38 protein-coding genes (2 of these 38 only partly in view) are annotated in these 57,671 nt (G+C 54.7%); 17 read left to right on the plus strand and 21 right to left on the minus strand.

Annotation, left to right across the window (positions count from 1 at the left end):
• The 3 genes in view from FF011L_RS08200 to epmA are tightly spaced (at most 49 nt apart) and all read left to right on the plus strand, a layout consistent with a single transcriptional unit that may run on beyond the window.
• Positions 1-213 carry the 3' portion of a hypothetical protein gene (locus tag FF011L_RS08200; protein ID WP_145351146.1) on the plus strand. The gene continues 846 nt to the left of window position 1, outside the view, so 213 of the gene's 1,059 nt are visible here — the last part of the coding sequence; its start codon lies beyond the left edge, outside the window; its stop codon occupies positions 211-213.
• On the plus strand, positions 210-1,883 hold the full coding sequence (locus FF011L_RS08205; protein WP_218933082.1) for a type II secretion system protein GspK: 1,674 nt from the start codon (positions 210-212) through the stop codon (positions 1,881-1,883). Before FF011L_RS08200 ends, FF011L_RS08205 begins: the two co-directional genes overlap by 4 nt.
• A gap of 49 nt (positions 1,884-1,932) precedes the next feature.
• Positions 1,933-2,922, plus strand: a complete 990-nt coding sequence (gene epmA / locus FF011L_RS08210) for an EF-P lysine aminoacylase EpmA (RefSeq protein ID WP_145351148.1) — start codon at positions 1,933-1,935, stop codon at positions 2,920-2,922.
• A 1,133-nt stretch (positions 2,923-4,055) separates the two neighbouring features.
• Here epmA and FF011L_RS08215 read toward each other — a convergent pair.
• Together FF011L_RS08215 and FF011L_RS08220 are read right to left on the minus strand one after the other, a co-directional pair.
• A complete protein-coding gene (locus tag FF011L_RS08215) occupies positions 4,056-6,779 on the minus strand; it encodes a S1C family serine protease (protein WP_218933083.1) in 2,724 nt (907 codons plus the stop codon).
• A 229-nt stretch (positions 6,780-7,008) separates the two neighbouring features.
• Complete coding sequence (locus FF011L_RS08220; RefSeq protein ID WP_145351150.1) at positions 7,009-8,823, minus strand: sulfatase-like hydrolase/transferase; 1,815 nt, start codon at positions 8,821-8,823, stop codon at positions 7,009-7,011.
• A 146-nt stretch (positions 8,824-8,969) separates the two neighbouring features.
• On the opposite strand from FF011L_RS08220, the gene rdgB reads away from it, so the two are divergent.
• From rdgB to FF011L_RS08235, 3 genes are read left to right on the plus strand one after another with little or no spacing between them, the layout of a single operon-like run.
• Entirely contained in the window at positions 8,970-9,587 is a 618-nt protein-coding gene (gene rdgB, locus FF011L_RS08225) for an RdgB/HAM1 family non-canonical purine NTP pyrophosphatase (RefSeq protein WP_145351151.1), read from the plus strand.
• Positions 9,580-10,326 carry a PIG-L family deacetylase gene (locus tag FF011L_RS08230; protein ID WP_145351152.1) on the plus strand — a complete coding sequence of 249 codons (747 nt, stop codon included), beginning with the start codon at positions 9,580-9,582 and terminating at the stop codon, positions 10,324-10,326. Before rdgB ends, FF011L_RS08230 begins: the two co-directional genes overlap by 8 nt.
• Positions 10,317-11,690, plus strand: a complete 1,374-nt coding sequence (locus tag FF011L_RS08235) for an APC family permease (RefSeq protein ID WP_145351153.1) — start codon at positions 10,317-10,319, stop codon at positions 11,688-11,690. Before FF011L_RS08230 ends, FF011L_RS08235 begins: the two co-directional genes overlap by 10 nt.
• Positions 11,691-11,942: 252 nt before the next feature.
• On the opposite strand, the gene FF011L_RS08240 is transcribed toward FF011L_RS08235, so the two are convergent.
• The 6 genes from FF011L_RS08240 to FF011L_RS08265 all read right to left on the minus strand — a co-directional run bounded on the left by FF011L_RS08240 (position 11,943) and on the right by FF011L_RS08265 (position 24,424).
• On the minus strand, positions 11,943-17,153 hold the full coding sequence (locus FF011L_RS08240; protein ID WP_246109812.1) for a DNA repair ATPase: 5,211 nt from the start codon (positions 17,151-17,153) through the stop codon (positions 11,943-11,945).
• A 367-nt stretch (positions 17,154-17,520) separates the two neighbouring features.
• Positions 17,521-19,617 (minus strand): flotillin family protein, encoded by a 2,097-nt coding sequence (locus FF011L_RS08245; protein ID WP_391560931.1) that lies wholly within the window; start codon positions 19,615-19,617, stop codon positions 17,521-17,523.
• 62 nt (positions 19,618-19,679) lie between these two features.
• Positions 19,680-20,420: an OB-fold-containig protein gene (locus FF011L_RS08250; RefSeq protein ID WP_145351154.1), complete on the minus strand. Its 741-nt coding sequence runs from the start codon at positions 20,418-20,420 to the stop codon at positions 19,680-19,682.
• A 429-nt stretch (positions 20,421-20,849) separates the two neighbouring features.
• Entirely contained in the window at positions 20,850-22,769 is a 1,920-nt protein-coding gene (locus tag FF011L_RS08255) for a LamG-like jellyroll fold domain-containing protein (RefSeq protein WP_145351155.1), read from the minus strand.
• A 57-nt stretch (positions 22,770-22,826) separates the two neighbouring features.
• Entirely contained in the window at positions 22,827-23,921 is a 1,095-nt protein-coding gene (locus tag FF011L_RS08260) for a DUF1559 domain-containing protein (RefSeq protein ID WP_145351156.1), read from the minus strand.
• 47 nt (positions 23,922-23,968) lie between these two features.
• Positions 23,969-24,424 (minus strand): hypothetical protein, encoded by a 456-nt coding sequence (locus FF011L_RS08265; protein ID WP_145351157.1) that lies wholly within the window; start codon positions 24,422-24,424, stop codon positions 23,969-23,971.
• 189 nt (positions 24,425-24,613) lie between these two features.
• Between FF011L_RS08265 and FF011L_RS08270 the strand changes: the two genes are divergently transcribed.
• Both FF011L_RS08270 and FF011L_RS08275 read left to right on the plus strand, forming a co-directional pair.
• Positions 24,614-27,295 carry a PSD1 and planctomycete cytochrome C domain-containing protein gene (locus tag FF011L_RS08270; protein WP_246109814.1) on the plus strand — a complete coding sequence of 894 codons (2,682 nt, stop codon included), beginning with the start codon at positions 24,614-24,616 and terminating at the stop codon, positions 27,293-27,295.
• Positions 27,296-27,299: 4 nt separating this feature from the next.
• Entirely contained in the window at positions 27,300-28,736 is a 1,437-nt protein-coding gene (locus tag FF011L_RS08275; RefSeq protein ID WP_145351159.1) for a DUF1501 domain-containing protein, read from the plus strand.
• 1,241 nt (positions 28,737-29,977) lie between these two features.
• Here the strand turns inward: FF011L_RS08275 and FF011L_RS08280 are convergent.
• A complete protein-coding gene (locus tag FF011L_RS08280) occupies positions 29,978-31,150 on the minus strand; it encodes a peptidylprolyl isomerase (RefSeq protein WP_218933084.1) in 1,173 nt (390 codons plus the stop codon).
• 381 nt (positions 31,151-31,531) lie between these two features.
• On the opposite strand from FF011L_RS08280, the gene FF011L_RS08285 reads away from it, so the two are divergent.
• Entirely contained in the window at positions 31,532-32,524 is a 993-nt protein-coding gene (locus tag FF011L_RS08285) for a DUF1559 domain-containing protein (RefSeq protein ID WP_145351161.1), read from the plus strand.
• 52 nt (positions 32,525-32,576) lie between these two features.
• Positions 32,577-32,984 (plus strand): carboxypeptidase-like regulatory domain-containing protein, encoded by a 408-nt coding sequence (locus FF011L_RS08290; protein WP_145351162.1) that lies wholly within the window; start codon positions 32,577-32,579, stop codon positions 32,982-32,984.
• A gap of 689 nt (positions 32,985-33,673) precedes the next feature.
• Here the strand turns inward: FF011L_RS08290 and mfd are convergent.
• The gene (gene mfd, locus FF011L_RS08295) at positions 33,674-36,928 is read right to left on the minus strand and encodes a transcription-repair coupling factor (protein WP_246109815.1); all 3,255 of its coding nucleotides are present in this window, start codon (positions 36,926-36,928) and stop codon (positions 33,674-33,676) included.
• A gap of 140 nt (positions 36,929-37,068) precedes the next feature.
• On the opposite strand from mfd, the gene FF011L_RS08300 reads away from it, so the two are divergent.
• The 3 genes from FF011L_RS08300 (at position 37,069) to FF011L_RS08310 (ending at position 40,532) form a co-directional block, all read left to right on the plus strand.
• The gene (locus FF011L_RS08300) at positions 37,069-38,115 is read left to right on the plus strand and encodes a Gfo/Idh/MocA family protein (RefSeq protein ID WP_145351164.1); all 1,047 of its coding nucleotides are present in this window, start codon (positions 37,069-37,071) and stop codon (positions 38,113-38,115) included.
• Positions 38,116-38,193: 78 nt separating this feature from the next.
• Positions 38,194-39,174 (plus strand): SMP-30/gluconolactonase/LRE family protein, encoded by a 981-nt coding sequence (locus FF011L_RS08305; RefSeq protein ID WP_145351165.1) that lies wholly within the window; start codon positions 38,194-38,196, stop codon positions 39,172-39,174.
• Between the two features lie 107 nt (positions 39,175-39,281).
• Positions 39,282-40,532, plus strand: a complete 1,251-nt coding sequence (locus FF011L_RS08310; protein ID WP_145351166.1) for a M16 family metallopeptidase — start codon at positions 39,282-39,284, stop codon at positions 40,530-40,532.
• Between the two features lie 115 nt (positions 40,533-40,647).
• On the opposite strand, the gene FF011L_RS08315 is transcribed toward FF011L_RS08310, so the two are convergent.
• Complete coding sequence (locus tag FF011L_RS08315; protein WP_145351167.1) at positions 40,648-40,950, minus strand: polyhydroxyalkanoic acid system family protein; 303 nt, start codon at positions 40,948-40,950, stop codon at positions 40,648-40,650.
• Positions 40,951-41,000: 50 nt separating this feature from the next.
• Complete coding sequence (gene leuS, locus FF011L_RS08320) at positions 41,001-43,832, minus strand: leucine--tRNA ligase (RefSeq protein ID WP_145351168.1); 2,832 nt, start codon at positions 43,830-43,832, stop codon at positions 41,001-41,003.
• Between the two features lie 294 nt (positions 43,833-44,126).
• Between leuS and map the strand changes: the two genes are divergently transcribed.
• Positions 44,127-44,927, plus strand: a complete 801-nt coding sequence (map, locus tag FF011L_RS08325; RefSeq protein ID WP_145351169.1) for a type I methionyl aminopeptidase — start codon at positions 44,127-44,129, stop codon at positions 44,925-44,927.
• A gap of 229 nt (positions 44,928-45,156) precedes the next feature.
• On the opposite strand, the gene FF011L_RS08330 is transcribed toward map, so the two are convergent.
• Positions 45,157-46,674, minus strand: coding sequence for a hypothetical protein (locus tag FF011L_RS08330; RefSeq protein ID WP_145351170.1), 1,518 nt, complete (start codon positions 46,672-46,674; stop codon positions 45,157-45,159).
• A 425-nt stretch (positions 46,675-47,099) separates the two neighbouring features.
• Here FF011L_RS08330 and FF011L_RS08335 point away from each other — a divergent pair, with 425 nt between their 5' ends.
• Both FF011L_RS08335 and FF011L_RS08340 read left to right on the plus strand, forming a co-directional pair.
• Positions 47,100-48,650, plus strand: a complete 1,551-nt coding sequence (locus FF011L_RS08335; protein WP_145351171.1) for a hypothetical protein — start codon at positions 47,100-47,102, stop codon at positions 48,648-48,650.
• Positions 48,647-49,234 (plus strand): amino acid kinase family protein, encoded by a 588-nt coding sequence (locus tag FF011L_RS08340; RefSeq protein WP_145351172.1) that lies wholly within the window; start codon positions 48,647-48,649, stop codon positions 49,232-49,234. Before FF011L_RS08335 ends, FF011L_RS08340 begins: the two co-directional genes overlap by 4 nt.
• 718 nt (positions 49,235-49,952) lie before the next feature.
• Here the strand turns inward: FF011L_RS08340 and gatB are convergent.
• Genes gatB through rpmB form a run of 4 tightly spaced genes read right to left on the minus strand, consistent with a single transcriptional unit; the run spans position 49,953 to position 53,542 of the window.
• Positions 49,953-51,443: an Asp-tRNA(Asn)/Glu-tRNA(Gln) amidotransferase subunit GatB gene (gatB, locus tag FF011L_RS08345; RefSeq protein ID WP_145351173.1), complete on the minus strand. Its 1,491-nt coding sequence runs from the start codon at positions 51,441-51,443 to the stop codon at positions 49,953-49,955.
• On the minus strand, positions 51,440-52,927 hold the full coding sequence (gatA, locus tag FF011L_RS08350) for an Asp-tRNA(Asn)/Glu-tRNA(Gln) amidotransferase subunit GatA (RefSeq protein ID WP_145351174.1): 1,488 nt from the start codon (positions 52,925-52,927) through the stop codon (positions 51,440-51,442). The genes gatB and gatA overlap by 4 nt, the downstream gene beginning before the upstream one ends.
• Before the next feature lie 10 nt (positions 52,928-52,937).
• The gene (gene gatC / locus FF011L_RS08355) at positions 52,938-53,231 is read right to left on the minus strand and encodes an Asp-tRNA(Asn)/Glu-tRNA(Gln) amidotransferase subunit GatC (protein ID WP_145351175.1); all 294 of its coding nucleotides are present in this window, start codon (positions 53,229-53,231) and stop codon (positions 52,938-52,940) included.
• Positions 53,232-53,263: 32 nt separating this feature from the next.
• On the minus strand, positions 53,264-53,542 hold the full coding sequence (rpmB, locus tag FF011L_RS08360) for a 50S ribosomal protein L28 (protein WP_145351176.1): 279 nt from the start codon (positions 53,540-53,542) through the stop codon (positions 53,264-53,266).
• Between the two features lie 251 nt (positions 53,543-53,793).
• On the opposite strand from rpmB, the gene FF011L_RS08365 reads away from it, so the two are divergent.
• Entirely contained in the window at positions 53,794-54,324 is a 531-nt protein-coding gene (locus tag FF011L_RS08365; RefSeq protein ID WP_145351177.1) for a hypothetical protein, read from the plus strand.
• Between the two features lie 645 nt (positions 54,325-54,969).
• Here FF011L_RS08365 and FF011L_RS08370 read toward each other — a convergent pair.
• The 4 genes from FF011L_RS08370 to FF011L_RS08385 form a co-directional block, all read right to left on the minus strand.
• Positions 54,970-55,941, minus strand: coding sequence for a serine O-acetyltransferase (locus tag FF011L_RS08370; protein ID WP_145351178.1), 972 nt, complete (start codon positions 55,939-55,941; stop codon positions 54,970-54,972).
• Between the two features lie 102 nt (positions 55,942-56,043).
• Positions 56,044-56,445, minus strand: coding sequence for a hypothetical protein (locus FF011L_RS26780; protein WP_246109817.1), 402 nt, complete (start codon positions 56,443-56,445; stop codon positions 56,044-56,046).
• 334 nt (positions 56,446-56,779) lie between these two features.
• Entirely contained in the window at positions 56,780-57,139 is a 360-nt protein-coding gene (locus FF011L_RS08380) for a response regulator transcription factor (RefSeq protein ID WP_145351179.1), read from the minus strand.
• A protein-coding gene (locus FF011L_RS08385) for a GAF domain-containing protein (RefSeq protein WP_145351180.1) crosses the window boundary here: on the minus strand, positions 57,136-57,671 show its 3' end. Its footprint extends 1,084 nt past the window's final position; the window shows 536 of its 1,620 coding nt (coding positions 1,085-1,620); its start codon lies beyond the right edge, outside the window; the stop codon is at positions 57,136-57,138. The genes FF011L_RS08380 and FF011L_RS08385 overlap by 4 nt, the downstream gene beginning before the upstream one ends.

The following is a 57,671-nucleotide window of genomic DNA, read 5'->3' on the forward strand; positions in this document are numbered from 1 at the left end:
CAGATCGAATGGAATAGTGACGAAATGGGAGAATTGCCGATGGCGGTTCAAGTCCGTTTGACACTCGGGAAACGCGGTGTGGATTCGACGGTTGTCGATCCGACCAGTAGTGATCAGGTAAGGGTTTTCCAGCAGATCGTTCGACTCCCGATGGGACGGTTGGTCGAAGAGGATGAATTCGAGGACGATGGCATGTCGGGAGTAGGGCTATGATCGATCGCCGCCTATCAATGGCTCGTCGTCGACCATCCCCGCGTCATTCGCCGCGACGTAGCGGGATGTTTCTGATCTTAGTCCTGATCGTCATTGTGATTGCCACGATGGCGGTCTATTCGTTCACCGACTTGATGTTGGCCTACGACGAATCGGTGCAGATCACCGCCAGCGGAACTCAGTGCGACTTGGCGGTCGATTCCGCGATCGAGATGTCGCGGTTGCTTCTCGCTCAGCCTCGAATGACCCGCGAAGAAATGGGAGGCGTTCTGAACAACGCCCAGTATTTTCGGGGAATCAATGTCGCTCCAGGTACGTTGGCAGTGGATCGTGTTAACTTCGCGATTGTCGCTCCCAATATGGACGAAATGGGCCAGTTTTCTGGAATTCGATTTGGGCTTCAAAATGAATCGGCTCGTCTGAATGTTAATGCCCTCGTGACGCTGGAGGCTAGTTCCGATGCCTTGATGCCGGTGCTGGATGTCGCGGAGGAAACCGACTCCGAATTTGAATCTGAAAACTTGGCCGTATCGCTTCTTCTATCGCTACCGGGAATGACGGTCGATACCGCCGAAGCGATTCTTGACTGGTTGGACGACGACATTGAACCGCGAGACAGCGGAGCCGAGTCGGAGTACTACATCACATTGCCAACCCCTTACGAGCCCAAGAATGGGCCGATCGATTCGATCGAAGAATTGTTGTTGGTCCGTGGCGTGACCCCGCAACTACTGTTCGGCGTCGATGCAAATCGCAATGGATTGGTCGACCCGTCGGAACAGGCGATGTTGGTCGGGGACGCCGGGAGCGCCGCCGCGTTGGGGTGGTCCGCTTTCTTGACCGTCCATAGTGTCGAAGGGAACTACCGCGACGATGGAACGACTCGGATTGATCTGAACCAAGATGACCTTGAACTGCTTTATGAAGAGCTTAGTGAAGGGCTGGGGAACGATGACTGGGCTTCGTTCATTGCCGCTTATCGGGTGAGTGGCCAGCCGGCTGCTACGATCGCGTCGGCTGCACTTGGTGCAGGGGAAGAAGAACAAAACACGGCTGCCGACTCTGCCGATACGACGCCCTGGACCGCGGGAGCGATGGACGACGTTGATTTGTCGGGCGGAGGCGGAACCGAGGTGACGCAGGTTTTAGATTTGATCGGGGCCACGGTGACCGTAGGAGACGTGACCTATGCTTCGCCCTTTGTGAACGATCCTTTTGCGATGGCACTATATATGCCCGCCCTGATGGAAAGTTTAACCACGCAGGCGGTGGAACGATTGCCGGGGCGAATTAATTTGAATGAGTGTCCTGCCGAATTGTTGCGAGGGATTCCGCTGGTCGATGAAGAGACGATCGAAGCGATTATCGAAGCCCGCGGCGATTCCTCTGAAAGCGAAAACCGGCGTTTTGAGACTTGGCCGATGGTTGAGGGATTGGTCACCATCGACCAAATGCGATTGCTGATGCCGCTGTTGACCGGAGGCGGGGACGCTTATCGGGCGCAAATCATTGGCTATTACGAACAAGGGAATCTGTTCAGTCGCGTCGAGGTGATCATCGATTCGACGACCATCAATCCGGATGTCGTCTTGTACCGAGACCTCAGCCATCTCGGTCGCGGATTTGACGTTGCCGTCTTGGGGATTCAAGCAATCGATATGACGCAGTAGTCTTTGCACTTGCTTGATTTCCACGACTGCGTACCGACGGTTCTCTTCGATGACCACCAATCCTCTTGATCATTTGCCAACCTGTTCTCTTGAAATGTTGCGTCATCGATCCGCACTGCTCAAACAGGTTCGGCAATTCTTCGACCGCCGCGGCTTCATCGAAGTTCAAACTCCCTGCCTGTCGGCCGATACCGTCGTCGACGTCCACCTTGATCCGTTGGTTGTGCCGACGGAATCCCTGCAGTTGGGAGGACACGATCTACCGACGAAGTTGTTTTTGCAGACCTCCCCAGAGTTCGCGATGAAGCGTTTGGTCGCTGCAGGAGCGGAGGCGATCTATCAGTTGGCTCCCGTATTTCGAAGTGGCGAGCGAGGCGATTTTCATAACCCCGAATTTACGATGCTGGAATGGTATCGGGTCGGAGACACCGCGAAGGTCGCTGTCGATTTATTGGACGAACTGTCGCAAGAGGTTCTAAACGCATTGCCTGCAACTCGGTCGACGTATCGTGAACTGTTTCAGCGTCTGCTTGGCATCGACCCCATCGATGGACCGTTGGAGCGATTGCGTGCACTGGCCGTCGCCGCTGCTCCCGGGTTGGAGGAAGCATTCGCAGACGATCGAGACGGGATCTTAGACGTGTTGTTTAGTTTGGTCATCCAGCCAAAGATGCCCATCGACCGACCTCAAATCGTGACGCACTACCCGCTCACGCAAGGAGCACTCGCGCAGCAGTCGAAAGACGATCCGCAAACCGCAGAACGGTTCGAGTGGTTTGCCAGCGGGATCGAGCTGGGGAATGGGTATGGGGAATTGTTGGACCCGACCATTTTGGCAGACCGCGTCGCCAGTAATAACAAGGCACGATTGAGTAGTGGTAAAGCAGCTCTCCCGTCAGAAAGTCGCTTGCTGGAAGCGATGCGAAGAGGTTTGCCACCATGTGCTGGAGTCGCTGTGGGGCTGGACCGTCTGCTAATGGTGCAGCAGAAAGTAAAGCGAATTGAAGACGTGATTCCGTTTCCAATTGAGCGAGCATGAAAGAGGTCCTGTCCACTTCTTGGCGTATTGCCGGGATGCCGGGTGAGAAACAAGTTCTGTGTCTAGAGGTAATTTCATCGAAACATCGGCAAACCCCTATGGGCCATTGAGGATGACGCTGACACATGCATCAAGTCTCCACACGTGGGACGCCCACAAAATCTCCGTCGAATGCCGTACCGCTGCCAGCACTCTCTGGATGGAGACTGCGATAGCTGATCCTATTGCGTAACGATCAATCGTTTCTGGATGGAGTAACCTGACGCATCCATTCGCGTAGTCGACGCTATTAGCGGGCAAATTTGCGCATGTTTTTTTGCCCGCTAATGACGCTAATCTACGCGAATAACGGTGCTCGAGATGCGCGGTTGACTTCGGTGGTGCATAGCTTCGATCGCCGAGTCTGTAGCGTAACGATTGGTTGTTTCAGGGAGGGTACCTGGCGCATCCATTGGCGTTATTAGCGGGCAAAATTGCGCATGGTTTTTTGCCCGCTAATGACGCTAATCTGCGCGAATAACGGAGCTCGTGACGGGCGGTCGACTTCCTTGGGGTTTGTCTGTGATAGGCCCAGGATGTCAGGCAATGATTGATGGTTTTGGGGTGGGAGAAGCTGGCGCATCCATTCGCGAACCTGGCGCATCCATTCGCGTAATTGGCGTTATTAGCGGGCAAAATTGCGCATGGTCTTTTGCCCGCTAATGACGCTAATCTACGCGAATGATAGAACTCGAGATGCGCGGTCGCCTTGCTTGGGTTTTGTTTGTGATAGCCCAAGGATGTTAGGCAATGATTGATGGTTTGGGATGGGCGAGGTTGCCGCATCCCTTCGCGAAATTGGTGGGCAAGGTCGTGCACCTTGTTTTGCTTGCACGTGGCGATGCTGGTGATTTCCGACGAGCGTCAGATTGTGATCTGTTCTTGCTGTGGCTAGGCGAGATGTGCAGCTGAATATTGAAGAGTTTGTTTTGCAATCTTTGTTTCGGCACCAATTCACTGGATGGTTTCTGCCCGATGCGAATTGCCTTCGTCGTGACGATCCGCTACTCAAACCGTCCGCAAGGCGCCAGGGTTGGTGGGCTTGGCCGTCTGCCGCTACGCAAACCATTGCGTCGTGGTGTCGGGGCCGCGTTTTAACGCGGCCCCGCTCTTCGGCTTCCTCGCGAGAGGACTTTGGCTGCAACCAAACAGTCGAACGTGTGAAAAATCTGATCGCCTTTGTTGCCCGTGATCCCAATGACGACCGACTGTAATCCCTCCACCGCTCCACGCGGCGGAGTCCAAGTCAAGACTCCATCGTTGGTGACACGCATCTCCGCGGGGCCTTCGACCAGTTTGAATGTAAGGGAGTCACTGTTTGTTTTACATTGGATCTCGTAAGTCAACTTCTCATTCTTGAACGCAAGCAATGGGGGCAGCGATTCGACGAAGAGATAGTCTTCACCCGTTTCCTGGAGTCGAGCTTCGAAATCGTATTTCCGAACATAGATCCGTTTTTTGTCGTAGCCCGTGTACGCGATCAGTTTTGCCCATGGGACGTAGTGGACTTTGGTCTGCCCATACTCTAGATCTCGGACAATTTTATTGGCATCGGCGGAGCGCCCGCCGTTTTGGGGCGAGAGTTCATTCAGGTCAAGATTGCTATGAACAATTCGAAGGTCCGATGCCGTGCAGACATCGAGGCTAGTGAATCGTTCATTACCCGCGCGCGTCTTGAACCGAACGGAGATGAAGTAGCGAGGATCGACTGTGGGGAATAATCGAGAGTCCTTCAGCCATTGCGGTGAGACATCTTGCAGCACCATGTTGTAGATCTGCCCACGTGGCAAAAAGAATAGTCTCCCATCGGCACTCGGAGCCGCCCATCGAATGGCGTTGGACGTGCTTCCGAATTGTCCTTGGACAAACACGTCCTCTTCAAGGAAAAGCAAATCGTAGGAAACCGGCCCTAGCCCCGTCATGATGCTTCCGAATACCTTTCCATTTGCAGACGCATCCATTTGACGTCCGAACCGTTCTCCGCCTGCGAATAGCTGCTTTCCATCAATTCGGAAGGGTTTCAATTGAGTGGTGTCCACGAAGTAGGCTTCTTCGCCATCGAAAAGCAGAATAGGGCCTTCGGCGTTGACGCCAATCACCGCTTGTTTCGGCGCATTCCTTGTGGTCAATCGGATTGTTTTTTCGATTTTGAAAGAATCCAGGCTGTAGCGGTGGATCAGCATCTGGCTTGGCAGCACCACGAATAAGTTTTTCGAGCCCGCGCACATCAGGGCGTCCGAATCGATGTTTTGAATTTCGTGAATGATGTTGCCGGCCAAGAGATCAAAAACAATGATCCGTTGCTGTTTTCCCATTTTGAAGATCATGTACTGGTCGCCGCGGCCCATTACATAATCGTCGTACGGCGTTTCGAGTTCATAGACGACTTGATTTTCCTTAAACGTTGCCTCGCCGGTCGGTAGTTCGTAGTCGGGATCGCTTCCTGAGATCCCCTCTTCGGTTTCGCTGGCATCTTCGGCGTCATTCGTGCTGCCTGGCACGCCGATAAATTGGATCTCACCCTTGTTTCTAGCAATGATTCCGGCTGTCCCAATCAGCTTGGCTTCGTACGTCAGCGTGTCGGCGAGTTTTTTAGGCTTTCCAATTTCGATTTTGTTAAACGAATCGATCTCAAGTTTTATCTCGGATCCGCCAAGAAAGATCGTTGGGTTTGAAAATTCCAAATCGCCAAGCGTGACGGATTTGCCGTCGTAGCGAGTGAGACGCCACTTCTGAGCAGGCGTCCTTTCAATCGATTTCATGTCCGTCAGATATTGAATGGAGTCCCCAAAACGGATTCTCTGTTCGTTCATCTCACCGCTGACGAGTCCCGATTCAAAGTTAACTTTTACAGGCAGTCGCAAACGAGTCTTCGGACGCTGGACCGGAGACGCACGCAGGGAATAAATTCCTTGATCATTTGGTTCACCAGCGGACGTTTCTGAAACCTCGCCAAGGTTGTTTCGCAGAGTCAGTTCAAATCGATACTTTTCCGAGGCCGGTCCGAACGAGACGACACGAAAATTGAAATCGATCGGTACGTGGCGGAAGGGAAAACGAATCGTCGGTTTTGTAAACGCTAGTCCGGGTTTGTTTAAGAACGATTTGACGTTTGAAACCGGAATCGCAAAATTGACATCGGTGCCGACAATCTTTTCAACAACGACGCCGACTACTTGGCCGTTGTCATTGACCACCGGCCCACCAGAATTCCCCTGATTGACCACCGCATCCATCTGGATCGATTCGAGTGAGTCGGCACGTCGGCGGAGCGAGGTGATCCGGCCAACGTTGATACTCACATTTGGGTATTTCTTGTTGTTCAGTGCCAGCGAGGTGCCGAACGGATACCCGAAAACGGTAATGCTCTGGGTTTCAAAAAGGTCCGCGTCGATCCCCAATTCCAACGCGGGCAAATTGTCAGGGACTTGGTCGGATCGCAATAACGCCAAATCCTTTTTCGGATCGATTCGAACCACGTCCGCATGCACCGTGGTTTCCGATTTTGTCCCGGGAAATAAAATCAAAGGGATTTGCTCGGTCTCGCCGCGAACGACGTGTTCATTGGTAATGAAAAAGCCATTCTTGCTGATGCAAAACGCTGTTCCAAAACCGTCTCCAGAGGGCCGTTCAACCAAAACGGTTGCGGCTTTCGCAAGCTCAACTTGCTCGCGTGCGACTTGCGCAAAACCAACCGTCGGATACTCCAGGCACAATCCAACGCTAAGGAAGCCGCAGAGCAGAATCGACCGCTTTAGAAGAAAGGAAAGCAGTGGTTGTGCTGAGTGCGGAGACGTTTGAGCGGGACGATAGGTCATAGTGGATGCCGACGTGGAATTTTCCTGGGGGTAAGCTGCAAACATCGACTAGCGAACGTCCTTGGCAATGCCGTCCGTCCGCTTGCCCAAGTGCTTTCGCATCGTTCAGCGCTCCCAGCAAGTGAACGTTCGCTTTCTGAGAGGTCACCAATCGTTTTTCCTGCCGAGGCAATCTAGCAGGAGAACGTTCTTTTTCAAATCGTCTCCGGTTCGACATGAAGTCGCGTCGCTACGGTTTGGCGGGACTGGTCCCCGTGTATTCCTGCATCCGGCTAACGTAGCCTTGATGACTGAATTTGCAGGCCCGCATTGCTTCGGCGTAGGGGGCAAATCCTTCGCCGATCCAGTCGGTGATATTGAATACCTTTAAGGATGCGTACGAGCTGTTTTTTAAGAGGTCATTCCAACACGCCTGGGCGACTTTCTTTTCGCCTCTGCGATACAGAATCCAAGCTGCCATGGCTCGGACATGGTGCGAACTGTCGTTCAGCAGGCCTTTGAAGACTTGCAGATCAAGAGGCGTTGCGTCGGGAAGGTTGAAGCAACCGACGACTCCCCAGTATCGTAATCCCACATCTTTGTCCTTCATTTCCTCATAGAAGGTCGGCAGGTTTTTGGGGTCTTGCGTCAGGGCGAGGGCCGAGGCTTTTTGAAGTGCAGGCAGATCGTAAAGGGCCGGGTCGCGGACAAGTTCATAAATCGTCTTTCCTGCCTGTTCGGCTCGCAGTGCGACTTCGCTTTCAGGTAGCAGTGCCGAATCGAAATTCTCTTGCTGCCATTGGTCCATCGCGTTCCGCAGACGGTTGGCTTCTTCGGCGAACTGCGGTGCATCGATCAGGTTGTTTATGTTGTCTGGATCGACCGAGGTGTCGTACAGTTCTTCCATCGGTTTGGTGCCAAAGAAACGTCCCGTGATGGCATTTGTTTTGCCTTCAAGGTATTGCTCTTCCCAGGCTTGCGTGGCACGCATGTTCCATAGGTAATTGAGGTGCTGTCCCCAAGGGGCGTAGGGCATGTAGTTGCGAATGTACAGGAAGCGTCTGTCGCGGATCGCACGAACATTGTCACAGCGTTCGTCCATACGCCCACGGAAACTGACGTGGTAGTCTCGGGATTCTTTCTCGTCACCCAAGAAAAGGTTGCCCTGCATATAGGCTGGTGGTTCGACGCCACACAGTTTCAGCCAAGTTTTGGGCATGTCGATAAAGCTGACTAGGTCATCGACTTTGGTCCCTGGTTCTGCACGGCGAAGGTGTTTGTATTTTTCGGGGATCCGGATCACCAAGGGGCAGTGCGTGCCACTGTTAAAGAGGAAGCGTTTGCTTCGTGGAAGGACTCCGCCGTGGTCGGAGTTATAAACGACGATTGTGTTTTCGGCTAAACCCGCTTTTTCCAGGTCGGCCAAAGCCTTGCCGATGTCGGCATCCATTTTGCGGATTTGGTCATGGTAGTGAGCGTAGTTTTTGCGGATCTCGGGGATGTCGGGATGGTATTTCGCCAGTTGGACGCGATCGGGGCTATGCGACGTATTGTCGGTATTGCCAAACGCTTTTGATTCGTGGGATTTGGTGGTATTGATGACCATGAAAAACGGCTGCTTCTGCTGCAGCTTGGACCAATCCGTTTTGCTGGTATCCCACGCGCTTTTGTCCTCACGGCCTCCGATGTTGTAGTCCGTTTTGCGGTCGTTCCCGACGAAGTATCCCGCCTTCTTTAGGTGGTCTGGGTAATATTGGATCTGATCATGAGGGATCAGGTAGCGGCTCCGCATCGGGTGCGTTCCCATCGACAACGCGTGGACCCCCGTAATCCATGTGCTCCGTGAGGGGGCACAGACCGGGGCGTTGGCGTAGCAGTGCATGTATTGAACGCCCTCTTTCGCCAACGCGTCGATGTTTGGCGTTTCAGCATACGGATTTCCGTAGCAGCCGATCCAATTGACGTTGTTGTCTTCGCTGGTCAACCAGAGGATGTTGGGGCGATCTGCATTCACATTGGCCAGGCCAACAAGGAATGCCGCGAGAAAGACGAATGTCTTGATCATCGATTTTGAGGGGCTGAGGGAAAAGTGGAAGGGGCTGATCGGAGTAGGAGAAACTGTCTACTATAATCCTTTTCCGCTGTAATATGGGAAACCCTGTTTGCGGGTTCCTCTCATTGCCAACTTTCACACTCGATATCATTCTGCTTATGTTCGATTTAGTTTTGGGGACTTCCAATGCAAAGAAATTGCTGGAATTGCAGCAAATATTGCCATCCGAAGCGATTCGACTGACCTCGTTGGCCGAGCTTGACAACGCGATGGATGTCGAGGAAACGGGAACGACCTTTCTTGAAAATGCAACGCTGAAGGCGGCTGAACAAGCGATTCATTTGAAGCGATGGGTATTGGCGGAGGACAGTGGATTGTCGGTCGAAGCCCTGCAAGGAGCTCCGGGCGTTTATTCGGCTCGGTTTTCCGACCCCGGCGCAACGGACGAACGAAACAATGATCTGCTGCTAGAAAAACTGGAAGGTGTGCCCGCGGGGCGCCGCCGAGCCTTCTATAGTTGTCAGATATGTTTGTCGGATCCTGAAGGGAACATTCGTTTAGCTGCCGACGGGCGATGTTATGGCGTGATCGGTGAAACGCGTTGTGGTTCTCAGGGATTTGGGTACGATCCGCTGTTCATTGTTCCTGAATTTCATCAAACGTTTGGGGAATTGGGACCGATGGTCAAGCAGGCCATCAGTCATCGCGCCCGGGCCCTCCGAAAGTTCATTCCCCAGTTAATGTCTCTTATCGAGTGTGAAGCAAATCATGGATAACACGGAGAAGGATTTCCAGCATGAGCCCGCGCTCGATGTGATCGCGGTGGGGGCTCATCCCGACGATGTGGAAATGGCTTGTGGAGGCACGTTGGCTAAGCTTGCCAAACAAGGCTACCGCGTCGGGATTGTGGATCTGACGGATGGAGAACCGACGCCCAATTCCACGGGGCCGGATCAACGGCTAACCGAAGCTGGAGACGCTGCAGACAAATTGGGAATTCAGAAGCGGATCAACCTCTGTTTGCCAAACCGCCGTTTGATGGACGGACTGGAATCGCGGATTGCGCTCGCTCGTGAATTCCGACGGTTTCGACCGCGATTGGTTCTTGGCTTTGGCGAAAAAACGCCGATGGCATCCCCCGATCATTGGCAGGCGATGCAGATTACCGACGCAGCCATTTTTTACAGTCGGTTGAGTAAGTGGGATGACTATTTCGAGGATTTACCGACACATTCTGTCAGCCGGCATCTCTATTTCCGGATGCCTTCGGATCCAGAGCAATTGGCTGGTAATGGTTCACAATTGACGGTCGATATTTCGGAGACGCTTGAGCAAAAGCTTGCCGCGATCCACTGCTACCATTCCCAGTTCGCCCATAAGCCTCAAACCGAAACACAAATTCGAGCCGCGGCAACGGTTGCCGGGCACGCCGCGGGCGTGATGGCTGGCGAAGTTTTTGCGGCGGCTCGCCCGATCGCCGTCGATGATTTAGTACGGACAGTCCTTTGGAGCTAAACGAAACCACCGCCAATTCCGGTGATGCATCGGATCCTCGACGCCCCCTGACGACGTTGTCGCTGACTTGTTTGGTTGTCGCCAACATGATTGGTGTCGGGGTCTATACCAGCAGCGGATACGCCCTGGCTAGTTTGCAGGATCCTGGACGAGTCGTTTGGGTCTGGGGGATCGCTGGCCTGATCGCGATCGCTGGTGCGTTCAGTTATTCCGGTTTGGCTAAGCAGGTCTCGGAATCGGGCGGCGAATATTTATTTCTTGCGCGCGGTGTCCATCCGCTGGCAGGATTCATGGCTGGTTGGATTTCGTTGGTTGCCGGTTTTTCAGGGGCCGTCGGATTGTCGGCACTCGCGTTCGCGGATCACTTGCCAGCCTTGGATCCCAGCTACCGGTTACCGATCGCGATTGGGCTTGTCCTCATCGTCAGTCTGCTGAACTGGATCGGGATAGGCCCTACGGCGAAGATCCAAAATGGAATGGTGCTGGTTAAATTGGCGATCCTGGTCGCGTTCGGATTTCTAGGGATCGCCACCTTGTTGCAACCTTCCGAGAGCATGGATGCGGGGGCGAATCTTTCAGCCATTCCCGTACCATGGGAGTGGGGCGCGGTTGCCAGCACTTTGATGTGGGTTTCATTCAGTTACGCAGGATACAACGCCGCGATCTATATCGCCGGTGCGGCAAGGAATTGCCAGGCGAGTGTGCCGAGAGCCATGGTTTGGGGGACGCTAGGGGTGACGTTGTTATACGTTCTCTTAAACGCCGTTTTCGTGTTTGTGATCCCTCCGCAGGCATTTACCGATGACAACCGAGGCCAGGTCGCACTGTTGGCTGCATCGTATGTCGGCGGACCATGGTTAGTCGAAATCATTCGGTTGACGATTCTGGTTTCACTGGCAACTTCGGTCATCGCAATGACTCAAATCGGACCGCATGTCTACGGACAGATGGCTCGTGATGGCCTGTTGCCCAAGTGGTTGGAAACCGCCCAGGCGACGCCTCGCAGTGGGATTGTCCTGCAAGGCGTCATCGTCATTTTTCTAATCGTGAACAGTTCGTTCTTAGGCCTGCTGGACTATCTAGCTTTTCTGTTATCGATAAGCAGTGCAGCGACAGTGGCTTGTTTATTTCTACCGGCTTTTCGGGGAACGCGAGGAAACCGGCCCGTGGTCCTGTGGCCCGTGCTGCCCGCATTTTTTGTCATCGTGACATTAGCAATCGCCGGTTACGCCTTCCATTTTCGCTGGACAACCGATTCCGCCGGCGTTTTAAAAGCGCTGATCGTGCTGCCGCTAGGGCTGGTCGTCTATGGTTTGGTAAAACTGACGAGGTCGCCAGTGTCGCCTATCGCTCCGCCAAAGTAGCGCCAAGCTGGGGATGAAGCGCTAGCGATTGTCCCCTTTCGCGGAGAACGTGAACAGAACAAGTGACGAAAATCTGGCTCCCCTCGCCCTCAAGCAAGCTCCGCCAATTCAGACGAAAAGGCCGAGACCACGGAATGAGCTAGCTAAGATTTCTTCCGCAACAAAGAGCTTACTTAGGAGCGAGGGGAGCCAGACTTTCGCCAGTTACAAACTTCACGGTCCCCGCCAAAGGCGACATTAATGCCGCGACGCTCATTCCTCTTGCTGGTCGTCTTCCTTGAGGATTCCGGCGGCGCCTTCTAGTTCGGTTTGCATTCGGTCGTAATCTTGCAAAGTGGTTTCGACTAGGCTTTTTAGTTTTTCTAGATCCTTGCCGTTTCGGGTCGCTTCCATGGTTAATGGACGCATCCACTCTTGCATCAGATGAAATTGCCCACGAATCAAATTCAGCATGACTCGAGGCATTTTGTGCTGCACGATCACGTTTTGTTCGGGGGGATTGGATGCTTGTTGGGTGCTGATCTGCTCTAGTTGCTTGGATGTTTTTTGTAACGCCTCGGTCAGTTGCTGACCTGCGGCAGAAAAACTTTGACGGAGGTTTTCGACGCGTTCGTCCATCCGAACTTCGGCCGAATCGCCTCCGGATGCCACTGCTCGGGCGATGACTTGCCGGATCGATTCCAGCCCATCTCGCATCGAACCTAATTGACGCATCAGTTGGCCGGCTTGGTCATCGGAATCCAGGCCTGCCATTTTGATGCTTTCGACAAAGGCATACTTGATCGATTCCCAGCGTTCCTTTTCGGCTGCTGTCAGTAAGCCGTTTAGTTCTTTGAATTTCAGGACGTTTGATTCGTTGTCCGTTGTTAGTGTCTGTGCGTCTTGTTCGTAGTTGGAGATGATCAAGGACTGCAGTTCGGCATCGTTCATCACCGACACGACCCGTTCGGCCATCCGGTTCATATTGCGGTAGCTGCCCTGTAGCTTGAACGCGGGTTCCGTGCGGTATGCGTCTGCTTGAGCGGCGGATCGAATGTACTGACGGTTTACTTTCAACACGCAGTCGCGAACAACCAGCAGTTTTTTCAAGACCTCAAACATCTCACGTACGGCATCCGCTGAGAAGTTGCTTTCCAGTTGCAGGTCATCCATGTTCCCGCGTTCGGCAGCGTGGATGAGGGCTCTGGCATCGGCTGGCGAAGCGGCTGCCAGCGGGGCCAGGACGGTGTTGCTGGTCAAACAGTTTTCCAGATAACTGATCTCGAAGGCTTCTCTTGATTCGCCGATGATTTCGCCCAGGTTGTAGACATCCGCTCGGTTGGAAAGCATGTCGGGAATCTGGAATCTGTCGCCGCTTTCGGTGTAGGGGTTGCCAGCCATCACCACGGCGACTCGGCGACCGCGAAGATCGTAGGTCCGTGTTTCGCCGTTACGCACCCCTTCGATCTTGCGAGTTGCATCACAGAGCGAAATGAATTTCTGCAGGAATTCAGGGTTGGTATGCTGGATGTCGTCCAGGTACAGCAGGACGTTGTCACCCATTTCCAAGGCAAGGTTAAGGCGTTCGACTTCTTCACGAGCCGCCGCATTGGGCGCCTCGGCGGGGTCCAGTGAAGTTACGCTGTGTCCAATCGCCGGACCATTGATCTTCATGAAGACCAACCCGAGACGGTTGGCGATGTATTCCATCAAAGTCGTTTTACCGTATCCAGGCGGGCTGATTAGCAACAGCATTCCCATCCGGTCGGTTCGTTTGTTCTCACCCGACGTGCCCATCTGTTTGGCAAAGTTGTCACCAATCAGAGGAAGGTAGACCTCGTCAAGCAATTGATTGCGGACAAAACTTGTTAGCACGCGAGGACGAAATTCTTCCAGTCGCATCGCGGTCCTGGCGTCGTCCACTAGCTGATGCTTGGTTTCCTGCAATTGTCGGTAACGAGGGAGTGTATTGTTTTGATAGTCGCCGATTCTCGCTTGGATTTCGTGGTACTGCAGCGGCAAAAGTCCCGCTTGAATCCGCGGGTGAGCGCCGGCCATGCCCTCTAAGTCGACACCAACCTCTACCGACAATGGGGTGGTTTCTAGGTCATTGCGATAAGCCAACAGGATGGCCAGTTCATCGCGATAGGCGTCTGGTTGGTCATTGCCCAAAGCCGGCCGGTTGCTTTTTAGAAAAGCATCTGCCCAATTCCTTGCCAACACAAATATCTGTAGCGGTTGCCCTGCGTTGGCTTGAAGTGAGTCTTCCAACCAGCGTTTTCGGTCTGCCGCAGGAAGAGACGCATCGAAATTCGCCCGCATTTTCTCGGCTTGGCCGCTGATCGTAAAGGAAGAGGCCTGGCTGATTAAATGTTCAAACAGATAGTTGGCAATCGCGGTGGGGGTGACCGTTGGGAACAGACTTTTCAGGCATAGTTTGTCTTCGCCGTCCGCGCTTTCGGATGCTTCGTTGTAGAGCTTGGATAGGGTTGCTCTGAATTCGACGGATGGTTCCGCATTAGGAAAGGCGCTCGCCAAATTTGCAAAACCATGGATCCAGGCGATCAGTTTTTTCTGAGTTCTCTTGTCGGCGGCTAAGATTCTTGTCCACCACAGCATGGCTGCGGCGCGTACGGTTGGCGAGTGACGCAGAAGGCCAATCCGCTGGTCGATTTTGACCAGGGCATCGAGGATTTTAAACGCGTCCGCGTCATGGACTCCTTTGGCATACCCCTCGGCAAACCGTCCGCGGATTTGCAGCCGCAACCAATCCATGTCGACTTTGGGACGCATGCTGGGAATCTGCTTGCGCCATTGCTCAAACAGGTCGACTGCAAGAAATTCCGCGCGATAGACGTTGGGGTTTTCGTTTGCCAATTCCTGTGTCCACAGGTCTTTGGCATTCAGCAGGTCTTCGTGCTGAAGGGGTTCGAAGAACTGAGTCCCGGTCAGGTGCAAAGCCAACTCGCCCTCTCGGAGGACCGTCGTCAAATCAAGAGGCTGAGTGTTGACGGCGAAGCGATGCCGTCCTAGTCGGATCGTGTCACCGCCGTCTTCGTAAAGGTCTTGTCGGTCCTTCAGTTGCCGGATAGCATCTTCGCGAATCGTTTTTAGTCGGCTTTGAATGTCACCGACTCGGACCGCGTCTTCCAATTCTTGCAGCTGTGCGACGATGCCTCGTACTTTGTCGACCATTAGGTCGGCGGCAAAGTAGGAGAGGATTTGGTCGGCGGAGTCCATCCCACGGGCTCGTGATTCGATCCCTGTAAGGATTCGAGTCGCTGCCGCCGCTAATGATTCGGCTCGGCGGTTTCGTTTTTCGACTAACTGAATTTTGCGGGTTTCAAACGCGTTATACAATTCCTCGCGTCGTTCGGTTAGCTGCGAAATGAATTCATCGAATTCGGCGAACCGACCTTCCAGTTCCTCCAACTGGACCATTACCTTGGTGAGGTAGTTGTCACATTTTTCGGGAGTGTCGCAGATGTCCAGATAACCGGCGACCGTTTGCTCAAGCAGTTTCAGTTGCGACGCGAATTCGGCTCGGCCCTCATCGCCAGCCAATTCGTTGATGCGGGCTTTCAGTTGGTGGCGAACGCGATTGACCGAGGCGAAGACTTCACTGATTTGATCGATGATCTGCGTGCGTTTTGTCGTGTCCTCGATCTGCAAATTACTGACTGTTTCGGTTAGCAGTTCCAATTGCTTTGACGATTCGTCGATATGTTCATCGATCGTTTTGGCTTCGGCAACCGTTGCGACGCTAGCGACTTCCGTTTCGGTTTTTGCGATCCGAACGCGGTAGGGTTCCAAGGCCGATTCTTGCAGGAGGAATTCAATGCAGCGTCGGCTGACGCGTTCGCTCAATTCTGCGATTTCAGTTTCAAAACCAGCGATTCGATCTGGATCGACATAACGCAATTCTTGCAACGCGAGCGCTTGGCCGCGTTGTTTACGCAGTTCCGACAGCGCCGTAACAAATGCATCGATCGATTCGAATCGAGACCGCTCAATCGATTTGACAAGCTCCGTAATCGCTTTCTCGACGGCGGAGGTCCGTTCTTCGGTATCACGGCGGACGCGTACGACTCGCTCAAATTCTTCGACCGCTGCGTTTGCAGTGTCGCGAATCTGTTTTAGCGGCTGATTCAGATGCTGCGTTTCGTCTTTGTCCAGCCAGAAATAGCTGTCCAGAATGTCGCCTGCCTTCTTCGCTAGATCGACATACAGTCCGTCGTAGTTGTCATCTTTGTCGATCAACTGCAGGACTTCGCTGCACTCCGCCATCCCGCGGACGAGGTCTTTGTTTCCGATTTTGAACAGCAGCGAATCGGTATCGCTCTCAGGGACAAAATTCGGACCTGTGAAAGGGGTTTGCCACAGTTGAATCGCGTGATGTTTTTGAGGTTCCGCTTGAGCGCGAAAGCAGACCATCAGGCCATTTTCGAAAAACGTTTGACCATTGCAGACCAGCGGCGTGTCGACCTGTTGCCGAATCACGTTGTACCGCAATTGAATGTAGGTTCCCTCGTCTCGATTGTAGAACAGGTACAAATAGTCTTCGCCGTTCGTGGCGGCCAACGTCTGCTCATAGAGCATTTCGGTGAGACCATGTTCAAACCGTTTGTAGTCGCCGGTTTGTAGATAGTAACCGCCTGAGAAAATGATCCCATGATCGTCGGGAAGCATGATGCAGGCATACTGGATATCGTCCAGTCGCATCGCCTTTTGGATCTTGGCGTTGTATAGCAGATGGCGAGGTTCCCGTTCCTGATAGGGAAGCATTTTCAGTAGGATCAGGTTTCCCAGACTGGCCCAGTGGACTTCGCCATCATCGAGCGTCTGGTCGGGATTTTCGACCGGTTCTTCGTAGATCCCTCGACCGGATTCGGTGTTGTCTTCGACCTTAATCGTAAGGTCCCCGCCAACCATTTCGACAAACACGCGATCTTCGATAGCGATATGGGGATGCACCCCGTAGCGATGTTGATCGCGAGTGACTCGTTTCCACTGGAACGCATGCTGAGGCGGGTAGACGACCTCATGATCACTGCGGTTGTCGATGTATTCGAAATGGTCGCCAGCCAACCGCCACTTGAAGGTCTTGATATCCGAGGCGGATTTGCCGACTCGGAACACCATGTACACAAATGGCCCGGCGGCAAAAAACTTGATAAAGGTGGTCTGTTTGTAGAACTTGTAAAGTTCTTTGAAATCGCGTGCGAAACGCTCATCCGAAATCATGTCGGAGAGCGGGCAAGCGTGGAAGGTATTGTCTTCCAGACGGAAAACACCAAACACATCCGTAAGGTTCGTTTCGGTCTTTAGGCCGAACTGGACGTTGTACCCAAACAGAAAGCAATTGCCGATCGCGATTAAATCACGAGGAACGCAGTTGTGATCGGTCGTGATTCGTTCGGTGGAGAGCAGTTGCGTTTCGATGGTCCCGAATGTCGCCGCACGTGCGGCGTTCAGGTCGTTCAACTTGGATCTCAGCAGTTGCGCTGATTCCCTAAGTCGGTTTCGAAGCACCTCGTAGGTACCGGTGGCCATCGATTGGTCAACCGTCACGTTAGTCTCCACCTGTCAAAGCTGCTGTTAGTGAAACATGTTGCTGGAGGACGTGCGCTCAAAAAGTTGCGAGAGACTGACTTAAGTGCTTCGCCCTCCTTTTACAGAGGGGCGACCCTACGCGACGAGGGACCGTGGCGACCGCTTACAGGCGGTCGCCTTTTCCTCGCTGCGACTGGATTCTCCCAGGGGGAAGAGTCCAGACTCTTAAATCCTCGCGACATGTCAAACCATTGACTTGTCATTCGCACGGCCGTCCGCCGCATCGCTACTAATCGGACTAGTTCGAACCGTTCGGTTTCGGACGGGTCGTTTTCGTCGGCAGTTTCTTGGCGGGTGACGAAACGTTACCGGTGATCGTGCCGACCGATTTGTTGGTAATGTTTGCGGTTCCTGCCATTCCCAGTAGCGACGTCAGTTGGCTGCGGACATCGTCGGTGTTTGCCATCCCCATCAGTTTTGCGATCAGGGCGGCAACCGAAAGGTCTTTGACGTCTCCTGTGTCCAGATTGAACTGGGACGTCAGATTCATCAGTTGGTCACGGAAGTAGTCAGGATTGCCGTTGAAGAACGTATCCTTCACATCCGTCGCTACGCGGCTGTTGTAGACAAAGCGATCGATCGCTTTGCCACCTTTGACCGCCGAGGTGATCTGGTCGAAGAATTCGCCGTCTCCGCCAACGATATCGATGCGAGCCGCTTTGAGGGCTTCGCCGACGACACCGGCTTGGCTTTCGGCAATTCCACGTTGAGCGTCGATGGCAGCGATTTCGACATCTTTTTCCTTTTCGATTCGGATCTTGAATTCTTCGTGATCCTTGCCGACACCGTCCAGCATTTTCATCGCTTCGGCTTTTTCGGTGATACCGGTCGCTTCGCTGTGGTATTTCTCCAAGGAGACCTTGGCTTCGGCCAGTCCCTGTTTCTCCAATGCTTCGGCTTTGGCTTCGATGCCCTTTGCTTCGGCGACGGCTTTCTTTTCCAGGACGGTCGCTTCGGCCAGACCTTCTAGTTGCAACGCGCTTGCTTTGGCTTCTTGGACCTGAGCTTCTGCCAGTCCGGTTGCAGCGGAGGTCGCGGCAGTACCTTCGGCAGTCATTTTTGCCGCTGCGGTATCCTTTTCTGCGGCATCGCGACGAGCTTCGGCTTCGACACGAACTTTCTCGGCCAGCAAGTCGGCCGATTCGCGTTCGGCTTGGGCCGCTTTGACCTGTTTGATCAGGGCTTCTTCCGCGTTCATTTCTGCGGCCGTGACCTGAACCTTTTTCAGACGATCGGCTTTCGCGATTTCTTCGGTATCTTTGATCCGTTCCTGTTCTTCGACAACGGCGCGTTCGACGGCGACGCGTTCGCGGATCACTTCTTGGATGTTCCGTTTTTCAACTTCGATCGCCTTCTCTTTTTCGATATCGGCGACACCGACCAAACGCATCCGTTCGGTCATTTCCAAATCACGGTCACGGGTGACACGTTCCTGCTCGACCGCATCGGTTCGTTCTTTGTTTCGCTGGGCGACCAGGATCTGTCGCAGTTTGTTTTCTTCAGCGACCCCCAGTTCTTCTTCGGTTCGAATCCGAGCCGAAATCGCTTCCAGGCGTTGTTCTTCTTCGACCTTCGATGCAGACGCGTGTTCGCGGGCCCTGATTTCAGCAATTTCGCGAGTCTGTTTCTCGACCGCTTCAACGCGTTGTCGTTCCAGTTCCAGGATGGTTTCTTCTGCTTCGACGTCTTGTTTCTTAAGGGTCTTTTCTTTGTCACGAGTGAATTGGTTTTCTTTAACCTTTTCACCCGAGGTCAGTTCGGTGATCTTTTTGATCCCTTCCGCGTCCAGGATGTTGTTGGGATTCAACAATTCCAGCGGTGTTTGTTCGAGGAAGTCGATCGCGGCGTCATCAAGGCGGTAACCGTTTAGGTCGGTACCGATCACCTTGAGGATCTCTCCTTTGAACTCTTCACGTTTTTCGTACAGGTCGATGAAATCGAACTGCTTGCCAACGGTTTTAAGGGCTTCGCTGAATTTCGAATCAAACAGTTCTCGCAGCGTTTCCAACTGGCTGCAGCGTTTCGCACCAATCGACTGGGCGACTTCTTTGATCTCTTCCGGACTTTTGTCGACTCGAATGAAGAATGCCACGCGGATGTCGGCGCGGATATTGTCACGGCAGATCAGACCTTCGGAACCTTCGCGAGCGATTTCAAAACTCTTTAGCGTCAGGTCCATGTGTTCCATGCGTTGCAGCAGTGGGATCACAAAGATACCGGCGGCGGTACACGTTTTTAGACCTCCCGATCCACTTCGGATGACCGCTTCGTCAGGACCGACTTTGATGTAATACTTGCTGGTGATGATCGCCGCGAATAGAGCGATGAAGATCATCACGCCAATCACGGTAATGCCAGTCCAAGCCAAGCTGGAGACGGCTAGAACGATGGGGAAAGTCATGGAAGTACCTCAGGGTCAACTTTGGTGACGATGTAAATGCGTTTGACGGGGTCGAAGCCAATGATCCGTGCTTGTTCGCCTTTGGAGAGGATGGCTCCATCGGTTCGAATGTTCAGCAGTAGTGGGGAGGCATCCGTTTTGTAACGCCCCTGTCCAAAGGATGAATCCGCACGAAACGTGCAGACCGTACAGTCCCGACCCATTAAATGGGCCGCATCGAACTGCGGTTCGGGCGCAAAAACTTTCGCCATCGGTCCCGTCATTATTTTTGTTAGACCTACGGCTATCACAATGTTCCTTATCGTTAGCAATAAGCTAATCCAAAGAGTTGGTTGATAACGGAAATTGTCAGATTGGGACCACAGAATCCATGTGACCGTCCAATACAGCAGGGTAAAGGTCCCTGCCCACATGATGATGGGAACGCGACCGAGGTTCAGCCAACGCAGGGTCAGCATCCCGACTCCGCCAAAAATATCAGAGGCTCCGTGCCCCACGTCGATATTCGATTCGAAGTCGACATCAAAGTCAGCGTCGGGAGATTCCGGTAGATCGATTCCGGCATCGGGGGCGTCTAAGTCCAGCCCCAAGTCGGCATCGGGGCTGTCCATGTCCAGGTCGACCGCCCCCAGGATCGAGAGCAGTAAATAGCAAATCAGTAGCCCCATCAGGACGGATGCAGGCCACATCGGTCCGACGAACATGGAATCGAGAAAAGTTTCGATGGCATTCCACACGGTTGGAAAACCCTTAACAGAGGAGTGATGAGCGAATGGACGCTAGTCTAGCCCGTCCGGTTTGAGGCATGTCGCGCCTCCAAGCTTTCCAAAGCAAGAAATTACGGAGCCGCCGCAGGCCGAAACCCTACCCGTGAAGGCAGGAAGCCAAGAAAAGTAGGGCGCTCAAAGCGGTCGGAAAACCGAAGAATCGCGAGGTTTGCGAGAGCGTCAGATGGTGGGGAGTGTCGTTTGACCAGAGTCTGGCGAGCGTCGCGACCGTCGCCAGACGGTGGTTTCTGAGCATTCTTCACGCTCTGGCCAGCCGTATAGCTTGCGGGCAGATGGTGTCCCCGCTCTGGCCAGTCGTAGGTGCGGCCAGGCGTTGGAATTCTGTCCTTGGCACTTTCTAAATCGCTTTGCCTTCTTCCCTGAGGCATTGCTAAAAAGCTACTCCTTGGGGGCTTCGGTCTGCTTCGTGATCGAAACCGTATCAAAAAGTTGCCCATCCAAGTCGTACGATTTTAGTTGCAGTTCCTTGCCGTTGACGGCGACATAGACGAAGTGGTGGCCGCGGCGAACGGTTTGCTGGAATGGAGGTCGGATCGGTCCGGCTTGCTCCAGTCCTCCTCCACCGCCTCCGGTGACCATGTAGATGGTGCCACGATCGTTTTGAGGTTTTTCGTTGTGCATTTTCCAGGTTCGCTCGTAGGAATGGATATGACCATTCCAGACGATGTCGACGCCGAAGCGATCGAACAACTTGGTCATTGGGCGAATCCTTAGATCGCCCCAACTGCTTTTTCCTTTCCAGAGGTCTCCGTAGTCGTTTTCGTCGGAGGAATAGGCCGGGTGATGAAAGCTAATAAACGTCCAAACGACTTTGCCTTCTGCTTTTTCTGTTTCGAGTGCGGCGAGTTGTTTTTCTAACCATTGGTACTGTTCGCTTTCAGGCCCCATTTCCTTGTTTGAATCGAGCATAAAGAAGGCCGCGTTTCCATACCGAAACGAGTAGTAGTACTCGGGGGAAGGAAGGTCCATGTACCGGTAATAATGATCCGCGTTCCGTTCATGATTCCCAAGCACCGGGTAGAAAGGGACTCGCGAGATCAGCGGGTTCATACTGGAGAAAAATTGATAGACCCATTGGTTCTTTTCGGTGCCAGTACTGACAAGGTCGCCAGGGATCACCAAAAAGTTGGGGCGAAGTCCCCAAGCTAATTCGCCGACTTTGCCACTGACGGCCGGGTTGCCCTGCGTGTCAGAGATGACTGCAAAGGCGTATGGGGTTTCCGGTAGCGAAGCGGTCTGAAATGAAAGGACTTCGCTTTGGACCGAAGTTTTTGTTTCCGGATCGGTCGCCGTGACTTGGTAGTAATGCCCGGTTTGTGGTGCCAATCCATCAAGCAATGCCGAGTGGATCGTTTTGTCGTCGGAGGCGGCGGACGCTTTGCGGTTGAATTCAGCGGTCTCTCCGAAGCGAACCGATACTTCGCATTCCGCGTTCGTTTCGCAGACCACACGGATGCTGTCGGTGGTCGCGTACTGTAGGAAAGGGGCGACTAGAAACGCCAGTGGTTCTTTCTTCTTTGCTGTAGGAGGCAGTTCCGCCCAATCTTTTTGATGTTCGAAATCATGTTCAATCCAGGCTTGTTTTGCAGCCAAGTCGTAGACGGCGATTTTGGCTAACCGGCCACGCATGGGAATCCTTTCATTCATATCCAAATAGGCGCCGACTGCGAGGGTCGCTGTGTCGGGATAAAGGATCGGGCCACCCTGGGCATCGGATTCTGCATCCAGTTTTCCATTGACCCATAGCTGCATGGTTTCACCATCGTAGACCCCGGCGACGTGATACCACTTTCCCTGGACGACTTCGGTTTTGCCTTCCAGATAAGTCATCATTCCATTGCCATCGTCTGCATCTTGGCTGGAAAGCCCGAATGAAAAAGTATCGTTGTTGTAGCCTAGGATCCAGCCTGTTTCGGCGTCTCCGTTATCCTGCAGGGCTGAGACGATCCCGCCATAACGTGTCATTTCGTCCAGCGATACCCACGCGGCAATTGTGATGGCCTTTGGCGGAAGCTTTTCTTGCAGGGCTGCCCAAGGCTGATCAGCGATGAAATACGATTTGCTTCCTTCAAGGCGGATTGCGTTTAGGCCGTCGGAATCTTCGAGGGTCGGAGTCCCTTGGGCCGTCAGTTTGGGACCAAGTTGGCTTTCCAGGATCCCATCCTTAAAAAATGGAATTCCGAAAACCCAATGGGCTCGAGGGTCAGGGCCATCGTGTCCGTAGGTCCCCGATAGGTTCACGGCGACCAGGAGTAGACAGGTAACCGAACGAACAAGCCATTGTCGTGTCAGACGCATTGGGTAACTCAAGCAATCAGGAAGGAATTCTTAGAAGTCGTCAAGCAATGGGATGGGTTACGGTTGTTGGACCGCTTCGCCGCCACTTCGAGTTCCCAAGGCAGAGAAGATGGCCATGTCGACCGTTTCGGAAAGAAATCGAACCGATCCATCCCCAAAACAGAACTGCGCACCGCTGGGGTGCTGGCTGCTGAAACTGACTTCGTAGGCGCCCCATTCTGGCGAGGCGTCCGCACGAGCAATTGTAACCGGTTTTGGATAGTTGATTTGGACGGCTGTCGAGCCACCCATTTCGGACCAGTCCGTACCTTCCCAGTTATCGAAGTCGTCCCCGCCGATCGCCCAGTGGTCTTTCCGGCCGGAATTGGCTTCTTCGGCGGTCGATGCGATCGAGGCCAATTCGGGGTCGGGTTCGGCTTCCCCAAACATCAGCGTGTTCGACAGTCCGTCGGTGACGTCGCGGAAACCGGTTGCGCCACCCATGCCACCTTGGCTGATCCGAGCGCGGTCGGGATGGCGTGTTTGGATCATGCCGTCTAGTTCGGCGTGGTGTTTGGTCGTCTGGCCGCTGCCCCAGGTAGCGATATTTCCTCGTCCCCATCCCCATGAAGGTTTCCAGTCGTTGGGTTGGATTCCGGTGACGACCGCTAGGTAGTTTGCCGGCACGCGAGCGGCAACAAACCATGGCGGCGAGTATACCGACGCGTCAAAGACGGCCTCTGGGGCGACCGAAGATGGGCACCGCATCACGCTGATCATGGTTTCGCAGGCGGCTACTTGCCGGTCCCGCGGATTGGAGGACGTGATGTCGGCGTTGCTGAGGGCGGTTCCCGCAGCCCAGTTGGTCGAACCGAATGTAAGCGATTCGTACAGGTTGGTCTGTTCACAGTAGGGCATCACAAACGCGCTCCAGTGGCCACCTTCCTGAGCTTCGCCAAGCATCGGCAGGTCTTCTTTGTGGGTGTCGGCAAAGTTGTGCGTCGCCAAGCCCAGTTGCTTTAGATTGTTGCTGCATTGCATCCTGCGTGCGGCTTCACGGGCCGCTTGGACCGCGGGCAGTAGCAAGCCGACAAGGACGCCGATGATCGCAATGACCACCAGCAGTTCTACAAGGGTAAAGGCGTGTCGTTGATTTAGGTTTTGAAGTTTCATCGGTTGGGTCTTTTGAATGAAGAACGTTTGCAAAACGGAAGAATGAGCTAGGATTTTTCGGCGGGGATATCGAATTCAAACCGGTTGTCGGGGCCGGAAACGACCTCAAATTCGAGTGCCGATTCGCCACCGTCGCCGTAAGCCGCTGGAACCAGTTCTTTGGTGATTAGCCGCCGGTCGTCGTCCGCCTTCTCATCGCTGGACCCGACGGTTTGTCCTTTGTCGCTGACGATGCAGGTGAAACTGACGCGATAGTTCCCTGCAGCCAGCCCTTCGCCGGCGGTCGAGCGGAGGAACAGTTTTCCGCTCGCGTCGGTTTCTCCGACGCCGAGGTTGTACTTTGTGACTTTTCCGTCGAGGGGGCGGAAATAGACGATCAACCGCTCGTAGGGCTTGCCGCCAAGGGTTATCTGGCCGCTAATTGGATGGAGCGGAGGCTCGGAATTGCAGCCGGCAAGCAGCAGGCATGATGTCAAGATCAGCAACGCGGCGAAGGGTTTCATCAAAGGGGCCCCATGAATGGTGAAGCAATGAATGTTTGTAAGAGACCCAAGTTGTACTGAGCGAATGTGAAGAACCGGTGGCACGTTTGTTTAGGTTCAGTGAATCTCTAAAGAGTTCAAGCTATGCGTCCGTTGCGCGATCGACTAAAATGAAGGTCTCCCCCTGCCCTTTTGAAAAGTGGTCCCACCTTGAAAGATTCCCGTATGTCAGCCCATGTTTTCGCTGTCGAACAACGAAGCTGGTTGGTTTCAGTGCTTCTTTTCACCGTTGGTGTTGTGTGCGTTGACGTTGCGCGAACCGACGCGGATGAGAAGATCGATTTCTTTGAATCAAAAGTTCGTCCACTCCTGATCGAACACTGCTACGAATGTCACAGTTTGGAAGCGGATGAATCGGCGGGTGATTACCGGCTTGATTCGGCGGCAGCCATGCTTCGCGGCGGCAGCCGTGGGCCATCGATCGTTGCCGGCGATGCCGCCAAAAGTCTGTTTCTAAAAGCGGTTGAATACAAAGATTCCGAATTGGAAATGCCGCCAAGCGGAAAATTGAGCGATGAACAGATCGACGTTTTGAGGCAATGGGTCGAAGCAGGGGCCGTCGATCCACGCTCGACAGAGGAGGAGGCTGCCCATGCGACGCCCGCCAAGGTGGATCCGGCACAGCATTGGGCTTTTCAACCATTCCGTCGCGCCGCCCCCCCACAGAAAATTGAACAACCGGCACACGATATTCTTGATGCTCTGGTAGCGGAGCACCTGAACGGAGATCTGGAATCGGGAAAGGACGATCGACGTAATCCCGTTGCCTCTCCTGAAACGCTGATTCGCCGGTTGACCTTTGACCTTACCGGGTTGGCACCGACGAAGAATGAAATCGATTCGTTTATTGAGGACTCCCGGATCGACGCCTATGAGCGTTTGGTCGACAGGCTGTTGGCTAGTCCCGCGTTCGGCGAGCGTTTCGGTCGGTACTGGTTGGACGTGGCCCGATACGCAGATACGGTCGGCTATACCTTGGCGGGACGCGAACGTCGTTTGGCAGGCAGTCATCTGTACCGTGACTGGACGATCAAAGCGTTTAACCAAGACCTTCCATACGATGAAATGATCCGCTACCAGTTGGCTGCCGATCGTTTGGACCCTGAAAACAAAGCGGGGCACCTGGATGCGATGGGTTTTTTGACCGTTGGTCGTAGATTTCTTAGGCGTCACGACACGATCGACGATCGAATCGATGTCATTAGTCGAGGCCTGTTAGGGCTGACGGTCGCTTGTGCTCGCTGCCACGACCATAAATTTGATCCGATTCCGACGCTGGACTATTACTCCTTATATGGGGTAATCAGCAGTAGTCGCGAAAAGGAGGATGGGCCTTCGCCACTGATGTTGGAAGACCACAATCCTCGTGACTCTCATGTGTTTGTCCGCGGGCAAGCCGGGAACCGCGGCCCGAAGGCTCCGCGTGAATACCTAACCGCTTTGCGAGGCGAGCAGAGTATTCCGCTGACAACGGGAAGCGGGCGGATTGATTTGGCCGAACAGATCGCCAGTGCAGAGAACCCACTGACAGCGAGGGTCATGGTCAATCGAGTCTGGGGACATTTGATCGGCAAGCCGCTGCTTTCGACACCAAGCGATTTTGGTGTCCGCAGTCCCGCACCTGAAATCCCGGCACTGATGGATGATTTAGCGAGCGAGTTTGCCGAAGACTGGAGCCTAAAGCGATTGGTTCGCCGGATCGTTACGACTCACATTTACCAACAGTCCTCGACTGCCACCGAAGAGTCGATCACGGCTGACCCCGACAACCAGCAATTGGCCCGAGCCAATCGCCGCCGACGTGATTTTGAATCCCTGCGCGATAACCTGTTGCTTGCGTCCGGTCGGCTGTCGCGGACCCTCGGAGGCGAGCCTGTGGAAATCACGGTCACCCCTGCGATCCCGCGGCGAACGGTTTATGCCTTCATCGATCGCCAAAACCTCCCAGGTATTTTTCGCACCTTTGATTTCGCCAGCCCCGATGCCCATACACCACAGCGTGCTTTTACGACGGTTCCTCAGCAGGCATTGTTTCTTTTAAATGATCCGATGGTCTTGGATGCTGCGGCGGACGTTGCCAATCGGGCCATGCGTGAGGTGGCAGAGGATGATCCCGCTGAATGGATCCAGGCCATTTACGGGTATGTGCTGGGCAGGACTCCTTCGAAAGCTGAACACGAAGCAGCATTGACATTTTTAAAGCTGCCCGAATCGACGATGCAGCCTTCGCCCGATCCTCGTTCCGTGTGGGAATACGGTTACAGCACGATCACCGAGAGTGGCGCAGCATCCAGTTTTACGCCGTTCCCAAAATTTGAAGAGGGACGTTGGAAGCACGACAAAGCGGAGACCGATCCGGCCTACAAATACTTGTTCCTAACCAAAGGGGGCGGGCACCCAGGGAACGGCAACGATCTTGTTCCGAACCGACGCTGGGTGCCGCCGGCGGATGGTGAAGTCGAAATCCTGGGCGCGTTGGAGCATCCTTCCATGAAAGGAAACGGCGTGAAAATCGTGATTGCCAGCGGTGATAAGGTTTATTGGCAGACCGATTTGCATAAACGGAAACAGCCCTATGGGCCGATTCGAGTGCCCGTCAAAAAAGGCCAAGCGATCGACTTCTTGGCTGGCGATAATGGTGGCACCAATAGCGATAGCTTCCGCTGGAAGATCAGTCTCCATTTCAAAGGGACTGCGGGCGAACAAGTGGATTCCGATTCGGAACTCGATTTTTCGGGCCCCTTCCAACCTGGCCAGAATGAGCCACTTACACGACCTCAACAGCTGGCCCATGCCTTGCTGATGAGCAACGAATTCATCTTTGTGGATTGATCAAATGAAACCGTTTCCTTGGAATCAAGCAGCTCAAGACCTGGGACTTTCTCGTCGGACGCTTTTAAAGGCGTGCGGGACCGGACTGGGGGCGCTGGCGTTAAGTGACCTGTTGGCAACCGAAGCTGCCGCCGAGGCTTCGCCACTTGCTGCGCGTCTGCCTCCGCTGCCGGCCAAAGCCAAACATGTGATTCACCTGTTCATGAACGGTGGACCCAGCCATGTCGATACGTTTGACTACAAGCCTGAATTGGCAAAGTACGACGGCAAGACCGCACCGATGGGGAACCTGAAAACCGAACGCCCGACAGGGAACGTGTTGGGGTCTCCTTTTGCGTTTAAGCAATACGGGGAAAGTGGCATCCATGTCAGCGATTTGTTTGCCAAAACGGCCGAGCATATCGATGATATTTGCGTGATCAATTCCATGCACGCCGATGTGCCCAACCACGAACCTTCATTGATGTTGATGAACACGGGCGAATCCCGCCAGGTTCGGCCTAGTATGGGATCTTGGCTGACTTATGGACTGGGAACCGAAAACCAAAATCTACCTGCATTTGTGGCGATGTGCCCTGGTGGGTATCCGATCAAAGAATCGCAAAATTGGCAGTCGGCGTTTTTGCCGGGGACCTATCAAGGAACCTACGTCGACAGCAGTCATTCACGCATCGATCAACTGATTGCGAATATTGACAATCGACGGATCAGTCGCGATTCACAGCGGCAGGAACTTGATTTTCTGCAAAACCTGAACGCGATGCACGCCGGCGATCGCGAAGCGGATGGACGCCTGAATTCACGGATCCAGTCCTTTGAGCTGGCGTACCGTATGCAATCCGATGCTGCAGAGGCTTTTGATGTCTCGCGTGAACCGGAGCATGTCCTGAAAGCCTACGGTGAAGGGACTCAGGCCAAGCAGATCTTGATCGCCAGACGATTGGTGGAACGAGGCGTCCGCTACGTTCAGCTTTGGCACGGGGCGGGACAACCGTGGGATAATCACGATGACCTGGAAACGGCCCATAAACGGCTCGCCGGTCAGTGTGACCAAGCGATCGCGGCGTTGCTGAGTGACCTGAAACGAACCGGCTTGCTAGACGAAACCCTCGTAATTTGGGGAGGCGAATTTGGTAGGACTCCGGTGGTCGAAATGCCAAAGAAAGGGTCGAACCAGGGCAAAATGAACGGCCGAGATCACAATCATCACGGGTTCACGGTCTGGATGGCAGGCGGCGGTGTTCGCGGAGGCCAACGATTTGGAACAACCGATGAACTGGGGTTCAAGGCGGTAGAAGATCGCGTCCACGTGCACGACCTGCACGCCACGATCCTGCAGTTGATGGGATTCGATCACAAGCAACTAACCTACAGGTACGCAGGTCGAGACTTCCGGCTAACCGACGTCCACGGACGCGTCATCGATTCGGTGATCGCCTAAGGGGCGTGCCTGAAGAGTGTCGCCTTTGGCTCGGGATACGTGACGCATTGCGGTAGCACGTAGCCGAGTCTCTCCGAGACTCGTGCTTGCGGATCTTTCCGCCTCGGGGGACGTGCGATTTATAAATGAAGTAAGTCTGGCTCCCCTCGCCCCTAAGCGAGCTCTTTGGCGCGGAAGAAATCTCTGCTAGCTCATTGCGTGATCTCTGCCTCTTTGTTTGATTTAGTGGAGCTTGCTTGGGGGAGAGGGGCTGGGGGAGAGGGGGAGATTTCCAGGCGGCGATTTTGCAGCGAAGACGCGTTTAACGCTTCGGATTCCAAGCGATTATGCAACGCCTTGCCCAACGCTGTCGGCCCCTCTCCCCCAGCCCCTCTCCCCCAAAACAAGCTTTTGAATCGTACTTAATTGAATTAGCTGGCGAACCGTTGATCCAGTATCAAACCTGTTTTAAACGAGCTTGTTTTGAGGGCGAGGGGAGCCAGACTTACTTCACCTATAAATCGCACGTCCCGAGAGGCGGAGCTACGAGGGGTGATCGTTCGCCAGATCGCTATCGCATTGCGGTAGCACGTAGCCGAGTCTCTCCGAGACTCGTGCTTGCGGATCTCTCCGCCTCGGAGAGGCGGAGCTACGAGGGGTGATCGTTCGCCAGATCGCTATCGCATTGCGGTGGCACGTAGCCGAGTCTCTCCGAGACTCGTGCTTGCGGATCTCTCCGCCTCGGAGAGGCGGAGCTACGAGGGGTGATCGTTCGCCAGATCGCTATCACATTGCGGTGGCACGTAGCCGAGTCTCTCCGAGACTCGTACTTGCGGATCTTTCCGCCTCGGGGGACTTGCGATCTATAAATGAAGAAAAGTCTGGCTCCCCGCGCCCCTAAGCGAGCTCTTGGTTGCGGAAGAAATCTCTGCTAGCTCGTTGCGTGATCTCTGCCTCTTTGCTTGATTTCGTGGAGCTTGCTTGGGGGAGAGGGGCTGGGGGAGAGGGGGAGATTTCCTGGCGGCGATTTTGCAGCGAAGAGGCGGTTAAAGCCTCGGATTTCAAGCGTTTATGCCACGCCGTTCCCAACGCTGTCGGCCCCTCTCCCCCAAAACAAGCCTTTGAATCGACCTTAATTGAATTAGCTGGCGAACCGTTGATCCGGTATCAAACCTGTTTTAGGCGAGCTTGTTTTGAGGGCGTGGGGAGCCAGACTTACTTCACTCATAAGCCGGACGTCCCGAGAAACTTGTGGATTGCGTCTAACGCTGCATCAGGGTTTCCGAGACCTGTTTGGCCATTTTGGTTTTTCCTAGGGGCCGAGCACCCTCGACGTCCTGTGGGAAGATGCTCCAGACAGGAATTTTTTTCTCCATCTCTTTGACTAGTTTCTCTTCGTCCGCTGCAATCTTCTTCCTTCGCAAGATTTCGCGGATGTCTTCTTGGACATCGGCGATCGACTGGACACCTGCCTTTCTTCTGGCGGTGACTTTGATAATGTGAAGACCGAGCTCATCTTCGATGAATTGGCTCATTTCATTAATTGGCAGTGAGAAAATCTGTTCTTCCAGGGGCTTGGAAGCGAGCGAACCTTTTTGGGTCCAGTCGTGAACGCCGCCGGAGGAGGCAAATGGTTCCTGGGAACTTTCCTTGGCGACGGCCTGCATGTTGCCTCCGTAGAGCGCTTTGTTGCCCATTTTCGCCAATGCTGCTGCCGCCGCTTCTCTCGTTGGGAAACGATCGAACAGGACCGTCAATTGCTCCCATTTGGCGGCGGCTTTCTGTTCAAATTCTTTTGAGTTTTGGTCGTAATAGGTTTGGATTTCAAAAATCGAGACCGTTGGTTTCTGATTGACCATCTCGTTCAGGTACATCTGGCCAAGCATGCTGTCGATGAATTCTCGTTGCTGAGCCTGCAACGAAGCCCCTTCCGAACGTAGTTTCGCATCCAGTTCGACTCTGTCGGTCGTTTCGGTCTTTTCCAGCAATTGGGGGACGCGGTTGTCGTAGAACAATTTACGAGCTCGCCCGTGCATCATCCGTTGGACTTCCGCCCTTTTGGATGCGTCTTGGGTGCTGACTTGTGAAAGGAGGAATGATTCCGCTAGCATCTTTCCTTGGATGGCTTGCCGCAAAAGTCCACGGAGCATGTTTACGCGTCCGAATTTCTCTTCCTCTTCGGTTAGTGGCCGCCCCTGTTGCTCGACGACCATTTTTAGGCGAGCGTCGATTTTGGGCGTCAGATCCCCCATTAAGATCGGGGATTGCCCGACAACGGCGATCAGGGCTGCGGGGGATTCGGGCAGTTCGACCTCTAACGCTTCCCGGATTGCTGATTCCGACGGCGCATTCTGAGCCGAAACGTCTGCATGGCCGAGGAGCATCGCCACGGCGAGGGTGCTGATGGAGCCCCAAGATAGGAGTGGTCGTGTCATAGGACGGTTCGTGGCATGGGCAGCGGGCATGGATACGCTGTCGGTAAATCGAAGGAAATTGGATTTGTGTAAATCCTCTGTACGCCCTTTCGGGACTGGGAGGCAAGACAGAATTTGCAGCCCCTAGGGTGATCGGAGCCTCAACCCCTCGGTGGAATTGCTAAGGAAAGTGAATATTGGATGAATTTTTCAACCTTTGCGGGGGGGAATCCATTTGTGGATGGATTCTAAGTCTGCTAAGATGCCCTTCTGATCATGGGATTGGTCTCTTCTTCTCCCTAGATTCAATGCTTGGATTTACCAGTATTTTCTTCTTCCATCGATCGCAGGGTGGTTGGAGCTTTATTTGATGCGGTTTTGTTCTTTTCTAATGGTGTTCTTATGTCTAAACGTCGTGGATTTACTCTTGTTGAATTGTTGGTGGTCATTGCGATCATCGGCGTGCTTGTCGGGTTGCTGCTTCCTGCAGTCCAGGCCGCTCGTGAAGCAGCCAGACGCATGCAGTGCAGCAATAATTTGAAGCAGCTGGCCTTGTCGATGCATAACTACCAAGACACTCATGGCTCGTTGCCTGCCGGTTATGTCGATTACACTCCAAAAGTTGACAACGAGGGCTACTGGTCCTGGAGTGCTCTGATTTTGCCGTTTATCGAGCAATCCAACCTGCACGATCAGCTTCAGGTCAATAAATTGCGTCCCAGTGAGTCAATGGCTTTGTATCAGGTCGCCATGCAGGCCCCTATGGCTGCATTTCGCTGTCCTTCGGACGTGAACCCTGGCGTTCATGACGACGCGATCGCAGCTGGATATGCGATCACAAAAGTTCCAGGCGGAGGCAACTTTGGACTTCCCGTTTCGAATTACGTCGCCAGCAATGGCACCGCGAACGTTCGTCAAAAACCGGCAACGAACATGAAACTTGGCACCAGTGGTGCCGTGGGGCCTTTCTACCGCGATAGCAAGGTGCGGCTAGAAGACATTAAAGACGGAACCAGCAACACGTTTTTGCTTGGAGAGCGTGCCTGGGAAGTTAATGGCGTCCGAACCGACGGTGGGACGGCACTCGCCGTTCGCGATGCAAATGCCAAGGGGCCGACTGCCCAAGATGCGGATACGGGTTGGAATCAGGGGCTGGTAACGATTTTCGGTACGGTCCGTTTCGGAATCAATCCTCCTGTGACCGCATCGAATACCGAAATGCAGAACTCGTACATGAGCCTGCATCCCAGCGGTTCTCAGTTTGCTTATGCAGACGGTAGCGTGCACTTTGTCTCTGAAACGATCGCCACCAACCAACTAAGTCCGTGGTATATCGACAGTCCACTGGAAGCCCTCGTTGGGATTCGTGACGGCGTGCCTGTTACCGGTCCATAATTTTGTTGTTGGTTGTTTTCTATTGTTTCCAGTACCTGAGAGTTTATCTTTGATGTTGAAATTTGTACCGTGTTTGTTTTGTCTTGCTGCACTTGTGCTTAGCGGGTGTGGAGACGGAGTTGACAATTCTGCGGTTTCCGGAACGGTTACGTTGGACGGGGCCCCTCTGGAAGGGGCGGTTGTCGAATTTCAGCCGACAGACGGTCGCTCTTCCGTTGGAGTTACCGACGCCGAAGGGAACTATACGCTTCAGTTAACCGCGTCTATTAGTGGCGCGATTATCGGTGACCACAAAGTCACCATTACCACGGCCCGAGCCGCCTCTGGTGGCGAAGGAAGTGATCCGTTGGTGGAAGCACGCGAAGAGCTTTTGCCAGCGAAATACAACGAGGCGACCGAGTTAACCGAAACGGTTGAATCGGGAAGTAATACGATTAATTTTGATTTGCAGTCCAAGTAGATACGACTGCCAATCTAATCGAAACGCAAAACAGGGTGCACGAAAGTGCTCCCTGTTTTCTTTTGGAATGTCGCTCGGTTCGGTGGACCGAGCGACAATCCTGTGATTGGTCGCTCCTCTGCCTTTGTGTCGGCCCTTGGGATGTGCGATATATAAGTTGACGGTTTGACAGCAGCTGGCACCTGCCCAGACATCCAAGCGCCACGTCCCCTCGTCGGTTTACCCGACAGGAACGCAAGATTTGAAATTAGAGGTGGTTGTCCCCACGGTTTTCGCTTCCCGTTCGGATTGCCGCTGAAAGCGGCAATCCGAACGGGAGGCGTTTTTCTAGAGCCATGCGAACTAATTTCAAATCTTGGCTTCATGCCAGGCAAGCTGGCATGGGGCCTTTTCTCCCTGCCACACTCACTACTTATTTATCGCACAACCCTCGGGCCTTTTCGGCGGCACTTAGCCGGATTCTGGGGGCTTCGCCTCCGGCAGAGATTGTCTCGGCCCTTCGGGCCTGCAAAGAACGAGAGCCTTTGGCTCCGAGGAAATAGGCCCGGAGGGCCGGCACAAATCCGTGATGTCGATGCCAGCGAGGGTAACCGCAAATCCCTAACTGATAGATCGCACGTCGCCCGAGACGAAAGCGGTCGTTCGCAACGCTTTCGGTTCGGAGAACCGAGCGATAATCCCTATGCATTTTATCCCAAATGCAACACCGCTCTTGCTCGTTTTAACCACGCAACTCCGGTCGGATCGTTGGTGTCGATATCCTTAACGGGGACGTAGGCCTGCCGTTTATCGACAATGCGAACGGGCGTCTTTCCTTTGTTCTGCCGCACCAATTGTTCCATGCGAGCGGGATCGCTGTAATTGAGGACCAGGAAGCCTTGCTTTTGGGTGATGCTGGAGATCAGCCAAATCGCCGCGTCCAAGCGTAGTTCGGCCAGCTGCAGCATTCGTTCTGCCGGAGCGGGCAGCGGCCCAAAACGATCGTGCAGTTCTTCACGGATCGCCGTGATTTGGCCAGCGCCGTCGATTCTTGCGATTCGCCGATAGAGGTCAATCTTGTGACGCATGTCCGATACGTAGCTGGGCGGAAGGTACGCCTCGACCGGCAGATCGATGTCGACTTCGGCGGACAATTTTGGCGGCAGGTTTTGAGCTTGGCGGACAGCGTCCTCAAGTAGCTGGCAGTAAAGTTCATATCCGATCGCGGCGATGTGCCCGCTTTGCTGAGTCCCCAGAAGGTTCCCTGCACCGCGGATTTCTAGGTCGCGCATCGAAATCGCGAACCCTGCTCCCATCTGCGAGAATTCTTCGATAGCTCGCAGTCGTTTCGCCGCTTCAGGGGTAAGGAATTTGTTGCGATCGACCAGCAGGTGGCAGTAGGCTTGGTTTTTATATCGTCCTACACGCCCTCGCAATTGGTGTAGGTCTGCTAGGCCGTAGCGATCGGCCTCGTTGACGAAAATCGTATTGGCGTTGGAAATGTCCAAACCGCTTTCGATGATCGTGGTGGCCAACAGCAGATCAAATTGGCGATCGATAAAACCGACCATTACCTTTTCCAGTTCGCCTTCGGCCATTTGTCCGTGCCCCATTCCGATCCGGACTTCGGGGACGATCTGGCGGATTCGATTCGCGATTTTCTCCATGTCGCTGATGCGATTATGGACGAAGTAAAGCTGTCCGCCGCGGTTCAGTTCGCGGACGATGGCGTCACGAATCACTTTGTCATCCCAGCGGCCGACATTGGTTTCCACCGGCATCCGGTCTTCTGGGGGCGTTTCCAGATTGCTGATGTCGCGGACGCCGACGAGCGCCATATGAAGCGTCCGCGGGATCGGGGTTGCCGAGAGCGTTAGGACATCGACGTTGCTGTGGCGTGTTTTTAAGCGTTCCTTGACCGCGACGCCAAAGCGTTGCTCTTCATCGATAATCACCAGGCCGAGGTTATCGAAGACAACATCTTTGGAAGCCAAGCGATGGGTCCCGATCACGATATCGACGTTCCCCGAGCGAATCCGTTTGATCGTATCGCGTTGTTCGGCAGCGGGAACGAAGCGGCTTAATTTAGCGATGTCGAAAGGGAATTCTGCCATTCGCGTGACAAAGCTGTGGTGATGTTGTTCCGCCAGCACGGTGGTGGGGACAAGGACTGCGACTTGGAATCCGCTGTCGACCGCCTTGAAAGCGGCCCGCATCGCGACTTCCGTTTTTCCGTAACCGACGTCGCCGCAAATCAGGCGGTCCATCGGCCGCGGTTGCTGCATGTCCTCTTTTAAGGCTTCGATCGCGAGCAATTGATCGGGGGTTTCGGTGTACGGAAAGATTGCGTCGAATTGGTGTTGCCAGTGACTGTCGACGTCAAAGACCAGGCCGACACGTGAGGACCGCACGGCTTGGACCTCAAGCAGTTCCGAGGCCATGTCATGGACGGCGGCTTCGGCTGATTTCCGGTTCTTCGCCCAAGAGACGCCGCCGATTTTTGCTAGGCGTGGGCGAGTCTTACTGCCGCCGACGTATCGCTGGATTAAACCGATCCGAGCCGCCGGGACGTAGATCGTCGTCCCCCCAGCAAATTCGATCACTAGGTGTTCTTGCCCGTGGCCCCCTTTTTCGATCAGCTCCATTCCGCGATAGAGGCCGATACCGTGTGACAGGTGGACCACCAAATCGCTTGGCTTCAGTTGCTGGAAGCTATCGATGGGTTTTCCGCGGACGCGGGTTTTGACGCGGCGGACGGGGCTGCGATGAAACAGTTCCGCGCCGGTCAGCAGGAGGACTTCGGCGGCGGTTAAGCGAAAGCCACTGCTGAGAGAAGCCACCGTAACGGTCAGTCGACCATGCTGGGCGGCTTGGGTGGGACGTAGCAGTTCGCTAAGTCGTTCGGCTTCCGCCGCGGTATCGCCGACCACGATCACACGGTGACCTGCGGCGACGGTGTCGATCCGTTCTTGGACGTGTTCTAGGTTGCCGATAAAACTATCGACGGAACTGGTCCGAAGCGGAAAAAGGTTGTCCGCATCGCCGGGGGCCAGTTCGCAGGCCAAGCCGACGCGATGCCCGGCGAAGGATCCGACCAGTTCGGGCCAGTCCCCAAAGTGATTTTCGTTGCCCGCGCGATGAAGCAGGGTGGCTGCTGACTGTTGGCAGCGTTCAGGGTCGACGATCAGGATCGCGGCATCGGGGGAAAGGAAATCGATCAATCGGCCGGGACTGGCGATCGCGGCGCCGACAGCGGCCAAATCGATTTCCGTTAGAACTTCCGTGCTCCGCTGGCTAGCGGGGTCAAAGCGGCGGATCGATTCGATTTCGTCGTCAAATAATTCGATGCGGACCGGCAGGGGCTGGTCGGGGGAGTAGATGTCCAGGATCCCGCCACGCTGACAAAATTCTCCCGGCAGGTCGACCGCGGTGGCGGGGTGAAATCCGGCTTCGGCCAGCCATTGACGTGTCCCTTCCAGATCGAGGGTTTGGCCAACTTTTAGGGTTCGAGTGGCGGTCGCGATCGCGTTGGGGCTGGGGACCTTTTGCATCGCGGCGCCGACGTAGGCGGTCACGATCAACGGTTCCTTGTCTTTGCCCTCAACGGACTGCCGCATCCGTTGGAGGACCTGCAGTCGTTCGGCGAAATCGGCGTCGCGGATGGAGTCAGGAGCCTGCGAATTCGCGGAAAGAGGCAGGGAGCAAACGTTGGTCGCTCCGAACGCTACCAGGTCCCCCGCGACGATGTCGGCATCAACCGCCTGGGGCAGAAGCACCAGCACGGCAGGACAATGGCCGGAAATGGCCGTTGCCAAGAGAGCCCGCAAACTGTCTTGGACCCCTTCAAACCAAAGGTCGGTCCCTGGTTTCCAGTTTTTCAGCGGCGCAGCAAGCCCGGCCCCTTTCACTAAAAGTGAGGGAAGTTGCGTCAGCGAAACCTGCTGGGGGGATGCTTTTTTGTTCACAATCGACGCGGTTTAATGGGGGGCGTCGCGGGAGGCGAGGTCCGGGCGCCTACAAAGCGGAGACCCTGGCCCCTATATTGGCGTTTTCTGTGCGGGGTACCAAGAGCCCTGCTTCAAATCGTGAAGAAAATGAGGAAAGTATGACCGTCGGTTTTGGTGTCGTTGGATGTGGCATGATCGCTAATTTTCACGCTCGAGCCCTCGCGGATGCTGCCGGGGCCGAATTGGTCGCGTGCACAAGTTCGCGGCTTGCGAAAGCTGAAGAATTTGCCAAAGAACATGGTGGCAAACCCTACGATTCGCTGGAAGCGATGTTGGCTGACCCACGTGTCGATGCGATCACGATCTGCACCCCTAGTGGTAGCCACCTGGATCCTGCCGTGGCCGCAGCGGCTGCGGGCAAACATGTGTTTGTCGAAAAGCCGCTTGAAATCACCCTGGAACGCTGCGATCAGATCATTCAAGCCTGCGAGAAAGCGAATGTGAAACTGGGGGTCGCCTTTCAAAGTCGTTTCCATGAATCGTCGCAGATGATGAAAAAAGCGGTCGAGGAAGGCCGTTTTGGAAAGATCACGATGGGGGATGCGTATGTGAAGTGGTACCGCAGCCAAGAGTACTACGACAGCGGAGCTTGGCGTGGGACCTGGGAATTTGATGGCGGCGGTGCATTGATGAACCAGGCCATTCATACGATCGATTTGCTTTCTTGGGTGATGGGCCCGATCGTCGAAATTTCAGCGTTCACCAGCACTTTGGCACATGAACGGATCGAAGTCGAAGACGTCGCAGTCGCCACCCTGCGGTTCGCGAACGGCGCCCTCGGAGTGATCGAAGCGACCACGGCTTCCTATCCCGGCAGCCTGAAACGGATCGAAATCAGTGGCAGTGAAGGGGCGGCGGTCCTGGAAGAAGAAGACATCAAATCGTGGGAATTTGTGAACGCAACGGACGATGACGAGCGAATTCGTACGGAACTTGCCGGCAAGACATCTTCCGGTGGTGGAGCCGCAGACCCGTCAGCCATCGGGCATCACGGACATACCGAACTGTTCAACGATTTTGTACGAGCCATTCAGGAAGACGGGACTCCGGCTGTCTGTGGTAGCGAGGGACGCCGCAGCGTCGAAATTATCCGCGCGATCTACGAATCGGCTAAAACAGGCCGGACGGTGAAATTGAACGCTTAGGTTCGCGTTGGGCTGCATTTATACTTTTTGCCTGCTTTCAATTTCAAAATCCCTCCAAACCTAAACCCCTGAAACTCGATGACGGACCCCAACCAAATCACCGCCACACGCCTTTATCGATCTCCTGATCCAAAAATGCGTTTTTTGCCCGAAGGACCTTACCCGCTTGGGGAAGGACGCTTCAGTTGGGTGTCGATTCAGTTGGGTGGAGATTCGAAGGAGGGGGCGTTGAATGTCCTGGATCTGGAATCGGGAAACCATCGCTCGCATCGGCTTCCCGGCCGTCCAGGTTTTGCGTTCCCATGCGATGACCAAAAGCACTTCATTGTTGGGTGTGAACGCCAAATTGGTTTGTTCAATCCCGTTGATGGAATTTGGAGCCCCCTTGTTGCGGCGATCGATTCGGCTGTCGACAACACCATTGTTAACGATGGAGTCGTCTTCGAAGACAACCTGCTGTTTGGGATGAAGGATCTAGAATTCGCAACCAAAAAAGCTGGATTGTATCTGTTCCGGGGATCGGATCGAAAACTGATTCAGTTGCGTGACGACCAGATCTGCAGTAATGGCAAAGCGGTCGTCCGAGAAGGCGAGAACGTTTGGTTGTATGACATCGATTCGCCGACTCGAGAAATCGTTCGTTACCGTCTGGATATCGAAGCCGGGAAAGTGAGCGAGCGGACCGTTGTTGTCGATCTGACCGCCGACCCTGCGGTTCCCGATGGAATGATTTTGACCCCCGATGGGCAATCCTTGATCGTGGCGATGTTCCATCCTGGTCAGCCCGAATTTGGGCAGACCCGTCAGTATGGGTTGAAAACCGGGCAACTGGAGCGAACTTGGAAGACTCCGGGGTCTCCACAAAATACATGTCCAAATTTGGTCGCCAATCAAGGGAAAGTCTACTTGGTTATCACGACGGCCGCCGAACACATGAGTCCCGAACAACTTGCTGCGGCTCCGGAAGCTGGCAGTTTGTTTGTTGCCGAAACCGATTTTGAATCGACCGGCTCTGTTCCTGAATACCCAACGCCTGCTTTGGACGATCCGGCGATGTAGAACCAGGTGAGAGTACCTGATCGCTGTCTTTACGCTATCGACGTGTCGGCTCTTCGCTCGCGTCGATCGGTTGTTTTATCAGAGCGTTTTAACTTAAGGTTTATCCATTGGCCGCTTCATCGGTTTCTGACAGTGCTACATTTCAGCAGGCAACGCTTCCCAACGGTTTGCGAATTGCAGCGGAGATTGTGCCAGCGGCGTACACCGCTGCGTTCGGCTATTTCGTGCGGAGCGGGGCGAGGGATGAAACCGATTTGGAATCGGGGCTAAGCCATTTCCTCGAACATATGGTCTTCAAAGGGACGGCTCGTCGGACCGCGGCCGAAGTGAACCGGGAACTGGATGAACTGGGGGGCCAATCGAATGCCTATACCAGCGAAGAACAGACGGTTTATTACGGGACGGTGTTGCCAAAATATCAACACCGCAAGGTTGAATTGCTGACCGATTTGATGCGGCCTACTTTGCTGGATGCCGATTTTCAAACCGAACGGATGGTGATTTTGGAAGAGATCGCCAAGTACGAGGATCAGCCTCCGTTTGGGGCGTTTGAACGTTCGATGGAATCCCGCTACGGGCTGAGCGGATTGGGACGTCGAGTCCTAGGGACTACCGAGTCGATTGAAGCGATGACGCCAGAGTTGATGCGAGCTTATTTCGAGCAGCGTTATCAACCGAGCAACATGGTCTTGGCCGCATCGGGGAACGTAGATTTTGACGCTCTGGTTCAGCAGGCAACCGAATTGACGGCGGACTGGCCCACTCTGCCAGTGCCCAGCAAACTGCTCTATCCAGCTCCAGAGCGTTCCCCTGGACCGCTTGAACCGTTGTCGACCAAGCCGGTCGACAATGCATTGGCGTATGTCGTGCGACATGCAAATGCGCCGAATGCGCTTTCGGACGATCGAATCGCGATGCGTTTGCTTTCGACCATCTTGGGCGATGATGGGAGTAGCCGCTTGTTTTGGGAATTGATCGACACGGGAAGAGCCGAAGCGGCTGCAACGTGGACGCAAGAGTTCCTCGACAGTGGGCTGATGTTCTTGTATCTGTCGTGTGCTCCGGAAGACGTCGACAGCAATCTGCGATTGATCGATGAGGTTCTGGAACGCGTGCGTCGTGATGGAGTCGAGAAGGACGAACTAGAGCGTGCGATTCGCAAAACAACCGCGGCGGCGATCATGCAAAGTGAACGCCCCGGAAGTCGGCTCTTTTCGGTGGGGGCAAACTGGTTGACCCGCAACGAGTACGTCGGTCTGGACGAGATCATCGCGCGTTACGAAGCGGTTAGCGTCGATAGCATCCAGCAATTGATCCAAAATTACAGCATGGAAACGATCACCGAAGTCCGTTCGTAAGCACCGGAACCCGGCCCCTTTCTTAGCGGAACGGCGCAAGCCGTCCGGCCTTTTTGCGAGAGGTGGTTGCCGGGCCGGAGCACTCGCGCCCTGCCGCTGCAAACCTGCCCTACGCCTATCCCAACAATTCGGAAAGTTTGTCTCCGATGGTCTGTTGGACTTTTCCTTTAAAAGGCAGGGCCGCCAAGGGGATGTTTCCGTTGACGATGACGCATTCAACATGCACTTCGAGGGCGGATTGGATCTTGAATCCGTAAACACTGAACTGCAACGAAAGAGTGTTCTCGTTCCATTCGCTGGAGAGGTCGCTGACCAATCCAGGGTACTGCTCGTGAATCGAATCTTTCATTTGATCGACCCGTTCCCTTGCATCTTCTTGGCTTAAGCTGTGGGGAACTTCGGTTTTAAAGGCTGGCATAGGAATTTCGCTTGAAGGTTGTTTAAGAATTGGCTGGAGGGGAAACGCTGCTACCCTTTGACCACGATGTTTACCAGACGCCCAGGCACAACAATCGTTTTAACGATTTGTTTTCCAGCCGTTGCTTCTTGGATTTTTTCCAATTCCATCACCTGTGCTTGCAGGTCCTCTTTTTTGATGTCCGCGGCAACGACTAATTTTGTGCGTACCTTGCCATTGATTTGAACCGGAATTTCGACGGTCGTTTCGATCAAGGCCGCTTCGTCCCACTCTGGCCAAGCTTCGTAAGCCAACGTTTTCTTGTTGCCCAAGATCTCCCAAAGTTCCTCTGCGATATGTGGAGCAAACGGCGACAAGAGAAGCACGAAGGACTGCATTGCAGCGCGAGGCCGCTGTTTCTCGCGGGTGAAGAAATTGACGAATTCCATCATGCGCGCGATAGCGGTGTTGAAGCTGAGCGATTCGATATCTTCGCTGACACTTCGAATCGTTTTGTGTAACTGCCGGTTCTGAGCTTCGGTGCATTCCTTGTCGGTGATCGCAGCGGACAATTCAATTTGCTCGGCGTCTTTGTCGACGATCATTCGCCAGCTTCGGTCCAGGAAATTGCGAACTCCGCCGACCCCTGCCATGCTCCACGGTTTGGTGGCTTCCAGCGGGCCCATGAACATTTCGTACAAACGGAGACTGTCCGCACCGTACTCTTTGACGACCACGTCGGGATTCACTACGTTGCCGCGGCTTTTTGACATTTTGAAGGAGCGGCTTTCCACGCGGATTTCCGGTTCGGCGGCCAAGACAAGGTTGTCGCCTTGCTTTTCCACATCGGTATCCTGGACGGAAACCGGATGGACGGGGCTGCCGTCGGGGGCAGTCGGACCTTCTTCACTGCGGCGAACATCTGCGGGCGAAACGTACGCTCCCGCTTCGGTTTGAAAAACGGTCAATTCCGCTTCGCCGAGGATCATCCCCTGGTTGATCAGTTTTTGGAAAGGTTCGTCGCAGTGGACGTGGCCACGGTCGAACAAGACTTTGTGCCAGAATCGCGAATACAACAGGTGCAATACCGCGTGCTCGGCTCCACCCACATACAAGTCGACAGGCATCCAAGCCCGTTCTTTGTCGGGATCGATCAGGCAGGTGTCATTCGTTGGATCGATGTACCGCAAAAAATACCAACAGGAACCAGCCCATTGAGGCATCGTGTTGGTTTCGCGGCGGTAGCGTTTCCCATCCAGTTCGACCTGCAGCCAGCTTTGGTCCGCTTTCTCCAACATCGGTTCCGGCCGGCCGTGTGGCCGAAAGTCTGCCAATTCGGGAAGCTGTACCGGAAGGTCGCCCGTCGGGACGGTCCGTTTGCGACCGGTATCTTTGCCGTCGCTATCGATTTCGTGGAGGACCGGGAAGGGTTCGCCCCAGAATCGTTGGCGGCTGAACAGCCAGTCACGCAGTTTGTAGTTGATGGCGGATTTGCCCAGGCCCGCGGTTTCCAGGTCTTGCGTGACGGTTGCTTTGACTTGCGTTGTTTCCTGGCCGTCAAACGATCCACTGTTGATTGCCAAGCCCGTACCGGCAAAGCAAGCTTTGCCCGCCAAGATGTCTTCGCGGTTCTCTAGATCGGCAGGAGGATCGACAACGGCGATGACGGGTAAAGCGAATTGACGTGCGAATTCGAAATCGCGTTCATCATGGGCGGGGACAGCCATGATGGCTCCCGTGCCGTAGCTGGCCATGACGTAGTCGGCGATCCAGATGGGAACCGGTTTGCCGTTGACCGGATTGATTGCGAAGCTTCCGGTGAAGACGCCGGTTTTCTCCCGTTCGCCTTGTGTCCGTTCACGCTCGCTTTTGAAAGCGGCCGCGTCGCGATACTTCTGGACATCGGCTGCCGCTGCGGGGGTGGTCAGGCGATCGACCGCTGGATGTTCTGGAGCGACCACCATGTAGGTGGCGCCAAACAACGTGTCGGGACGAGTCGTATAGACCCGCAGGGCATCTTCAGCCAGTTCGGTGGGCATTGGTTTGCCTGCACGCGATTTTTTCCAGTCGGCAAAATCGGTTTCTTTCCCGATGAAAAAATCGACTTCGGCACCCGTGCTGCGCCCGATCCAATCTTGTTGGAGCGTTTTGATTCCGCCCGGCCAATCAAGGTTTTCTAAACCCGACAGCAGCCGTTCGGCGTAGGCGGTGATTCGCAACATCCACTGGCGAAGCGGCAGTCGCCGAACGGGGTGTCCCCCTCGCTCGCTTTTTCCGTCGATCACTTCTTCGTTGGCAAGCACGGTTCCCAGGGCGTCGCACCAATTGACAGGGGCTTCCGTTTCGTACGCCAAGCGAAATTCCGCTTGGTAGGTCTCGATTGCCGTTTCGCCGGCGGCTGCAATTTCGGCGGGGATCGGCAATTCACTGATCGGCCGACCTTTGTTTTGTTCGGGATCGAACCAGGTGTCGTAGAGAACCGTGAAAATCCACTGAGTCCAGCGGACGTAGCCCGGATCGGTCGTTGCGATCGCGCGATCCCAGTCGTAACTGAACCCCAACATTTTCAGTTGGCGAGTGAATTCGGCGATGTTTTTTTCGGTTTGGATTCGGGGATGTTCTCCCGTCTTGATCGCATGTTCTTCAGCTGGCAGCCCAAAGGCATCAAAACCCATTGGGTGCAGAACCGTTTCACCCTTCATACGTGCGAACCGAGAAACGATATCGGTTGCCGTGTATCCTTCGGGGTGGCCTACATGAAGTCCCTCGCCGCTGGGGTAAGGGAACATGTCCAAAACATAGCGTTTGGTGGGCCCAGGCGATTCGGGAGTCGCAAAGGTGCGATTCTGTTCCCAGTAGGCCTGCCAGCGAGGTTCGATTTCTGAGGGGGTGTAACGGGGCATGGGGCTATTGTTGGGATTAGGATGAAGATTCGAGCGAGAGTATTTTAATCGTCGAAGGCCGTTTGGGGCAGCCGACCAAAAGGCTGTTCTATAGGGGCAAAAGGCGTGCTAGAATCGGCGTTTAAGGGCTGAGACGCGAAGCACTCAAAAATCCATGCGAAAACATGGGCAAAAATGAGGGTGGTTTTTTGGGGCTGGATCCTGGCCAACGGATTTTTAACAATACGCACTACCGCCAGCTGGCAGGTCATGGTTTCGCCGTTGCGACGTGACACCTGTACGAGAACTAATCGAATGCTGAGAAAACGAAACAAACTACAACTGACCGCTGCCCAACGGGATTCCATGCGGAAAGCAGGACGCTTTAACGCGGATTTGCTGGATTATCTTCGACCCTTTATTACCGCCGGTGTTACCACCGGCTCGATCGACGATCGAGTCTGCGAGTATACCCAGAAGCATGGGCATCGGGCGGCGACGCTCGGCTATCAGGGGTATCCCAAGTCTTGCTGTACAAGCATTAACGACGTGATTTGCCACGGGATTCCCAACGAATATGTCCTCCAGGATGGGGATATCGTGAATGTCGATTTGACCAGTGTCGTGGATGGCTGGTTCGGGGATCAAAGCGAAACCTTTTTGATTGGCGAAGTTTCCGACGAAGCTCGTGCCGTGACGCAGTGCTCCTTCGATTGCCTTTACATGGCCATCGAAGCTCTGGAACCTGGGTGCCCGGTAAGTGTGATCGGTGAAACCGTTGTGCGTGAGGCTCAGGCCCGCGGATTTTCAGTGGTGCGCGAATATGTGGGGCACGGGCTGGGGCGTGCCTTTCACCAAGATCCTTCGATTCCTCATTTTCCCAATCGCCAAAGCCGAATCGATCGGTTGTTGCCCGGAATCTGTTTTACCGTCGAGCCGATGATCAACGCCGGGACGCGGTATGCCAAACCTGTCGATAAGGCGGATGGCTGGACCGTTCGCACCAAAGACGGAAAATTGTCCGCTCAGTTCGAGCATTCGGTCTTGATGACCGAAACCGGCCCAGAGATTCTGACGTTGACGCAAGATGGTCCCCGTCGAGGGCATCGGTTCTAAGGTTTGGCGTTCTTGAAATGTGTGCTCGGATGAAAGCGGGCACGCAATAGGTTAGGAACAACGTCCCTGTCGTAGCTGCACTCGCCATCGCGTGGGCAGGCCGGCGATTCGGCACAAATCGATTTTACGTTATTTGGGCGAGACTAACGGATTGCCAAAACGACAAAAAAACCCCGCCACAATCGTGACGGGGTTTTCTGGGATCTTCATTCCATCGGACAATCTATCACTACCAAGTGTACTCGGCTCCGAACGTGAACCCTTGAAGGACAAGAGGATCGTAGCTGACCGGAGCGTTGGCGTTGCTTACTTGTGGAGTCAGCAGCAAGTTGCGGCTTTCGGTCAAGTTCATGCCTCCGCCGATTTCGTCGACAGCAAGGATGTAGTAGGAGGACCGGAACGCCCATGAGTGGCTCAAGCGATAGACGATCGCCGTGTTCAGTTCCAGCATTCCTGTCGTTTCCGAGCTTCCGATAAAGTCACCGCGAGATCCAGCGGTTGCACCTGCTCCGATGTTGCTGCCGGTTGCGTAGATGTTGCGATTCACGTCATTTTCTAGGACCCCAAGCTTAAGCTCCGATCCGATGCTGACGCCAGCCATTAGGTTCCACCAAAGGTCTCCACCAATCTGGACACCAAACAGGTCGTTTTTGGTGCTGTTGGTCAAGTTCAGGTAGCGTGGGGTTCCTCCGACGTTTCCTGTCGATGTGAATGTCAGTGCTTCATCCAAGCGAATGTAGCGAAGTCCTGCAAGCCACGATCCTTGCAATCGCCCGGTCGCACCGGCTGTCCGCTGGCGGTAGTTAATTTCCCCACTGTGGAAATTCGCTTCCCCAGAAATGCCCTGCCGGGATGCATTGTCGGAATCTGCATAGCCACCAACGGGGTTCGTGCCGTAGAAGCTGATGAACGAGAACAGGTTTAAGGGGGGGGCGGTAGTGGCGTTCACTGCGGAACTATCTTCCCACTTGTTGCCGCCCATGTAGGTCAGTTCAAGATTGCTTCCGACGCCCAAGATAATGGCTCCGGACAGACGGATCCCTGCTTCGATGTCCTCCAAGTCGGCAGCACTGCTATACAACGCTGGCGTTCCTGCGGCACCAAAAGTGGAAAGTAGCGACGATGGGTTTTGAGTGTTCCGCTTAAGGAAGGTCGCTTCGGCAGAGAAGTCAAACCAACGTGGAGCGTTGGGTCCGGCTTCACCGTAGGGCATTAGCATGCCGAGCAAGCCCGCGATGTGCCCATGTCGGAGGCGTCCGTTTCCGAGCAGCCCCATGCCGCCACAGCTACCGCAGCCACAGCCGCCGCCATGACCCATCATGCCGTATCCCATGGGGCCTTGCCCCATCATGCCAGGGCCGCCGCCACGCATGCGATCCAAAATGCCGCCGCTTCCGACCGGGCCGGAGCTGCAGCGGTTGCAACCGTATCCAAGGCAATCACAGCCGGATGCGTCGCATCCCGAGCTGCCGTTGAAGCCGGCGGGAGAAACTCCCTGGCCTCCTGGCATTCCCATTCCGCCTGCCTGCATCACTCCCATCGGAGGACCGGGCATCGCGGAATACATCGCGGGCATGACGCCCGGTGTGCCTACAGGGGGCATCCCCCGAGGTGTTAAGTAACCGCTGGCACCGTAATCGGCGTCGGCGGCAGGCGGCATCGGCGGTGCGGCAACAGCGAAGGTCGCTACTGCCAACGTGGCCGCCAAAGTCAGAACGGTGCGAGACCATTGAATTATTTTAGGCATTAGGAATGTCTCCGCGGCCCCCCGGCCGCTGCTGCTTGTCCGAATGGCGAAGACGGAGACATACTGATTAGGTCAGTACGCCGTGATTCAGCTTGTATACGGATGGTGCACACAAACGAAACCACGGTCGCTCGACCGCAGTCAAGCGACTCCCCCCTGGCATAGTTTTTCTGCGATTCCCGAAACCCTACCGGATTTAACGGAGTCCTTGCGAACTCCGTTCCACCAACCGGTACGATCGCACGAATCGCTCCCGACGGAATTATCGGCATGATCGGACCTAATGTTTTGTGAATTCCGGTGGTTCCTGCCAGGAAAACTTTGCCGGTCGTACGCAATGGATCGTTCGTGCCGACATTGCACCCCGCAATTCGTTACGATTAGTTGGTCTGACCTACCTCTTTCGAGGCGAGGAAAAAACACGAATGACTGCCAACTTCGAATCGATCGCTCAGCTGATGGAGCGGCTTGGGCCGCCGCCGCAGGCCATTATGGATGACTGGATCGCGCAGCTCACCGCGGGATCAAGCTTCCACGAAGAGGCCACCGACGGCGATTTTGGACTGCGAGACGTCGCCACGCGGTATGCGGTCGATCGACAAAATCGCTTGGTGCGAATGGAAGATTCCCCTCAGTCTTCAGCCAGCGGAAACCTATGGCAATCACCTGATGCCGTCAACGAATCGCGGGAAGTTGTCGTGACGACCGCTCGGTCGCCTGCCGGGCGTGTCAGAGCGAATCGAGGACGGAGGGTTGCTCGCTTTCGGCGTGGTGCGATCCCGCTTGCCGGTCTGGGCTGTGTGGGGGCGTTGGTCGGCTGGGGGATTTTCGCTAAGTCTTCTGGGACCTCCGGTTCGGACGTGGTCGAAAAAAGTAAACCTGCCGAGAAAAGCAAACCTGTCGCACAAGCGATGCCCAACGTCCTCGATGCGAACGCTCGTTTGCACTCGTCGCAGGGCCGAGGGGACGCGTTTTCTCTTTTTAAGCCTGAACCTGAGGGCTTTGTCCTTGGAGATCAGGGGGAGCAGGAACTGGAAGAGATCGACCATGACAACGGGGATGGATTGGCTGTGAGTGGAGCGAAGCCCGTCGTGAGCCTACAAGGGATTCCTGAACGCTTGCAGCCGGCCGCGATGGTTGATGCAGCGGTGGAGGAACTTCGGCAGGAGGACTATGACGCGTTGCCCGGCCAAGAGGTTCGAACGGCAAACCAGGCGGATTCAGAAGCCCCGGCGACTGGGGATTCGCCGGTCCATCCCTCTTCACCGCAGCTTGAAATCGATCCGTTGGTATTTGAATTTTATGAACATGACCAACGAAAGGCTTGGCACTTAGGGACGGCACCACCAGCCGAACGAACGCAGCTAGGTTTCTCGTTTGTGCTTCCCGCGGATATCGATTTGATCTGGGTAATGCCTCCCGAAAACGATTCCCAACGTGCGTCGATGTTCGTGGTTCAGTTGACGTCTGCAGATAACCGTGAAGTCGCGATCCAGCTTCGCTATGACCTTCGCATTGCGAAGCGACTGACCTGTCGGCGGAGGCTTTATGCAAGGTTGGATCCGCAGCTCCCCTGGTTTCCGCTTGAGGCTCCCAAGTTCAGCGAATGGATGCACCAACAATTCTTTCAGCAGAAGCAGCAAGGGATTTTGTTGGCCGCAATGGAACGTCGGTATGCGGATGCTGATTCCTCGACACGTCGTCAACTGCGCCCGCAACGCGATGCACTGCGACAATCGATCGAGCAGGTCGAATCGGTTCTCGAACGTTCCAGTCAGCTCTCACACTTGCTTGATTCGCTTGCTGCACCAGCATCGATGGACCTCAGGCTTCAGGTTCGGTCACCGGAAAAAAACGAGATCCTCTTAAGTTCTCGCGGCGCCGATTTTTTGCCTGAGCGAGATCTGCCCGATGGTTACCATGTGGTTCGATTTGAAGAAGAACCACGTGACGTTCCGCGGGAGAATCCGAAGTGAAGCAGGCAGTCGTACACCGACGAGTCATCAAGCTGGGAGGGAGTTTGCTCGCTGCGCCCGACTTGGTGTCGCGAATTCAAAGCTGGCTGAATAGACAGCCGAAAGCTAACGAAAACCTGTGGATCATCGGTGGCGGAGAAATCGTGGAAGGTCTTCGGGTGTACGATCAAATTCACCTGCTTGATCCGGTTGCGATGCATTGGCGTTGTGTGCGCCAGATGCGGTCAACGTTCGAGATCCTCGCCGAATTGTTTCCTGCTTGGACGCAAATTACCAGCGAAGCTGAATTTAGTGCGGCTTGCAGTCGGGGGCGGTTTGCACCGCAAACATTGATCGCGGCCGACACATTCTTTACGCCGGCCAACGACGGTCATCTGCCAGCAGACTGGACGACGACCAGTGATTCCATCGCAGCTTTCTTGGCACAGCAGACCGATGCGGAGGAGCTTGTGTTGCTGAAATCGTGTGAGATTTCGGCCCAAGCGACGATCGCTGAATTGGTTGCCAACGGGACGATCGATCAGGCTTTCTTGTTCGCATCCAAAGGGCTTCCCTTGGTCCGAGCCGAAGCATTAGAGGGCTAGGAGTCGCCACGTTAACGCTTGGGAGAGAGGGGAGTCGCTGGCTCTTGCACTGGAGGCTGGCGATTCGATTGGTAAGAAATGCGGGCGAGCAAAACGGAACCTCTTGCGGCCGCGGGGCGGTTTTCCGGTGCCAGCTGCTTTCTTAGCGCCCGCGGCACGAGCCGCCTGCTGATTTAGTGATGGTCCCCTTTCGCTCGGAACGTGAAATTTATCACTGACGATTTCAACCCTGCCCATCCGAGTCTGGGTGCAGTGCTTTTAACCCAGCGGAGGGGGGGGTAAGTGAAGAAAGTCTGGCTCCCCTCGCCCTCAAAACAAGCTCGCTTAAAAAAAGTTTGATACTGAATCAACGGTTTGCCAGCTAATGCAATTAAGTACGATTCAAAGGCTTGTTTTGGGGGAGAGGGGCAGGGGGAGAGGGGCCGACAGCGTTGGGCAAGGCGTGGCATAATCGCTTGAAATCCGAGGCTTTCACCGCGTCTTCGCTGCAAAATCGCCGCCTGGAAATCTCCCCCTCTCCCCCAGCCCTTCTCCCCCAAGCAAGCTTCACTAAATCAAGTAAAGAGGCAGAGATCACGTAACGAGCTAGCAGAGATTTCTTCCGCACCAAAGAGCTCGCTTAGGGGCGAGGGGAGCTAGACTTTCTTCATTTATATATCTGCCGCCCTCCGCCCTCCGGGCCCTGCTTCGCGATCGGTGAAACCTGCATGACCGCAGGCTACGCTTCGGCGATCTTTTGCAGCAGCGTTTGTCTTAGCTGGCCGGGATTGATGTTGGGATTGATCTTTTTTGCTTGCCCGATCAAGGACCCGATAGCTTGCGGTTTTCCGCCCTGCACGTCTTCGATGACCTGCGGATTTGCGGCCAGCAATTGATCGCAGATGGTGTCCAGTTCGTTATCATCCACCGCTTCAATGCCGAGCGATTTTGTCGCTTCGGCTACGGTCCCGCCGTTGGCGAGGAGGTGCTGGAAAACGTCCCTGGCTCGGTTGTTGTCCAGTTTGCCCGCTTGGACTTCTCCTAGCAATTCGCCCAGCGTTTCCGCTTGGATGGGGAAATCTTCCAGGTCGATTTGCTGTTCTTTCAGGGTCCGCATGACATCTTGCTGGATCCATGAGCTGACGCGTTTGGGAGCCTTGGCGATGCCTGCTGCGGTTTCGAAAAATCCGACCATCGCAGGGCCTTGGTTTACCAGCACATCGGCGTCGTAGGGGGCAAGGCCGTGTTGGGTTTGGAATCGTTCGCGGGTTTCGGCGGGCAGTTCACCCATCGCTTGGCGAACGGCTTCGACCTGTTCCTTGGGGATTTGCACCGGTAGCAAATCGGGGTCTGGGAAATAGCGGTAATCGGCGGATTCTTCTTTTTCCCGCTGTACAAACGTGGTTTCGGTGGCGTCATTCCAGCCGAAGGTGCGTTTGCCCATCGTTTCAATCGTGATGCCCGTATCTTCCCATTCTTGGTATTGGCGAATGGCTTCGAATTCGATCGCCCGTTCGACAGCTCGGAAGCTGTTCATGTTCTTGACTTCGACGATCGGCGTCGCAATCCGCTGGTTGTCTTTATCGATGTGCAGGTTCACATTTGCGTCGACGCGCAAGCTGCCTTCCTGCATTTCGCAGTCAGAAACTTTTAGGTGTCTGAGCAGCAAACGTAGTTCGGTTAGATAGTTTTTCGCTTCAGCGGCGGAACGCAGTTCTGGTTTGCTGACGATTTCTAGCAGCGGAGTACCGCAGCGATTCAAGTCGATCCGCGTAAAGTCACGCCCCGAGGTTTCGTCGTGCATGCTCTTGCCGGCGTCCTCTTCCAGATGTGCTCGGAAGAGTCCGATTCGTCTGGTTTCCTCGTCATTTTCCGGGTCGGTAATGTCAAGGTAACCTTCGGCACAGATCGGCAGATCGAATTGGCTGATCTGGTATCCCTTGGGAAGGTCGGGATAGAAGTATTGCTTGCGATCCCATTTCGTCAGAGGCGGGATCGTGCAGTTTAGGGCTAACCCCGTGACGATTGCTAAGGAGATCGCCTCTTCGTTCAAGACCGGCAGGGCTCCGGGCAAGCCGAGGCAGACCGGGCAGACCTGCGTGTTGGGGGCGGCTCCGAATTGGGCGCTGCACCTGCAGAACAATTTCGTTTGCGTTTTCAGTTGGGCATGGACTTCCAGCCCGATCACAATCTTGTGGGGAAAACGTCCGTCATCTAATCGCTCGCTCACGCCACGGGTCTCCGGCGATGATGGGTGGTAGCCTGTTGGAACATGGCTCCTGCACGGAACAACGTTGATTCTTTTAGTGGTGGAGCCTGCAATTGGACGCCCAGTGGCAGTCCGCTTTCGGTGGTTCCCGCAGGAAGCGAGAGGGCGGGGATGCCGGCTAGGTTGGCTCCGACGGTAAACAGGTCGCAGAGGTACATTTGCAACGGGTCTTCCATCTTGTCGCCAAGTGGGAAGGCGGCCGATGGAGTGACCGGGCTAAGCAGGGCGTCGACTTTTTCAAAAGCCGCGTCATAGTCGCCACGGATCAGTCGTCGGACTCGCAGCGATTTGGCGTAATACTTTGCCGAATACCCTTCGCTAAGGGCATACGTCCCCAGCATGATTCGTCGCTTCACTTCGTCGCCAAAGCCTTCGCTGCGTGATTTGCAGTAGGTGGCGACCAGGGGGCCGTCTTTTTTTGCGGCCGCTTCATCGATTTCGGCGCGGTGTCCGTAGTGTGCACCGTCATAGCGAGACAGGTTACTGCTCGCTTCGCAGGGGGCGATGATGTAGTAGGTTGGGACCCAGTACTTACTGTGAGCAAATTCAACATCGACCAGCGTCGCACCGGCGTCGCGGTAAACATCGATTGCTGCCGCCACGGCGGATCGAGCATCGGGATCGAGGCCCGGGTCATCCAGTTGCCCACGCATGACTCCGATTCGCATCCCCTTCACGTCGGGTTTGGCTGCGGCCGCGGAATAATCCTCGACCGGAGCATCTAGCGAAGTCGAATCGCGAGGGTCAAAGCCAGCGATATGGTCTAGTAGTAGTGCCGTATCCGCAACGTCCCAGCCGAGCGGGCCGACTTGGTCCAGGCTGCTTGCGAAGGCAACCAAACCGAATCGGCTGACACGACCGTAGGTTGGTTTCAGGCCTGTGACGCCGCAAAAGGCGGCGGGCTGTCGAATGGAACCGCCGGTATCGCTTCCCAGGCTGAGAGGCACATTTTGAGCGGCGACGACGGCGGCGGCCCCTCCACTGCTTCCGCCTGGGGTGCGGGTCAAATCCCAAGGATTTCGGGTGACACCAAAGGCACTGTTTTCCGTACTGGCACCCATCGCAAACTCGTCCATGTTGGTTTTGCCGACCAACAGGGCGTCTGCGGATCGCAATTTTGCGACCACGGTTGCATCATACGGGGGATGAAAGTCCTTCAGCATCTTTGACGAACAGGTCGTCGGCATGTCTGCCGTGCAGAGGACATCCTTGATGGCGATGGGGATCCCAGCCAAAGGGCCAAGGGATTCGCCAGCGACGCGTCGGCGGTCGATGTCTGCGGCTTGGGCAAGCAGCGATTCGGTCGCAAGGTGCGTAAAAGCCGATACGGTCGGTTCTGTGGTGGCCGTCCGGTCTAGGGTCGCCTGAGCGACTTCAGCAGCGGACACTTCACGGCTCTGCAACATTTGTTGCAGGCGTGCAGCCGAATCGAGCGGGATCGTCATATTGTCGAAATCAAGAGGGCGGCAGAACGGGAGGGACGAGAAAACACTCGTCGTCGGCCAATGGAGCGTTGGCCAAGGCCGCTTCACGAGAGAGACTAGGAGCCGGTTCGTCAGCCATCCAGCGATTGGAAACATCCAACGCGGTTGTCATCGGTTCGACTTCGTCCGTATTCAATTCCGCCAACTGTTCAACGAACCCGAGGATTCGTTCCAGTTGAGGACCTAGCCTTTGGACTTCCTGGTCGGTTAGTTCTAACCGAGCCAGGTGCGCAACTTTGCGAATGTCGTCGTCAGAAAATGCCATGGCGGTAAGATTGCCGATCGGTTTCTGGACGGTTATTTCTTGGCAGGTTTCTTGTCACCAAGCTCAAATGGCTTGACGTGAACTTTCTTGCGAACTGCTCCACTGCGGATGCAGGACGTGCAGACACGTACCGATTTGTTTTCACCACTTGGCGTGGTGATGTGGACTTTTTGCAAGTTCGGTACGAACTTTCGGCGAGTAATACCAGTGATTTTGGTACCGACTCCACCTAGGTATTTGGCTTTACCACGTGTTTCGACGCGGTTGCCCATTTGGACTTTCTTGCCACAGGCTTCGCATTGACGGGCCATCACTCTACTCCGACGTTATTCTAAAACGATATGCGTAATTTATGCGTTTTTTAGCAAGCCCGAGAGTATATCGCGAAGATCTGCGAACACAACCTCGGTTGGGACCACAATTTTTCTTTCTCTTTTTACTCCAGTCCGACCAGGAAAGGGCCGATACCCCCTACAGCTCTCCTAATCGTCACAAGCGACCGGGGAGCGAAAGATTCCCGGGGGGGAACCACAATTGATTCTCATTGATACTTTGGTGCCCCATGCGATTTCACTCCGCATTCTTCCCGATTTCTGTGCTTGCAGCGGTACTCTGTGCCGGTTGTTCTCTGACCGGCTCCAGTTCCACTGGGGCCCTTTCCGAACGGGTGCAGCCGACCGAAGGTGCTTTGGTGGCGTTAAGTGCCCCGGCCAGCGAAGAAGTCTTTCGCAAAATCAAACAAGCGAAAGCTCAGAACTCTATCGTTTTGCAGGTCGCCGGTGACGACGAGCCGGTTCGGGTTCTGCCGCTCCCGCCGGAAGGTCAGACCGTGCATGTCAGCACTCTGCTGGATCAGACGGGAGTCCGGTCGGCCATCAAGCATATGCGGGTTCGGGTCTATCGAAGTGAAACCGGAGACTGGAACTGCCCGCCGATGGAAGTTGCTTTTGATGGCAAGCAAGTTCGGCCGGAAAACGACTATGCCTTGCACCCCGGTGACCGAATTGAAGTCCAAGCGGACAAGACGGGGGTCCTGGATAATTTCATAGGGTCGCTCATCCCACTAAATACACGCCGAGCCCTTGGTGGCTAGGCACTGTGAATTGGAAGCGTGAATGAGCCGGTGGAACCCGCCCGCGAGGCAGATATGTAACTGCCTTGCGGGCGAATGGCTCCTTCTCTGGCTGGTCATCCAAGCAGACCAGCGGTGCTTCATGGAAGTGAAATACAGATGCTCAGCCTTCGTAGGCTGATGATGGAGATTGGAAGCGTGAATGAGCCGGTGGAACCCGCCCGCGAGGCAGATATGTAACTGCCTCGCGGGCGAATGGCTCCTTCTCTGGTTGGTCACACAACCAGACCAGCAGTGCTTTTGCGAAATGAAATACAGATACTCAGCCTTCGTTGGCTGGTGATGGAGATTGGAAGCGTGAATGAGCCGGTGGAACCCGCCCGCGAGGCAGATATGTAACTGCCTCGCGGGCGAATGGCTCTTTCTTGGATAGGCGTAATCATACCTGCTGTCGTGCCACCGACTAACGAATTACCCACAGTTATTTGCTCGGGATGATTTTCTTAGCGGAACGGCGCGAGCCGTCCGGCCTTTTCGCGAGAGGTGGTTGCCGGGCCGGACGGCTCGCGCCGTTCCGCTAAGAATGCGTACCGCCAATATCGTTTCCAGGGCGGTGGCCGGACGGCTTGCGCCGTTCCGCTAAGAATTTATACGGCCTATATCGCTCTAGATCTGGAAATTTAATTCGGGATCGTGGGATTCGGCCGACGCGGCACCACGTACTCGCAGTTGCGGTTTTTCCAATGTTACCGTGGTATAGGGTGACACGGTCTTGGTAATCCAGACGCTTGATCCGATCACGCTGTCGTGACCGACAACGGTCCGTCCACCCAAGATTGTGGCATTGGCGTAAACCACCACACGGTCTTCGATCGTAGGATGCCGCTTGGTGCCTCGGATCAATTGACCATCGGCATCGGTCGGAAAACTGAGGGCCCCGAGCGTGACACCTTGGTAAAGTTTCACATGGGCTCCGATTTCGCAGGTTTCGCCAATCACCACTCCGGTGCCGTGATCGATGAAAAAGTGATTTCCAACGGTCGCACCTGGGTGAATATCGATTCCTGTTGTTTTGTGAGCCCATTCCGTCATCATTCGAGGAATGAATGGGACTCCAAGCTGCAGCAATTCGTGGGCGATACGGAAGACCGTGATCGCTTCGAATCCGGGATAGCAAAAGACAATCTCGTCGGTCGTGTGGCAGGCTGGGTCGCCGTCAAAAGCGGCCTGCACATCGGTCGATAGGACTTTGCGTAGTTCCGGAATTCGCCGCAGCAATTCAATCGCCATCGCCTGCCCCTTGGCTTCGAAGTCGATATCGCTTTCGCAGTCATTGTGACTATTGCGAACTCGATCATCGTGCCGGAGGGCTCGAGCGATTTGCGTTGTCAGCGAATCATGTAGTTGGTCGATTAAACCTCCGACATGATATTGAATGTTCCCCGAATGCAGGCCGACTTTGCGGCGGTATCCAGGGTAAAGAATGTCCTTTAGGTCGGACAGGATTTCGATGACCGCTTCGTAGCTGGGAAGCGGACAGTGCCCTAAATGGTTAATGACGTCGTCGGGGGTGTAGGTTTCCACGATCTTTTCGGTCAGATCGGGTAACTGCTGCTTCAAACGGAAATCAGAAGCCATCGACGGACATCCTTCGGTAATCTAAGTGTGTCAAACCAGGAACACTGCGTAGCCTATGCTACGCAGTTGTCCTTGTAATAAGCAATGGGCGACGCCGATTGCCTAGTTGCCAATCGTCGGTGGGTTGTCGAGCAAAAAGTCTCGAGGTCCACGCGTGGTGTAGTACGGGTAGGCAACCGTGCCGGATGCTGGCCCTGGGTTGGCAGGCCGCGTATTGGACCCTTGTGCCATGTGTCCCGTCGCCAAGCCTTCGCTGTAGTTCAGGCCACCCTGCTGCCATCGCAGAGGTCCAGGGCGACAGCCAACAGCGACGCCTGATTGGCAACTTTGGCATTCATTGCGTCCGCCTAAGCGACTGAGCAATCCGCCACCATTGCCGCCATTACAGTTTTGTCCGCATTGTCCTGATTGGCAGGACCCATGGTTTCCAACACCGCGGTGACTCGCACAGCCAGTGAAAGAAAACAGCCCCGCACACAGGGCAATAAGCATTAAGTGTTTCATCGGGGAAACCTTCCGTGGTAAGCCACCGCAAATGTTCATTGAACTTCTTCAGCAAAAAAGACCATCACGAGGTCCTCTCCGCAATCACCATCGGCGCACCTTTCCCCTTCGATGCAGAGAATCGTTAGAACCGAACCGATCCTCTTTACCCCCGCCACGCATAAAGTCTCAAGGTTCTCTATCTTGCCACCCTGCCCTGGTTTGGGAGGGGCATGGCCGTGGTTTAGGTGGAAGTTGACATCGTTTCAGTCAACAGCCGCTCGTCGGAACCGTCGATCCAACGCGGCGGAGATAGCCGAGGGCGTTTCTCAGCTGTTTGAACGCTAGCTAATGGCTAGGCTTGCGGGCAAGCACGGATGATCGCTGCTTGCAACGAGGTGAGGCTGACAGGTTTGAGCAGGAAATCGCTGATGCATTCGGTCTGTGTCTGAGGCCGCTCGTGCGCGGAGACAACGATGATCGGGATGGAATGGGTTTTCGAGAGCTCATTCGCCGCTTCGATCCCTGACATGATCGGCATGCGAATGTCGGTGATGACGACGTCGGGGGTCGTTTCGCGGCAGCAACTTAGCAGTTCATGCCCATTGGAGGCTTCGCCCACGACCTCGTAGGCGAGTTTTGCCAAGAGTCGATGCAAACCGTGCCGAATGTCTTGTTCGTCGTCAGCGATCACAATTCTGAGGGGGGGTGTCATTCAAGCTCTCTTGGCAATGTCATTACAAATTCGGCTCCATCGCCATGATCGTTGCCGATCGCGATGGACCCTTTGTGGGCTTCGAGGAATCGTTTAGCGACTGCCATACCCAATCCCGTTCCCTTGGCTTTTGTTGTGTGAAAAGCTTCGAAAACCAATGGGCGAATTTCCTCAGGCAATCCCGGGCCGTTGTCTCGCACTTGGATAGAAAGCGATGGTACTCCATCGACCTCGACGTTGCGACAAGAAATACAAATACGGACAGGGTCTTCGCAGGCTGCTAGTGAATTTTCAAAAAGATTGCGGAACACCTGTTCGATCCGAAAGGCATCCATCGGGCATTTTAGATCGACCGTATCAATTTGTTCGCACAGTCGAGCATCGCGATCGGTACGCGACACTTGCAAATTTTTCCAGGCTTTTTGCCAGACTTCGGAAAGATCGCCCTGGGAAATGTCCAGTTGGATTGGCCCCGCATAGTTGCACAGTTCTTCGTGCAGGCGTTGAAGGTCGGTTGTTGCATGGCTGATGC

Source organism: Roseimaritima multifibrata (genome assembly GCF_007741495.1).
Lineage (GTDB): Bacteria > Planctomycetota > Planctomycetia > Pirellulales > Pirellulaceae > Roseimaritima > Roseimaritima multifibrata.

Coding starts and splice junctions, on each gene's coding strand:
- FF011L_RS08205 (WP_218933082.1), top strand. CDS start 210: ATGATCGATCGCCGCCTATCAATGGCTCGTCGTCGACCATCCCCGCGT.
- epmA (WP_145351148.1), top strand. CDS start 1,933: ATGACCACCAATCCTCTTGATCATTTGCCAACCTGTTCTCTTGAAATG.
- FF011L_RS08215 (WP_218933083.1), bottom strand. CDS start 6,779: ATGACCTATCGTCCCGCTCAAACGTCTCCGCACTCAGCACAACCACTG.
- FF011L_RS08220 (WP_145351150.1), bottom strand. CDS start 8,823: ATGATCAAGACATTCGTCTTTCTCGCGGCATTCCTTGTTGGCCTGGCC.
- rdgB (WP_145351151.1), top strand. CDS start 8,970: ATGTTCGATTTAGTTTTGGGGACTTCCAATGCAAAGAAATTGCTGGAA.
- FF011L_RS08230 (WP_145351152.1), top strand. CDS start 9,580: ATGGATAACACGGAGAAGGATTTCCAGCATGAGCCCGCGCTCGATGTG.
- FF011L_RS08245 (WP_391560931.1), bottom strand. CDS start 19,617: ATGATCTTCATCGCTCTATTCGCGGCGATCATCACCAGCAAGTATTAC.
- FF011L_RS08255 (WP_145351155.1), bottom strand. CDS start 22,769: ATGCGTCTGACACGACAATGGCTTGTTCGTTCGGTTACCTGTCTACTC.
- FF011L_RS08260 (WP_145351156.1), bottom strand. CDS start 23,921: ATGAAACTTCAAAACCTAAATCAACGACACGCCTTTACCCTTGTAGAA.
- FF011L_RS08265 (WP_145351157.1), bottom strand. CDS start 24,424: ATGAAACCCTTCGCCGCGTTGCTGATCTTGACATCATGCCTGCTGCTT.
- FF011L_RS08275 (WP_145351159.1), top strand. CDS start 27,300: ATGAAACCGTTTCCTTGGAATCAAGCAGCTCAAGACCTGGGACTTTCT.
- FF011L_RS08280 (WP_218933084.1), bottom strand. CDS start 31,150: ATGACACGACCACTCCTATCTTGGGGCTCCATCAGCACCCTCGCCGTG.
- FF011L_RS08285 (WP_145351161.1), top strand. CDS start 31,532: ATGTCTAAACGTCGTGGATTTACTCTTGTTGAATTGTTGGTGGTCATT.
- FF011L_RS08290 (WP_145351162.1), top strand. CDS start 32,577: ATGTTGAAATTTGTACCGTGTTTGTTTTGTCTTGCTGCACTTGTGCTT.
- FF011L_RS08300 (WP_145351164.1), top strand. CDS start 37,069: ATGACCGTCGGTTTTGGTGTCGTTGGATGTGGCATGATCGCTAATTTT.
- FF011L_RS08305 (WP_145351165.1), top strand. CDS start 38,194: ATGACGGACCCCAACCAAATCACCGCCACACGCCTTTATCGATCTCCT.
- FF011L_RS08315 (WP_145351167.1), bottom strand. CDS start 40,950: ATGCCAGCCTTTAAAACCGAAGTTCCCCACAGCTTAAGCCAAGAAGAT.
- leuS (WP_145351168.1), bottom strand. CDS start 43,832: ATGCCCCGTTACACCCCCTCAGAAATCGAACCTCGCTGGCAGGCCTAC.
- map (WP_145351169.1), top strand. CDS start 44,127: ATGCTGAGAAAACGAAACAAACTACAACTGACCGCTGCCCAACGGGAT.
- FF011L_RS08330 (WP_145351170.1), bottom strand. CDS start 46,674: ATGCCTAAAATAATTCAATGGTCTCGCACCGTTCTGACTTTGGCGGCC.
- FF011L_RS08335 (WP_145351171.1), top strand. CDS start 47,100: ATGACTGCCAACTTCGAATCGATCGCTCAGCTGATGGAGCGGCTTGGG.
- gatA (WP_145351174.1), bottom strand. CDS start 52,927: ATGACGATCCCGCTCGATTCGGCTGCACGCCTGCAACAAATGTTGCAG.
- gatC (WP_145351175.1), bottom strand. CDS start 53,231: ATGGCATTTTCTGACGACGACATTCGCAAAGTTGCGCACCTGGCTCGG.
- rpmB (WP_145351176.1), bottom strand. CDS start 53,542: ATGGCCCGTCAATGCGAAGCCTGTGGCAAGAAAGTCCAAATGGGCAAC.
- FF011L_RS08365 (WP_145351177.1), top strand. CDS start 53,794: ATGCGATTTCACTCCGCATTCTTCCCGATTTCTGTGCTTGCAGCGGTA.
- FF011L_RS08370 (WP_145351178.1), bottom strand. CDS start 55,941: ATGGCTTCTGATTTCCGTTTGAAGCAGCAGTTACCCGATCTGACCGAA.
- FF011L_RS26780 (WP_246109817.1), bottom strand. CDS start 56,445: ATGAAACACTTAATGCTTATTGCCCTGTGTGCGGGGCTGTTTTCTTTC.
- FF011L_RS08380 (WP_145351179.1), bottom strand. CDS start 57,139: ATGACACCCCCCCTCAGAATTGTGATCGCTGACGACGAACAAGACATT.